Origin of the sequence: Parafrankia soli (assembly GCF_001854695.1) — a bacterium.
GTDB classification, from domain to species: Bacteria; Actinomycetota; Actinomycetes; order Frankiales; family Frankiaceae; genus Parafrankia; species Parafrankia soli.
Window position 1 is genome coordinate 1 of the sequence record NZ_MAXA01000114.1, and the last position, 57,671, is coordinate 57,671.

A 57,671-nucleotide genomic window follows, 5' to 3' on the forward strand; every position below is an offset into this window, starting at 1 on the left:
GCCGAGGTGCTGTCGATCGACGAAAAGCCTGGGGTGCAGGCACTCGACCGGACGCAGCCACCGCGGCCGGTCGCCTCCGGCCGGGTCGCCACCCGCACGCACGACTACCAGCGGAAGGGCACGACCGACCTGTTCGCCGCCCTCGACGTCGGGACGGGGCGGGTCACCGCCAGGTGCTTCCCCAGCCACACCAGGGCCGATTTCCTCACGTTCATGGACCAGGTCATCGCGGAATACGGCGGTGCGGAGCTCCATGTAGTGGTCGACAATCTGGCCACCCACTACGGCCCCGACGTCGACACATGGCTGCGCAGRCACAAGAACGTCACGTTCCATTTCACCCCGTCCGGCAGTTCATGGCTCAACCAGGTCGAGAACTGGTTCGGTATTCTCACYCGGCACGCACTCCAGCACGGGGCGTTCGTCTCGGTCCAGGACCTCGTCAACACCATCAACAACTATGTCGAGAACTGGAACTGGGACGCCCATCCGTTCGAGTGGACAGCCACCGCAGAAGAGATCGTAGCCAAGGTGGAGGTACTCCACCGGGAATTCAGGAAGCTGCTCGCCAACAACTTGTGACGACTTTAGTTATGTGTCATCGGAAAGAATTTTGGTTTACAGTCTACTAGTTTCACCCTGACTCACAATGCCCGCACGGTCAACCAACAGGGCCAGCTCAGATGATGCCGTCGGCCCGCAGTCGGGCGAGCTCCCCGTCGGGGACGCCGGCGGCGAGGAGGATCTCGTCGGTGTCCGCGCCGAGTGCCGGCGGTCCGGTGGTGGGCGTCGACGACCGTCGTCCCTCGGCGTCCCGGAGCCGGACCGGCGTCGCTGGCACCAGCGTGCCCATGACGTCCACGAGGGCTCCGCGTGCCGAGGCGTGCGGATCGGTCAGCAGATCCGGGCCCTCGTTCACCGCGCCGATCGTCGCGGCGGGGTCCGACTCCATCCACTGCGCCGCCGGCCGGGTGACGAAGACTTTCTCGAAGCGCTCGGCCATCGCCGCCTGCTCCTCGACGGGGGCCGTGAGCCGGTCCGCCAGATCGTCGGCGTCGAGGACCCGGCAGAGCGCATGCCAGGTCCGGGACTCGGCCGCCGAGACGCTCACCCACCGGTCGTCGGCGCATCGGTAGAGCCGGCGGCCCGCAGCCCATCCCAACTTGGGCGCACCGGCGGTGAACTGGGCCGGCATGCCGGACAACAGCCACGTCGAGGCATCCGTGATCGAGGCGTCGACGAAGCAGCCGGTTCCGGTTCGGGCAGCGCCGGCGAGCGCGGCGGCCACGGCCATCGCCGCGACGGCACCGGCCATGGGCGCGGCGATCGCCGTCTGGGGCATCCACGGGAGCTGCTCGGCCATCGCGGCCAGCGCGCCGGACTGACCGAGAAAGGTGACCTCGTGGCCGGCCCGTCCGGCGTAGGGGCCGTCAGCGCCGAAGGCGGACAGCGCCGCCCACACCAGCCGTGGGTTGACGGCTGCCGCCTGCGGATACCCGAAGCCCGCCTCCTCCAGGGCACCCGGGCGGGAGCTGTCGACGACGGCGTCCGCCCCGGCCACGAGCCGGCGGAGCACGTCGAGCCCCGCCGGCCGCCGCGTGTCGAGGGTGATGGAGCGCTTGCCCCGGTTGAGGCCGATGTGGGCGGGCGACGTCCCGGCCGGGCCGCGGAGCGGATCGCCGGCGCCAGGGGCCTCGACCTTGACCACCTCGGCGCCGAGGTCGGCCAGCAGCAGGGTGCAGTACCCGCCGGGATAGTGCCGGGCGAGGTCGAGAACGCGGACCCCACGCAGAGGGAACGTCACCCGCCAAACCTATGCAGGTATCGGGCGAGCTGGTCGAGGGATGTGATGCGGTCTGGCTCGTCGTGCGGGCCGAGGCCGGCCGGGGCGACCGCGGCCAGCGCCGCGTCGACGTCGCCGAACCTCGCCCAGGTGGACGCGTAACAGGTCAGGTAGTCGGCGAAGAGCCGGTCAAGGCGTCGTCGGTGCCGGCAGGGTGCCGTCAAGATCGAAGATCACTGCCTGGAGCGGTGCTGTGGTCATCGTCCCGAGTATCCATACGACGCTCGCCGTGCCGGGGCTCGAGAGCGCAGCCGTGAATCCGGCGCCAGGCGCCCGCGATCCATCGGATGTCCCGTCAGCCGACCCGGCATCCGGAGGGCGCCTGCCCGTCCGGGGCCTGGACGTACGCCTTGTAGGCCGCGTCGTGCAGCGGGACCGCCTGACACAGACCGGAATCGGCGAACGACCACGGGGTGGGAAACCAACCCGGCGGGTGCGCCGGCCACAGGTCATGCTCGAAGTCCTTCCTCCGTTCCTGGAGCATCCGCGCGACAAAGGCGACGAGCGGCCGGTCCGTCGACTTCATCGCGACCACGCCGTTCGGCGTTCCGAAGGTGCCGACCTCGTCCACCCCCGGATATTCCGGGCCGAGCGGCAGTGCCACGAATGGCTGACTCACGTCCGGGTAGACGGTGGACCATTCCTCGGCGACGGCGACGCGACCGTCGTTCAGCGGGACGAGCCTGATCATGTGCCCCTTTGCGAGGTAGTCGCTGATCAGTTTCGTCGGGGCACCAGCTGCCCAGAAGACGGCGTCCACCGGGGCCGTCGAGGATGGATCCAGTCGTGGCAGCGCCGTCTTGAGCCCCTCGTCGGGGCTGCTGTGCACCTTGCAGTTCCAGGTGTCCTGCACGTACCGGATGAGCACAGTGCTGATCTGGTTGGTGCCCGAGCTGTCCCGTCCAGCGAGAACCTGCTTCCCGCACAGGTCGACGAGTCTACGGATGGGCGAGTCGGGCGGCACGATGAGGTGCACGATGTCGTAGTAGACCTGCCCGACGTAGCGGAGACCGGCGATGGGACCGCCGTTCTCCGGACGGAAATCCCCCAGCCCGCGTTCCGCGTCCACCGGGACGTTGAGCTGGGCGAGGCTGAGGGTGCACTTCGGGTCCGCGGCGAGGGTGCGCAGGCTGGCGGAGGTCCCTGACGTGYTCAGATCAGCRGTGGCCGACCAATGGTTACCGCCGTTGAGTGCGCGATCATTGATGAGGTCGGCGAGCGTCTGGGCGTACAGGCTGTAGGGCGAACCGGCCAGGCCACCCAGCACCTGTACGTCCTTACAGCCGGTGTCGGCATACGGTGACGGCCCGGAACCGCCCAGCCAGTTCTTGAGGGCGCCGGTGCCCACAATTCCACCGCCGGTGAGAGCCACGAGCAGCACCAGCGCGATCAGCACCCGTGGGACCGGCCACGGTCCGCGCCGTACCCGGCCGCCGGGAAACTTCGGCCGCGCCAGAGGCGGCCGTCGTGCCGGTGTGGGCGTACTCGCGGACGCCGTCGCCGTGGCGGGCCTGCCGGGGAAGCTCGGTGGCGACTTCGGCTTGTGCCGCTGTCCGCGGGCCGCCGCCAGCACGCGGTCCCGGGCGGTGTTCTCGTCGACGTCGAACAGGTCCGTCCCGACGACCTGCCGCAGCAGGCCGGGTTGTTCGCACTCGCCGACCCGGAGGACAAGCAGCCGGCGATGGATGCCGATCGGGTCACGCGCCCAGGCCGCCGCCCATTCGGCCTCGGCGTAGGCCGAGGCTAGATACTCGGCGGAGAGCACGGCAACCGTCCTGGCCGCGCCTCCTGCCGCCCGGTGCATTTCGTGAACGAAATGAGATCCGACAACGAAATCCCAGACCTGGATGCGGGTGCTGTACCCGGCCTCCTCGAGGTTCCAGGCGATCCACTCCGCCCACGCCTCGTCGGCGGTGGCGTACGAGACGAAGAAGTCCGTCCCGGCGACATTCGCCACCGCGTCCSCGTTGTCGCAGTCCCCCGATGCCATGGGCACACACCCTGGCACAGGTGGCGATCCGCTGATGGCGCCACCCCGTCACGCCCCGGGCTTCTCCTCGTGACACCTCGTGGCTCGACCCGTTCCCCCCGCAGCGACCGCGCCGCAACCGGGCACCGGCGACCTCGGCTGCCTGATCGACCAGGTACACCAGTCCGGGCTGACGGTGAGACCGACCACCACAGGACGGCGCCGCGTCCCCGCCCCCGCCGACGCCGACGCCGACGCCGAGTTCACCGTGCTCCGCCGGCGGACGAAGAAGGTCGCGTCACCAGGCCATGGACAGCAGTTCTCCGTGCCACGGGGGAAGCTTGGCCACGGCGCCGGTCGAGACGTCGATGCTGTAGCGCCAGTCGTGGCTGTCACGCAGGCGCAGATCACCGTCGACCAGGTCGACCGCCATCGGACCGAGGGAGTGAGCGGGGTCGGTGTTGCGCTGCTCGAGCAGAACCCGGGTCTGCCGGCCGTCACGGGCGTCGAGTTCCACCACCCGGGACACCCCGCTCCCGTCCGCGGCCTGTTCCGAGGCGATGACGTACACGTGCCTGGCGTCGGCGCTCAGCACCGGCGCGCTGGTCTGYGCCTGCGTCTGCGTCTGCGCCGTCGGAGTCGAGAGTCGCACCGTTCCAGGAATCAGCCGGGAGTTGGCGATCAGATCGCCCCCGTCGACCTCGGTGTCGAGAATGCGGATGCCGTCGTCCGCTCGTGTTCCGGAGAGAAAGAAGGCGAGGTACCGACCGGTGGCGTCCCAGCTGAAGAAGGACCCGGCGCCGCCATAGGAATAGCTGGTGCCCGGACCGTTGCGGGCGAGTGTGAAGGTCTTCGTCTCCGAGGTGCCAGAAGTGACGATCTCGATGCGGTAGGGCGCGGACTGCGCCGAACCGTCGAGGTCGGGACCGGTGGGAAGCCTCCCGCGGACCAGTCGGGTGCCGTCCGGAGACGCCGAGGTGAAGTCCTCCCCGACACCGCCGAGGTTCCGGATCTCGGTGAGGGCGGCATTCCGCCCGGAGCGATCGATGGTGAGCAGATACGCCACCACGCCCTCCATACTTCCGACCTCGGCACCCCCACGCGTGTCGCTGCCGCTGATGAAGAAGACGCGGTGGTCCTCCGTCGGGTTGAGACCGTGGAAGACGACTCCCGGCGGGTTCGGCACGCTCAGGCGCCGTGTCCCGGTCGGCGAATCCTGTTCGAAGACCTCGAGGGATCCGCCGCCCGTGATACCGACGACGAAGTGCGGCCTGGACGGGGGAGCTGCCAGCATCGCCGGATCGCGTACGTCATGACGCAGCACCACTACGACCACCCCGACAATGATCAGCACGAGTGTCGCCGCGGCGACCGGAAACGCCATGCGAGGGACGGCGGCGTATCGCCGTCGGCGGCGGCGGTGCGTGGTGGGGGCCAGGCCCGTGGCCAGGCCCGTGGCCAGCTCCGGGACCGGCCCTGCGGCGAGCGCCGTCGCGGCGAGGGCATCGCGGAGCCGATCCTCAGTGGTGCTCATGCTTCCTCCTGCCCGAACACACGACTCAGCGTCCGCAGGCCCCTGCTCGCTGTGGAACGGACACTGGACGGCGATCCTCGCCGACAATCGCCGCGTACTCGGCCGATTCGGCCGACCAGATCGGCGGAGGGTGCGACGCGTGCAGGCGCCGGGTCAGGGCCCGGCGGCGAAGGGCCGAGTTTGCACCGTTGACGACGGCGGTACGGACGTAGGCGGGTGCACGTCCCGGGTCGCGCAGGTCAGGCCATCGTCGCTGCAGGCCGACGAAGGCGTCCTGGACGATGTCCTCGGCGGTCGCCCGATCGCCGACGAGCAGCACCGCCAGGCGGAACAGCCCCGCCCCGTGCGCCGCGAAGACGGCGGCGACCCCGGGAGGCTCACCCGCCACCAGCGTAGTTGTCTGTTTCACGCTACATAGACGCACCAGGCGCTGATCCGATGCTCACCGGGCCGAAGAATCTGTACCTCCAGGAGAGCTCGCCACCACCGGACCAGAGCTTGAGAACCTGCTCAAGCGCCCGGCGACGTCCGTCCGCTCGATCCTGGCCACGTCCACTACCCGGTCCGGAACTCCCCCGGCCCTGTCGATGTGGCCGCGGCCGACTCGCCGCCGGCTGGGAGGGCCTGCTCGGCCCCCGGATCGGGGCGCTCCACAGCGACGAGCGCGACGTCGTCGCCAAGCGAGCCGCCGGTCCAGCAGACGAGCGCGCTGACCAGGTGCGCGTTCGCCTCGGGCAGCTCCGCGGCGGCGAACGCGTCCGACACGGCCGGGAGAAGCGGGAAGAACTCCCGGGTACCGCGGTTGCGGGCCTCGGCCAGGCCGTCGGTGTAGAAGAGCACCCGGTCAGACCGGGCGAAAAGGTAGTGGGCCACGGCCGGCGCGGCACCGAGACCGAGCGGTGGCTGCCGGTCGGCGACACCGAGTGGCTCCACGACGCCGCCCCGGACCCGCAGCGGGTCGGGGTGGCCGGCGTTGAGCAGCGACATCCGCCCGGCGCGGTCGATCTGGGCGACGACCGCGGTGACGAAATCCTCGCTCTTCTCACTCCCGAAGGCGGCGACCTCGCTGTCGAGCGCCGCGACCAGATCCGCCGGATCCTCGAGCCGCCCCGCCAGCGCCCGGAAGCAGCCCAGGACACGGCTGGCGAGCCGAACCGCCTCCAGCCCCTTGCCCCGGACGTCCCCCACCAGCAGCCGCACGCCCCACCGGGTGTCCACCACCTCGTAGAGGTCTCCGCCGACGCTGGCCTCCGTGGCCGCGCTCCGGTACAGGGCGGTGAACCGCAGGCCGTCGACAACCGCCGGGACCGGGCTCAAAATGGCACGCTGCGCGACCTCGGCCACCCGCACCAGCGCGGTCAGCCGGTGCTCCCGAGCCTGGCGGGCCCGGCTCGCGACCACGGCTATCCCGCCGCCGAGGGCGATGCCGGCGAGCCGGRTCACCCGCGCGATCTGGCCCCCTCCCGCATCCGGTTCCACGACCTGGTTGGCGATCTCCACCGCGCCCGCCCCGGCGAGCGCGGCGAGTGCGTAGACACCGGTCAGTCGTGGACCGACCGTGCTGGCAGCCAACAGCGGAGCCACCACGACAAGCGCGATGACGACGAAGTCAGAGCCACCGACGGCGTCGACCACGCAGACCGCCACGATGATGACAAGCGGGACCAGCATCGCTGCCCGCGAACGGACCCGCATGACACTCACGTCGAACGTGGTACCCGTCGGGTGTGCCCCGACCCGAACGGGCGGCCACCGGACGGACGGCGACGGCGGACCGTGACGATGACCTGTCTGCCGCCGGCAGAGCGCCCTCCCCCTGGCTCACCCCTCGCTCTAGGTTCGTCACCATGACCGAGACCACCACCGGCAGGAACAGCGGACCGATCACTGGATACGCGGCCGGCGTTCCGTTCACGGCACTGCCGCCAGCCGGCGGCGCCGACGTCCCGGCACCGCTGGTGGTGACCTGGCACATGATGGACGCGCCCCGTTCGGACAGCGCGTTCGCCGCCGTGCTCCCACTGGCCGACGTCCCCGCCTGGCGGGTGCATCTCGGGATGCCGCTGGTCGGCCGACGTCCAGTAGAGGGAGCGTACGAGGCCGCGCTGGCCGATCCCGTGCTGCGGTACGTCGATCCGGTGGTCCGGCAGGCCACCGAGGAGTTCCTGCCGGCGCTCGACGCGCTGGAGGACGAGCTCCCCCTCAGCGGCGGGCCGATCGGGATCGTCGGCGCGTCGCTCGGGGGGACGGTCGCGCTCAACGTGGTGGCCCGGGTGCCGGTCCAGGTGTCGGCGGTGGCGCTGGTGAACCCGGCCATCCGGGCGCGGACCGTGGTCGACATCTTCACCGCGGCGGCGGGCACGTCCTACGAATGGGACGAACGGGCGCACGCCGCGGCCGATCATCTGGATTTCGTGGCCCACGCCGGGCTGATCAGCGGCCGCCGGCCGGCACCAGCGGTACTCGTGGTCAGCGGCGAGCTCGACTACCCGATCAGCCGCTCCGACGCCGGCGAGCTGATGGCCGCGCTCCAGGCCGAGTACCAGGACCCGGCGCGGGTCCGCCTGAGCACGATCGCCGGCCTGGACCACCCACTCGCCGAACAGCCCGGCATCGAACCGGCGCCGCAGATCCCGCTGGCCAAAGTCGTCGACCGCGTGGTCAGCGAGTGGTTCCGCGCGAACCTGTGACCGCTGTAAGCAGAGATCGTCCGCCGGAGCGGCGGGTAGTTCACGGATCGCCGCCGGGCTCCGGGAGGCGAAGGCGGTCACCTCGAGGCTGCTCGCAACGGACCGAACTTCGCGATGGCAGCCGGGGTCACCGGGGTGAAGAAGTTGACGAGGTTGCCGTCGGGGTCACGGAACGGTTGTCGGACGGGCGGGCGGCGTCCGGCGCGAACAGCGCGACGGTGCGGGTGCCGGCGATCGCGAGCGTGGCGCAGGTGGTCCTGAGCTCAGCGAAATCCTGGTTGGACCAGTCCGCCCGCACGCCGATCGCCCGCTCGTAGAAGCCGAGCCCCCCCCTGGCGCGCAGGCAGTCTGACGGGCGGGAACCGCGCTGACGGCGAGGCGCCGGGATTGCGGGCCGAGATCCGGACCCGCAACACCGCGGGCCGGACGGCGAACCGCAGCAGCGGGTGTAGCTCCGCCGCCTCGCCGTCGATGCCCGCGTGCACCGGTGCGGTGGCGCTGACCGTCAGACCCTGTGCGCTCCAAGCCCGCCCCGGGGGGCGAACTCCGTCGCCGGGGCGGTCCAGAATGACGATTCCCAGCTGGCCGGTGTCGAGCGCCGGGCGGGTGCCGCGGTGCAGGGGGTGGTCCAGAGCGTAGGGGTTGTTCGACACCAGCACCACGGCGAGCTGACGGTGTTCGCGTCCCAGGTCGTCGACCAGGCGCAGATCGGACGCGGGTGAGCTGGGCCCGAGTACCTCCTCGGCGGTCCGCAGGAGCGTACTCAGCTTGGCGTCGCGGTAGGCGGGCTGGCGGACGACGTCGCCGTAGATTCCGAGCGAGACGTTGTTGACGAACAGGTGGCCGTTCACGTCGGCCACGTCGATCCGGCGCTCGACCCCGTCCGTGAAGGCATCCAGCGCGCCCCCGGGATCGCGTCGGTCGACCCCCAGATCGAGCGCGAAGTGGTTGCGCGTGCCGGCGGGGACGCAGATGAAGGGCAGCCCGTGCGCGGCGGCGGCGGTGGCCACCACCGCCAGCGACCCGTCGCCTCCGGCCATCCCGACCGCGTCGGCGCCGCTGGCCACGGCGTCGTCAACCAGCGTTGCCAGGTTCTGGCCCGGGGCCAGGAGGACCGACTCGACCCCGCGTTCGCGGGCCCGCTCGGCCAGCCCGGCGCGAGCCGCCGTGCCACCACCGGACCTCGGGTTGATGAACAACACCGGCCGGCGCGGCGGGCCGACGGGCTGCCAGCCGTAACGCGACAGCCGGCGATCGGACGGGCTCGTCGCCGACGGGTCGAGCGATGCCGCCTCACTCCCCTCCCCCCACTCCCGTCCGCTCTTCGACCGCGCGTTCCGCCTGCTCCCAGGAGCCGTTGCGGATCTCGACGAGAAGGTCGTGGAYCAGACGAGTAAGCTCGGTGTCTTCGTGAAGGTCCTGCTCGGCCACATGGAAGTCGTGGTTTGCTTTTTCTTGCGCAAAGGCGGACTGGCGGTTCTGGCCGATCATCACGAAGGTGGAGAGGAAGATCTCCTCAAGCGACACAAACAGCGTCAGGGTCGGCCAAAGGTGGGCGGATTCAAGCGGTCATAGCGACGTCGAGCCAGGCACGGCTTTCCCAGCGAGCACCGCCCGCCCGTTCGACTGGACCGCCTGTTCCTCGGCGGACACCGTCAGCCGGTCAACGAGATCGTCGACTTCGAGGACGCCGCAGAGGGCACGCCAGGTCCGGGGCTCGGCCGCCGAGGCGGTCACCTATCGGTCGTTGACAGATCGGTAGAGCCGTCGGCCCGCGGCCCATCCCATCCTGGACGCACCGCCGGCGAAGCAGCCCGGCATGCCGGACAACAGCCACGTCGACGCGTCCGTGATGGAGGCGTCGACGAAACAGCGGGTGTCGGTGCGAGCCGCACCGGCGAACGCGGCGGCCACGGCCATCGCCGCGACGGCACCGGCCACGGGCGCGGCGATCAGTGCCCGGGACATCCACGGGAGCTGCTCCGCCATCGCGGCCAGCACACCGGAATGGCCGAGGAAGGTGATCTCATGACCGGCACGTCCGACGTAGGGGCTGTCGGCACCGAAAGTGGACGGGGCCCGCTCACACCAGCCGCGGGTGACGCCGGCCGTCTGCGCGTATCCGAAGCCCGCCTTCTCCATGGCCCCCGGTCAGGCACTGTCGACGACGGCATCCGTTGAGGCGCGCACCCGGCCGCACGACCTCACGCGGAGGAGAGCGCCGCCCAGATCGGGTGCCAGGAGGCGATCGCGGTGGCAACTGTCACGGCCGTGAGCAGTCCCGTCATAGCCAACGGCGCCGCCGCCCGGCGCAGCCGAACGGCGAGCGGCGTACCCCCGTCTCCGGACAGCCGGCCCTCCTGCAGGATCACGACGGACAGGACCAGCAGGAAGGTCAGGGAGTCCTGCAGGGCGAACAGGAGATAGCCCGATCTCCCGCCCGCGTGATGGACGGTGAGATAGGTCCAGCAGGCCGCGAGCGGGACGACCACCATCGCGACGTAGGGAGCCATGGGTCGCAGCGAGACGGCTCCGGCCTCACCCCCCACCCCCTTCTTCGTGATCATGTATGGCTTCTTGACTCTGAGGACGACCTGGACGAGCGCGGAGAGGACCACGATCCAACGGGCGGCGTGCAGGACGATCCCGCGCCAGGTCAGCCGTATACCGGTCGGCACGTGCCACGGCCGGCTCCACCACCAGATCAGCAGCGAGGCGACGCTCAGCGGAACGCTGTGGGCGAGGAAGTCCAGATAGTGGACCTTCGCGATGGCCTGGTTCAGGCAGAGCGCGAGAAGCGGCAGCGCGAAGAGGATCAGCATCGACAGCGACCAGAGGGTGTACCAGGTCTGAGCGAAGAGAAACTGGACGGCCTGCCGCAGTCCGTACCGGCGGAGCAGTCGGGGCGTGTGCCGCAGGAGGACCTCGATCATCGAGTACGCCCACGCGAACTGCTGCGACAGATAAGTCTCGAACGTCTCGGGCCCGTCACCGGTCGCGATGACATCCGGGACGAAGACACCCTGGTATCCGCGCGCAGCCAGGCAGACGGTGTCGAGGTGGTCCTCCGCCCTGGTCGGCTGGAACCCGCCGATCTCGAGGATGCCGGCCGTGTCGTAGGTGCAGTGACTCCCGATGATGAAGGGCGTCCGCGAGAACCCGAAGAACCCCATCTGAAGCGGTCCCTGCAGACCCAGTTCCTGCTCGGCCGCGCCCCGGGCGGTCCAGTGTTCGAAATTCCCGTACACACTCGGCGCCTGCACCCACTTGACCTTTGGGTCGGCGAAGTAGCCGAGCACCCGGTCCAGGTAGTCGGGGTTCGGTATGTGATCGATGTCGAGCTGGGTGAAGTGGCTGTACTCGTGGCCGTGGGCATCCAGCCAGCTGTTGACGTTGCCGGCCTTGGTCTTGCGTTTGAACGGCGGGTTCCGGCGATTCCAGCCGGCCACCCCCTCCCGCCCCCAGCGGGCCTCGTCATGCCGCGAGAAGTATCGGACACCTACCGACCGGGCGAGCTCCTCGATCTCCGGTGAGGAGACCTTGTCGACGAGTATCCAGCTGTCGTGCGGATATCTGATCCTGCTCATCGCCACCAGTTGGCGACGGACGATCTCGAGGGACTCCGAGCCGGGGACGGTGAGGCTGATGACGGCAACCCGCCGGATCGGCGCCGAGATCTCCGCCTGGCGCACCGGAATGGGAACGGGCCGCCGCATGTGCCCGACAAAAATCAGATACATCCCCGCCAGGAGGGTACCCACGTAGAAGAAGGACACCGACATCAGCACGAACAGCACGATCGAGCCGACGTTGTCGGCGCGTAGCCACCACCACCAGAAGAACACCGTGGCAGCCAGCCACCCCACCGTGATCAGCCAGTACTGCAGTTTCTGCCACCGGCTCATCACGGCCGTCGACCGGACACGGTTCCCGGAATTTTCCAGGAGGCTTGGCGTTAACCTCTGGTACTGCAGGGGGACGGTCAGCGGCCCGACACCACCCGCCAGATCCTCCGAAACGTACGCCTCGCGCACCGGACCATTCACCGGTCTCCCCCAGAAGAATGCGCGCGCTCGTTTCGACGAGYGGCGAAGAAAAGAGCCACCATGCGTCCCCGCACACAAGGTGCACGGAGAGGAAGAGCGCCACCGCCGGTCACACAGAAGAAAGGCGAGGCTACAGAGGCGAAGGGATCACCCGCGAGTAGAAGTACCCCGCTCCGGCGAACGCCTCCGCGACAAACAGTGATCTTTCATCGTCATGACCAACACTGACGATCAGCTCGTCGCCCGACGACCTGCCACCGCAAGTCCGCCCCCCCAAGCCCAGGCATTCGACCGGGGCACCCACACAAAGGTCAGCATAGCCCGGATGATGTTCGAGGCTAGACCACTATCATCCGACTGGCAACGCTTGGCACCTTTCGCGACAAGCTCATTACCCAGAGTGACCACCGACACCGACGGTCCGGCGCCACCGGGCGAGAGTCCATGTAGACCAGCAACCAAGATCGAGGATCGAAAAGTCGGCGAAGCGGTATATTTCACCGTCGGTACGCGCGCCGAGCGCGCTCCACGACAACGCGGTGAATCGGGAGCCCGGAGTCACCGTCCCCGGGCACGCACACGGCGGACGGCTGGCGGGCAGGCGACCTGTGGGAAGAGGAACCGAGACCCATGCGGGGCAGCGCCGCGCGCGTGATTCACATCGTGAGCCTGATCGTGGCCGCGGGTACGGTGGCGGTAACGGTCACCGTCCTGACCGGGCGCGACAGACCGTCACGCGAGGTCCTCAGCGTCCGGGGCGCGGACATCTCGTTCACGCTCCAGGAGGAGGCCGCTGGGACCGGCCTCTCCGACGGCGGGCGGCGCCTCCCCATCGAAAGGATCCTTGCGGCGCACGGCGCGAACTACGTCCGGCTCCGGGTCTGGGTCGATCCACCCGCCGGATACAGCGGCGAGCAGTCTGTCCTCACCCTGGCACGCCGCGCGACGGACGCGGGGCTAAAAATAGTGCTTAATCCGCACTATTCCGACTTCTGGGCGGACCCGCATTCACAGGAGATCCCGGTGGCGTGGCGTGGCGCCGATCTCGTGACGACGGCAGCGAAGGTCCGGGAATACACACGCGGTCTGGTCGCCAGACTGGCGGCGCAGGGAACGCCCGTCGACATGGTTCAGATCGGCAACGAGATCACCAACGGGATGCTCTGGCCGCTCGGCGATGTCCGGGACGGCACACGAACACAGTGGTCACGCCTCGCGGAGCTGGTCAACAGCGCGATCGAGGGTGCCCGCGAAGGCACGTCGGGCCGGCCCGTGGCCATCGTCCTCCACGTCGACAGCGGGGGCGACCTCGGCCGCTCGGAGTATTTCTTCGGCAACCTCATCCAGGCGGGCGTCACCGCGTTCGACGTCATCGGGGTGAGTTACTACCCGTACTGGACCGGCTCCCTGGCAGCGCTACGGGCGACGCTCGACGGCCTGGCCCGGCAGTACCACCGGGACATCCTCATCGCGGAGACCGCGTATCCGTGGACGTTGGTCGACCCCGGGCCGGGCGACTGGGTCACGTCCCCCGACCAGCTACCGGACGCCATGACAGTGCCGGCGACGCCGGCCGGGCAGGCAGCCTTCTTCGCCAAGCTGCGGCAGATCCTCCACGACGTTCCGGACGGCCGAGGCCTGGGGTTCCTCGCCTGGGAGCCCGGCTGGCTCACAGTTGCCCCCAAACCCGGCGAGCCGATCCCCGGAGCGAACCTCGCGATGTTCGACCGGGACGGGGTCGGGCTGCCCAGCCTCGCCGCGTTCGCACCCCCCGACGCCACCGGCCTGTGAACGCAGATCACACCAGGCGACGAAGAGGACGACCGCCGGGACGACGCCGCGTAGGGGCCTATCCCCTCCGGACCCGGATTGAGGTCGGCGTCTACCAGCAGCAGGGCATCCTCACCAAGGACAGCCTTCGCGAACAGGCCGGACGACGACTCGGAATCGTCTCAGCGCGGGGCACCTGGTATCTCGTCCCGCGTGTCCTCGGGAGAGGCACGAACCTCACCGGGAACGACACCATGTTGCTCCCCTGCGGCGCACAGGCGGGACCAGGCCGCCCGGGTGGCGTCGTCGCTGGCGAGCAGCGCGGCGACGTCGGCTCGCGCACGCAGCCGGCGCACCAGCGCATCGGTGCGCTCATCCAATACTCCGCCCACAGCCTCGCGCCGGGCCCGTTCCAGCAGATGCGGGACGACGCTGTGCCAGTTGCGCACCGCACGCCGCACCGGCCCCGGCTCGATAACCATCTGGAGGACGTTCGCGGACTCCGGCAGGGGATCCGGCGCATACAGCCGCCCGAACAGCAGCCGGGCACCGTTGTTGGCCCGCACCAGGTCCCAGCTGCGGTTCAGCACCACCGCCGGCAACGGATCGTGGCCGCGGAGCATGGGCCGACAGCGCCGTGTTCACGCGGTCCAGCTGGGGCTGTCCAGCGGCTCCGCGGTGTATGCCGGCGCGTAGCCGCCGGCCAGCAGGAGCACGTTGCGCTCCCGCAGCGGCACGTCCAGGGCGCGGGCCAACCGCCCGATCATCTGTCGGCTGGGCTGCGCCCGGCCGCTTTCGATGAAGCTCACGTAACGGGGCGTGCTGCCCGCCGCCGACGCGAGCTCCAGCTGACTGATCCGGCGTACCCGCCGCCAGTGGCGCAGCTGCTCTCCGAGCGGCGGACCGGCAGGTGACGCGGACTGCGGTACCGACATGACACGCACCGTACGGTGCAGCCTGGGCGGGATCCCTTCCCTGGCAGGGAATCGCGCCCCTGCCTCGGACTACGCCGCGCCGTCGCGACGGCCGTGAACCGTCCCAGAGGCGTTCCGCACAGCCTCGTCGGCGCGGACAGCCCCGCCCTGCCACCCCGAATCACCCCGCTGTGAAGCGCCTGGCGCGGTGCAGACGGACCGCCCGCAGCACCGCGGCATCGAGCGCGACGGCCGCGACGATGGCGAGCGAGCCGAGGGGCACCCAGTCGCCGAGGCGGGCATACGGGGTGCCGGTCGCGCTGGTCAGCGGCAGGTCTACGACATAGGCGCCGCGCCCGTCCCTGCCCAGGCGGAACAACTGCCGGCCGGAGGCGTCGAAGGCGGTGGACACGCCGGTCAGCGTGGCGTGAAGGACAGGCCGTCCCGCCTCGACCGCCCGCAGCGCGGCGAGGCTGGCGTGCTGATCGGGTGCCCAGCTGTCCTGGAAGGTCGAGGTGGCCGACTGGACGACGACCACGTCCGCGCCGTCGTTCGCCAGACGGCGGGTCATGTCCGGGAAGGCCGACTCGAAGCAGACCAGCGGACCGAGCCGGATCGTCCTGCCGTCCGGCTTCCCCGCGGCGAGCACGGTAAGCCGGACGCCCTTGCGGCGGTTCTCAGCGGCTGCCTCGGTCACCGCGGTCAGCCAACCGAAGACGGGGCGCAGGGGGATGTACTCCCCGAACGGCACCAGCCGCATCTTGTCGTACCGCCCGCGCGGGCCGTCCGGTCCGACCAGCACTGCAGACTTGTAGATCCCCCCGCCCCCGTCGTCGGGGCTGGCGACCTCATCAGCACGCCGCGCATCGGTGTTGACCAAGACCGGGACACCGAGCATGCGGGACAGATCCTCGAGCCGGCGCAGCCGTGCCTGGTCGTCGACGAGGTCGAACCCGACGCTGCTCTCCCCCCACACGACCAGGTCGACCCCGGTGCCGACCAGGCTTCTGGTGGCCGCCTCACCGTCGGCGAACCGCACGTCGGCACCGTGGACGACGCCTGGCTGGACGCCACCAACGGTGAGCGTGCCGGTGTTGGCCGGGGTGGGCACGGCCGCCGCACCGGCCACCATCACGGCAACGAGCAGGCCGGCTGCGAGCGCGACGCCAGCCCGCCACGGTCGCCGCCGCCCCGACCGCAGGCCCGGCATGACCGCGGCAGCCACCAGCAGGTTGACCGCAGCGAGCAGGAAGCTCAGCAGCCACACCCCGCCGACGGCGGCCAGCGGCAGAAACGGTCGGGCGTTCCACTGGCTGGCACCGAGCAGCGCCCACGGCCCACCGAAGCCCTCCCACGACCGGGCGAACTCCCCGATCACCCAGCCGGACGGGACGGCGACCAGCGCCCAGGCGAGACGGCGGTACCCGGGCGGTTGGGAGGGCAGCCGGGGGCGCAGCGCCGTCCAGACCAGGACACCCCACGGCATCCAGGTGACGCCGAGCGCCAGACCGAGGACGACGATGAACGGACCGGTGTTCGGAACCAGCCAATAGCAGGTCGCCAGGAAGAACCCGGTACCGCCGCACCAGGCACGGATCGCCGCCTCCCGCGGGACGGCGGCCGCCACGATCACCAGGGTTGCCGGCACCACCCCGACGAAGCCGACCGGCCACGCCGACAGCGCGGGGAACGCCACGGCGGGCACCGCCCCGAGCAACGCGGACAGCGCCCGGTACCGCCACCGGGACCACCGGGTCGGCACCAGCCGCACATGCCCGCCCGCGTCGACGGACACGGGGCGGCCGGCGCTGCTGGCCATGTCTCGATGGTGCTACCGGGCCCGGCGGCGTGCGCCCGGAGGAGCGAGATCGCACTGCCGATGGGATGGGCCGTCCTATGATGCGTAGCATGCCGAATCTGAGCGTGTCGGTTCGTGAGGCCACCCTGCAGGACGCCCGGGCTCAGGCCGAAGCCGCGGGACTCACCCTGTCGGCCTGGGTCGACAAGACCCTGACCGAGGCCATCTGGACAGCCCGGTTCGCTCGACAGCAGCAGCGCAACGCAGCGCTCGGAGTGACTTCCGAGGCCCTCGACGCCGAGTTCGCCCGTCTGGAGGAGCTGCGCCGCCGTGCAGCAGGGTGAGGTGTGGGCGCGCGCGGACGCGCCAGCCCACGCCCTGATCGTTTCAGCCGACCTGTACAACCGAGCGGGTACGGGCCGAGTCGTGACCTGCCCGGTCATCCCCGGTGATCCGCTGCCCCACGACGATTACGCCGCCGACGCCGGGATCATCACCCCGATCAGGGGCACGATCCTGCCCGAACTCGTCGCGTGGATGCCGGTCTCCGGACTGTCCCATCCACTCGGCCCCATCCCCTCCGACGCGTGGGAGCGGGTCGACCAGATCCTGCGCCGCATCCTCGGACACTGAAGGCGAGCCAGCAAGCAGCAGCGCGTTCGATCGGTTGAGCGCCGGTGCCCGCGTCGGTTAACCACCTTCCTGCACGCTCGGCGGTTGATTTGGCTGGTCTCGATGCCGTACGGCTTCGAGACGAGAGCAAGCTGTCGTCAAGCGACGTCGAGCCAGGCTCGGAGGGCTTGGCGGATCACCTCGCTGGCGTTCGTGTGATCAGCAGCCGCACGAGTAGCCAGGGCCGCACGTAGCTCAGGGGTCGAGCCGCACCGGCACGACCTCCCCCGGCGCCGACCCGATCGGCCGCCGCCCACCCCGGCGCCGCGGGACCTCCACGTCATAGCCGGCCTCGGCTTCCCCGGCGAGCCTCGCCACGAGTTCGTCGGTCACCGGGACCCCACCCGACATAGGGGTACGCGCTGTCTCGTCTGTCATCTCGACCCTCCTTGTCACGGCAGGAGACTCCGGTACTTCGGACGCATCCGCATCGCGTGGATGATCAGTTCAGTGCCATCGACAAGGGGCAGGACAACGATCTCCAGAAGGTTGCCCCCGAGGCCACGCGCGACCGTAATCGGTTGCGGGACGGGCCAGACCATCATCGCGCTGGTAGCGCGTGGCTACTGGATCATCGCGGGTGGTCAGCGGATCCGCCACAGCCGCACCGTGGTGTCGGCGCTGCCGGTGGCGAGGGTGCGCCCGTCGGGGGAGAACACCACCGACAACACCCGGTCGGTGTGGCCGATCAGAGGCTGGCCAAGCGGGGTGAGGTGGGCACGGTCAGTCACATCCCACAGCCGCACCGTGGTGTCGGCGCCGCCGGTGGCGAGGGTGCGCCCGTCGGGGGAGAACACCACCGACAACACCCGGTCGGTGTGGCCGATCAGAGGCTGGCCAAGCGGGACGGGGTGGGCACGGTCAGTCACATCCCACAGCCGCACCGTGCGATCGGCGCTGCCAGAGGCGAGGGTGCGCCCATCCGGGGAGAACACCACCGAGCCCACGGCGCTGGTGGGGCCGGTCAGGGGCTGGCCAAGCGGGACGGGGTGGGCACGGTCAGTCACATCCCACAGCCGCACCGTGGTGTCGGCGCCGCCGGTGGCGAGGGTGCGCCCATCCGGGGAGAACACCACCGAGCCCACCCAGTTGGTGGGGCCGGTCAGAGGCTGGCCAAGCGGGGCGGGGTGGGCACGGTCGGTCAAATCCCACAGCCGCACCGTGCGATCGGTACTGCCGGAGGCGAGAGTGCGCCCGTCCGGGGAGAACGCCACCGACAACACCCAGTTGGTGTGGCCGGTCAGAGGCTGGCCAAGCGGGGTGAGGTGGGTACGGTCGGTCAGATCCCACAGCCGCACCGTGTGATCGGCGCCGCCAGTGGCGAGGGTGCGCCCATCCAGGGAGAACGCCCCTGACAACACCCAGTCGGTGGGGCCGGTCAGGGGCTGACCAAGCGGGGTGGGGCGGGTACGGTCGGTCAAATCCAACAGCCGCACCGTGTGATCGGCGCTGCCGGAGGCGAGAGTGCGCCCGTCCGGGGAGAACGCCACCGGGCCTACCCAGTCGGTATGGCCGGTCAGGGGCTGACCAAGCGGGGTGGGGCGGGTAGGGGCAGTTGGCGATCCCGATCTGGGGCCTGCTGCGATGGCCAGAGCGGCCGCCGTGATGGCGGCGACGGCTAGGACAGCGAGTGGGGCGACGATCCGGGGGCGGCGAAACCAGCGGCGCCATGGCCGGGAGCGGCCCGCTGATGCCGCCGCGGCCAGGACGGCACCGTCCATCACGGTTGTCGGCTCGCTCGGACCAGCGGGCGGGTCTGGCTGAGGGTGGATACCCAGGGCGGCGTCGACGAGACGGATCGCGTCATGGGCCTGGTCGCCGTTGACGTTCCCGGCGGAGGTCACCTCGTGCCCGGGGTCGGCCGGTGCGGCCGCGAGAACCAGCGGCGTCCCGGGTGTCGCCGGGGTGAGCTGGGGTGGATGGTCGGCGGCGGCGCGGATGTCGTCATCGAGCCGCAGCCCGATCCCGGCCCGGGCGGTCCAGCCCGGGCCGTAGACGACGGCGGCGGCACGGGCCAGGTCAAGGGCAAAGGCGTGGGCGGACGGCGGCCGGTCGGCGGGCTCCTTGGCCAGCGCCTGCATCACCACCGCGGCGAGGGGGGCGGGAACCCCGGCGGGCGGGACGGGGAGAGTGTTGAGGTGGTGCTGCAACAGCGCATGCATCGACGGGGCCGGGTCAAACGGCAGCGTCCCGGCCAGCAGCTGGTAAAGCACGCATCCGAGGGCGTACAAGTCGGTGGCCGGGCCCAGGCGGCCCGCGAGGATCTGTTCGGGGGCCATGTAAGCCGGAGTGCCGGCGACCTGGCTGGCGGTGGCCGCCGACCCCTCCACGATTTTCGCGATCCCGAAGTCGGCGACCTTCAGCAGGCCGGCGGTGTCGAACAGGATGTTGTCGGGTTTGATGTCGCGGTGCAGCACCCCCCGGCCGTGCGCGCAGGCCAGGGCCGCGGCCACCGCCAGGCCCACCGCGCAGGCCCCCTCCGGCGATATCTCCGTCTTGCGCCGGACGGTCAAGGTTCCCCCGCCCAGCAGTTCCATGACGATCAGATGCAGGTCGTCGGCCTCCACATAGTCGTGGACCCGCACCACATGCGGATGATCCAGGGCGGCGAGTAGTTGCGCCTCGGCGGCGAACCCGCCCGTCTCCCCGTCGGGCCCGGCGGCCAGAACTTTGATCGCCGCCGGGCGGTCCAGCCCGCGGTGCCGGCCGGCAAGCACCAGCCCGAACGCACCCGCGCCGAGCTGGCCGCCCAGCTCGTAGCCGGGCAACGCCGCGGCCACTCGCGCCCGATCGACGATCATGACGGGGTGGCTGCCCGCCGGCGGCCAGCGACCACCACGAACCCGCCCATTCCCCCCGACACGATGCATGATTCTAGCGGCGTGCACAGAAGTAGCCGAGCTGGTGCACGAAGACCCAGACGAGAGCGCTGTTGACGTAGCCGAACACCGACATGCCGGTGCCGAACCGAGCGAGGTCGACGAGGGACGGCGGCGTCGAGTCCACGAGTCGGGTCAGGGGCCGGCTTGTGGGGCAACAGACAGAGAACAGCCGGCTCCGCGGTCTCACGGACGGTGGGCGGTCATGGAGCCTGGTTCTGGTCCCTGCTTCGGGCGGACCTTGTGGTCGACCTCATCCCAGATCGGGTAGAAGAGCCGGGCATTGCAGACCCGTCGACCCGGGGGAACTTCCAGATGAACCAGCAGGACACACATAGAACCGCCTCGTTCCCTCGGCTGCTGCCTCCGGGCTACCCCGGAGACCGTTTGTCTACCGCCGCCGCTGAACGGCTGGGGCCTCAACGGCGACGTACGGGAACGGCTCGAGGGCATCGTCCGACGGCGGGCCTTCGCAGGCGTCGTCAGGCCTCCTGAACGCCGGGGTGACGGTCCTCCACGATGTAGCTCGCCCTGGTCGAGATCGGCGCGCCAGCGGTGGTGACGTAGGGGAGCACCCGGAAGTCACTGCGCCAGCGCTCCTGGTCGACGTGCACCCGGACGTATCCGCGCTGCGTGTTGATGAACTTCATGTGGGGGTTGGCGTCGAGAAAACGCCGGGCCTCCGCGGTGATGTCCGCGCCGTCACCGCCGGATGAGACGGACGTGCCGACRAACTCGCTGCCGACCGTCGGGGAATCCGGGTCGGCATAGTCCTGCTTGAGATCCCACGCATAGTTCTGGTGCCGGTCGCCAGTGATCACAACGAGGTTCCGCACACCGCGGTCCCGGGCCGCGGTCAGCACCTGGTTACGCTCGGCCACGTAGCCGTCCCAGGGGTCGAGGAAGACGTTGGTGTCCGGTCCGGGGTCACGGTCGGTCTGCCCCATGGGGGCCTGGTTACCCAGGATCTGCCACCTGGCCCGGGAGCCGCTGAAACCGTTCAGCAGCCACTCCCGCTGCTCGGTGCCGAGGATCGTGCGGCCGGGAGCGGAACGGTCGGTGCAGGTGGCCGAGGAGCCGTCCCCGCAGGGCTGGTCGTCCCGGTACTGACGGGTGTCGAGCATGGTGATGTCGGCGAGCTGGCCGTAGGTCAGCCTGCGGTGCAGGAGCACGTCGGGTCCGGACGGCAGCTGGGCCTGTCGCAACGGCATGTTCTCGTACATGGCCTGGAAGGCCGCGGCCCGGCGCTGCCGGAACACGGCGGGATCCTGGTCCGGCTCGGTGTCGGCCTGCGAGATGTCGCCCGCCCAGTTGTTCTCCACCTCGTGGTCGTCGATCGTCATGATCCACGGGAAGCGGGCGTGGGCTTTCTGTAGCGGTTCCTCCGCCTTGTAGAGGGCGTACTGCAGCCGGTAGCGGGCCAGGTCGAACGTCTCGGTGTGGAAACGGGCGTCCACCGCCACTCCGCGCCTGTTGTTGGCCACGCCGGACTCGTAGATATAGTCCCCGAGGTGGACCACGAAATCGAGGTCCTCGGCCGCCATGTGCTCGTAGGCGGTGTAGTAGCCGTCCTGCCATGCCTGGCAGGAGGCGAACGCGAAGGTGAGCTCCCGCGGGTTGGCGTGGGCGGCGGGCGTTGTCCTGGTCCTGCCGACCGGCGAGATCTCGTCACCCGTGCGGAACCGGTAGAAGTAGTCGTGGTCGGGTGCCAGCCCTCGGATCTCGGGATGCACCGAGTGACCCAGTTCCGGTGTTGCCACCACGCTGCCACGACGCACGACGGAGCGGAACCGCTCGTCCATGGCCACCTCGTACTCCACCCGTACCGGCACCGCGGGCATCCCGGCGGTGCCGTCTGGAGTGAAGGGGTCCGGAGCCAGACGCGTCCACAGCACGACACCGTCCGGTAGCGGATCACCCGAAGCCACACCGAGTGTGAACGGGTTCACGCCTGTCACCGGGTACGGGAACGTGCTCGCGGCAGTCGAGGTTCCGGTGCCCAGCAGCACCGCGGCGGCACCGGTGCCGCCGACCACGAGGAAGCGACGACGGGAGACGGAAACAGCGGGTACAACCACGAACATCCTCCTTGGTCCGGGGGACCGTGTCCAGGTGTGCTGGAGTTTCACCGTGCACTCATTTTGGTGCGTAAAAGTGACGCCCCAACCCTGTTCAAGGGACCTGCGGATGAACGTCAGAGGCGCTGGCCGGCCGATGGTTACGTCCAGTTATTACAGAGGTATAGATTGTGCACGGAGAGTGATTTCGCGCGATCCTTGCCCGGACGAAGTCACCGGGGACGCTTCGAGGGATGGGTGAGGAGATCGACGACGGGCCTGAGCGCAGATAATGGCAGCGGTCAGGAGGACAAGCTGATTACGGCAGACCGGTCTCTGTGATGACCCGGCGGATTCCCTCCGACAGGGGAGTGGGTCGCCAGCCGAGTTCTCTCTGTGCAAAGAAAAGGATCGCTTTCTATTGCTATCCCTACCAGTTGACCAAGGAATGGGTCTACAGCCGGTCACCGAGGCGGAGACGACGGTGCGCATCGCGGGCGCGCTCGTCGGCGACGCTCGAGCCGTAGCGGCGGAGCATCGCGGGTGACTGCCAGCCCATGTTCCGCATGAGGTCGGTCTCGCCGCCCCCGGCGGCGAGCCACCCGTGGGCGGTGGTGTGCCGGAACTGGTGCGGGTGCAGGCCGGGTACGCCGATGGCCTTGCCGCGCCGCTTCAACATCTGGTTGATGCCGTTCGCGGTGAGCGGGCCGCGGTTCTTCTCCGACAGCCACAGGTTCGGCAGCTCGGCCCACCGGTCGCGGGCCCGCAGACGGATGTACCGCTCCAACGCGATCCCGGTCTTACTCCCGAACGGCACCGTGCGCGAGCGCCTTCCCTTGGCCATGATGTGGATCACATCCTGGGTGAAGTCAAGATCTTCAAGGGTCAGGTTCGCGATCTCGGCGCGTCGGCCGCCGGTGTCCATCAGCAGACGGATGATCGCCTCGTCGCGCCGCGAGATCACGTCCCGGCCCGCGCAGTCGGCCAGGAGGGCGCGAAGCTGATCATCAGTCAGCACCGGCACGCGCTTCTCCGGGACAACCGGCGGCCRCATCCGGCCCATCGGGTCCCGGTCGAGGTCCTCCTCCTCGACGAGCCAGCCGGTGAACTGTTGGAGCGCCCGGTAGACCAGGGACACGGTCGCCGGGGCGTGGTCGGTCGCGTAGTCGGCCAGGAACGCCTCGACGTGGGCCCGCTCGAGCTTCAGGGGGTCGCCGGGCCCGCCGTGCTCGGCGAGATGCCGGATGAGGTCACAGGCCGCGTCAACATACAACGTGATCGTCCGCGGGGACATGGTTCTGGCTTCGAGTGACCGCCGCCACTGCCGCACCAGGGAGGGCCAGGCACCATGGTCAACTAGGCTCATGATCGCGCAGTTTAGTTGTGTCTGACCGCCGTTCTCTACTTGCGAACCAGCAAATGATCTCTATTTCCGCAGGTAGACCGGGGTTTGTGGGCGCGGCAGGGATCGAACCTGCGACCACTCGCTTGTAAGGCGAGCGCTCTCCCGCTGAGCTACGCGCCCGGGGTGGATGCCCAGCCTACGCAGGCATCGTCCGTCCGGTGGCACGGCCGATCGCCGGATCGGTGAGGTGACCGTGCCCGGTCGCAACGTTAGCGGATGATCCCGGATCGTGGGTCAGGAAACCGGGCGCGGTCGCCCGAACATGCGGGTGAGGGCTGCGTCCACATCGGCGGCGAGGTCGCCGCTGAGGGCACGCTCAGGCCCCTCCACGGCTGGTTCCCCGCCATRACGTCCCGCGGAGGCGTTGGGAGTGTCTGTGGCGGCCGGCACGCCCTTGGCGGATCCTGCGGCCGGCGGGCGCAGAGCACCGGTTGTGGTCTCTGGCACGTCGGAGGCGGTCCGCGACGGTGACGGTTCGGGGATGAGTGAGGACAGTCCGGGCGTGGCTGAGAACGGTTCGCGAGCCGATGAGGGCGGTTCAGGGGCTGGCGAGCGCCCGGCGGGCTGCTGTTCGGAGGGTTTCCGCGCGCCGCAGGCCCGGCAGAACACCGTGCCGAGGGCCTTCGCCAGGTGGGTCGAGGCGCAGCGGTCGCAGCGGTCAAGGATCTTCTCCCACTCCGGGGAGGGGCGGCAGGTCGGGCAGACCAGGACCTGTTCGCCGCCGACGACCGCGCGTTGCCAGGGGCTCGCGCCCCGGACTGGGTCGGTCTGTCGCGTACTGCAGCGGAAACACGGCATGAGGTTCCCCGTCCTCGAAGACCGGCGGCGCACGTCGCCCGTGCCATGCCACGCCGGGACCCCCGCGAGGTGTCCCTGACTCTGGAACACCTCGCGGGGGTCCGACGGGCGAGGCGACCCGGCCCGCCGCTCGCCGGGACTACAGCGAGGCGAGGGCCTTGAGGTACTCGGCCTGGTCGCGTGCGTCCGGAATGTTGTTGACGACCTTCCAGCGCACCTTGCCCTCCTTGTCGATGATGAAGGTTCCGCGGAGGGAGATGCCCTTCTCCTCGTTGAAGACCCCGTAGGCCTTCGCCACCTCGCCGTGCGGCCAGAAGTCGGCCAGCAGCGGGAACTCGTAGCCCTGCTGGTCGGCCCAGACCTTGTGCGCGAAGGAGGAGTCGACGGAGATGGCCAGCACCTGCACGTCGTCGTTCTGGAAGGAGGCCAGGTCGTCCCGGACGGAGCACAGCTCGCCCTGGCAGACGCCGGTGAAGGTCAGCGGGTAGAACAGGAGCACCACGTTGCGGCGGCCCCGGAAGTCGGACAGGGTGACGACCTCGTTGTTCTGGTCCTTCAACGAGAAGTCGGGGGCGACGGCTCCGACGTCGACGGTCACGAGCTCTTCCTCTCGATTGCGGTTGGTTTTCGCGTCCTGCGGTGCTGTTCGACCTCTCGGTCTTCGCGACCTGTCGGTCCTCTCCGCCAGCATGCCACCGTCGGCCGCGGCCTTGCGCTCCGGCTGCGGCCGGTGTGCCGGATCCCGCGGGCAGGTCGGGGCGGTGGGCAGCGGCGGCGCTACGACACGGATGCGATGGTGAACAGGATGAGCACACAGGGGGAACACATCGGGGCGGGTACTCGGCAACGGCACTCGAAGATGTAGAGACCCGAAACGGCTCCAAGGCGTGCCCGGCCGGCCGCGGATGGCACTTTTCCGGTCAGCGAAGCCACAGGAAGGCGCGGGAGCCGGTTTCCGGGACTCTGGTGCCCTAGTCTGACCGGTCAACGACCGCGGCGAGCTAGTCGTGCCGGACAACGACAGAGGTGACCGGGCGGAGTGTGCTTTTTCCGGCCGTTGCCCCGGCTCGCGGCCACGCCGCGGACGGGGCCGCACAGTGGCGCGTCGGGCGTCCCGCGGATGCCGACAGCAGGGAGGTCGTGACCACCTTGACCGATCACATGCCGCCGTCCGGCCCACCTGGCTGGGGCCCGGGCGGCCACGGAAGCCCCGGCGGACAGCCGCCCGGGCCCGGCGGTGCCTTCGGATCGTTCCCGGACGGCCCTCTTGGAGCACCGCCCGGAGGCCCGCGCGGGTTCGCCGGCGCGGCCGGGCCGGCGGGTGCGCCCGGTCCGGCCCCGGGTGGTCCGGGCGGCTACCCGCCGTTCCCCCGGGAGGGCTCGAATCCCTACCCGCCCCATCCCGGGGCCGGGCAGACCTATCCCGTGCCGCCCGGATACGGGCCGCCGCCGGCCGGTGTGCCGCCGGTCGGAGCCGGCGTCCTCGGTAAACGGCGCAATCCGTTCGGGGTGTGGCTCGGCCTTCCGCTGATCACTCTCGGGATCTACGGGTTCGTCTGGGTGTACAAGACCAACAAAGAGCTTGCCGCCTACAACTCGCGGATCAAGGTCAACCCTACGCTGTCGCTGCTGGCCTTCCTGATCGGCTGGGTGCTGATCGTCCCGCCGTTCGTGGCGGCGTGGCGGCTGGGGACGCGGACAGCGGAGGCGCAGCGCGCCGCGGGCCTGCCGGAGATCAGCCCGGGGATCGCGTTCCTGCTGTGGCTGATCGGCGGTGGGCCGCTCTATCTCCAGTTCGAGATCAACAAGATCTGGAACCGCTACCCCGGCGCGGTCGAAGGCCAGCAGGTGCCGCTGAGCCGCTGAGCCGCACGGCGTAGCGGACGAGAAACGGGGCACCGCGGGCTGTGACGGCCCGCGGTGCCGTACCGCTGATCATTCAAGTGCGGATGCCGGCCGGGCGGGCGGCACACGGACCTGGCACTGGGCATGGCGGAAGGACCGTCGGCAAGCACGTCACACCGATCGGTTGCGACCCCGACTGGGGAGATCGCCGCCGCTGAGGCCTCGGACGCGCGCGGGCGCCCGGGGCCTCAGCGGTGGCGGACCCGCTGGGACTTCGGGGCGGCCAGCCGCATTCCGGCCCATTCGGCCGCGACGCTGACGGTGCTGGTCTGGACGAGGCCGGCGGTCGGCACGGCGTCCAGGACGTCGCTGGGCTCGACGTGGCCGTCACGGCCGGCCTTCGGGGTAAGCAGCCAGATCACGCCGTCCTCGGACAACTGCCTACGCGCGTCGATGAGGGCGTTGGCAAGATCACCGTCATCCTCGCGCCACCAGAGGAGCACGACGTCTACCACGTCGTCGGAGTCCTCCGGGACGAGGTCGGTGCCACTCGAGGTCGTGACCGCGTCCAGGAGATCCTGGGCGATGTCGTCGTCCTCGTTGAGCGACTGGACCAAGGTGCCGGCCATGACTCCCAGACGTTCCGCACGGCGCTGACCCTCGGCGTTCGCCGCGGTCGGACTCACCCTCCGCTACCTCCTGCTCGTCTACACGACGCTCCGCGGCCGCGAGGCGCCCCGGTCGTGGGCGGACCGGTTCGGCGACGATCCGCTCGCGCGACCCGCCGTGGGCCTAGTCCACCGGACCATGCGGTGGGTGCGCAAGTGCCACGCCGGGGGTTGTGGACAAGCAGGGGGATGCCGGCCGTTCCACAACGATCTCCGCTGACACAATCTCGCTACCCCGGGGCCGCCTCGTCAACCCGTCGTACGAAACCCGCCGACATGATCCCACCATCGGTCCAACCTGCGGGTATGTGATGTCGGACGTCTCCTGGCCGTTCCGATGATCCCAGGTCCGGCACCGGGGTGGGCGCACTGGCCGGACTTTGCCCGCCGGACGGGGCTGACCGGCCCGGTCAGCCCGGCAGGAAGGAGAACCGGACGGTCCGCTCGGGGTTGTCCACATTTAGGTCGACAAGCGCCACCGACTGCCAGGTACCGAGCGCGAGCCGCCCGTCCAGGACGGGAACGGTCAGGGACGGCGGGATGATGGCTGGCATCACGTGTGAGCGGCCATGCCCGGGCGAGCCGTGGGCGTGCCGCCAGCGGTCGTCGGCGGGCAGCAGGGCGGCCAGGGCGGCGAGGAGGTCGTCGTCGCTGCCGGCGCCCAGCTCGAGGATGGCCACGCCCGCCGTCGCGTGCGGGATGAAGACGGACAGCAGCCCGTCGCCCCGGCCGGCGACGAACTCGGCCGCCGGCTCGGTGAGGTCGACGACCCGTTCGTCGCGCCCCGTCCGCACCGTCATCGTCTTCGTCTCCACGGTGGCGTCCCTCCCTCGGCGGGCGTCCACAACTCGGGCGCACGTATCCCAACCATCCCGCACCTGCCGGTGCGACCGCCCGCACGCCACCCCGACGCCTGGGTGGCCGCCCGGGTCCGAGGGCTGCGTCCAGGTGCTGCTCAGACGGCCGTCGCGGTGTGTTCACCGGCGCGCCACCACCTCGGGGACAGACCGCGAACAACCGCGTGTGCCGATCCAGTTTCCCTACCGCACAGTAGGCAGGGCGTGCGTGACGACCGTGTCGAGACGGAGCACGATAGTGAGAGGGCATCGGCACAGGAGCCAACGGAGAGCAGGAGTAGGCGTGGCGCAGGACACAACGCGGAAGTTCTCGGTCATCACCGACGGGCTCCCGAGCCAGTTGCCGGACATCGATCCGTCCGAAACCAGCGAATGGCTCGAGTCGCTCGACGCGGTGATCGAGGAGTCCGGGCGAGGCCGGGCACGGTTCCTCATGCTCAAGCTCCTCGAACGGGCACGCGAGAAGGCGGTCGGGGTACCGGGCCTGACCAGCACCGACTTCATCAACACGATCCCCCCCGAGCAGGAACCCTGGTTCCCGGGCGACGAGCACGTCGAACGGCGGATCCGGGCGTACATCCGGTGGAACGCCGCCATCATGGTCAGCCGCGCGAACCGTCCGGAATATAATGTCGGCGGCCATATCGCCACATATGCCTCGAGCGCGAGCCTGTACGAGGTCGGCTTCAATCATTTCTTCCGGGGCAAGGACCACCTGACCTCCTCCCCCGGCAGCGATTCCGGGGACCAGATCTTCATCCAGGGGCACGCCTCCCCCGGCATCTACGCCCGCGCGTTCCTCGAGGGCCGTCTCACCGAGGCGCAGCTGGACGCGTTCCGCCGCGAGGGTGAGCCGGGCGGCCTGTCGTCCTACCCGCACCCGCGGCTGATGCCGGACTTCTGGGAGTTCCCGACGGTGTCGATGGGCCTCGGCCCGATCGACGCCATCTACCAGGCGCGGTTCAACCGCTACCTGCTCAACCGCCAGATCAAGGACACCTCCCGCAGCAAGGTGTGGGCGTTCCTCGGCGACGGCGAGATGGACGAGCCGGAGTCGATCGGCGCCCTCGGGGTCGCCGCCCGCGAGGAGCTCGACAACCTCATCTTCGTGGTGAACTGCAACCTGCAGCGCCTCGACGGGCCGGTCCGCGGCAACGGCAAGATCATGCAGGAGCTGGAGTCGCTGTTCCGCGGCGCCGGCTGGAACGTCATCAAGGTCGTCTGGGGCCGTGACTGGGACCCGCTGCTCGCCAAGGACACCGACGGCGTCCTCGTCCACCGGATGAACACCACACCCGACGGCCAGTTCCAGACCTACTCGACCTCGTCGGGCGACTACATCCGGGAGCACTTCTTCGGCGCCGACGCCCGGCTGCGCCGGATGGTCGCCAACCTGGCCGACGAGGATCTCAGCAAGCTCTCCCGCGGCGGGCACGACTACCGCAAGCTGTACGCGGCCTACAAGGCGGCCACGGAGCATGCCGGTCAGCCCACCGTGATCCTCGCCCACACGATCAAGGGCTGGACGCTGGGCAAGGACTTCGAGGGCCGCAACGCCACGCACCAGATGAAGAAGCTCACCAAGACCGAGCTCAAGGAGCTGCGCGACCGGCTCTACCTGGAGATCCCCGACTCGGCGCTGGACGGCGACCTCCCGCCGTACTACCGCCCGGGGCCGGACTCCGAGGAGATCCAGTACATGCGGGAGCGCCGGGCGGGGCTCGGCGGATCGATCCCGCGCCGCGTGGTGCGGGCCCGCACCCTCCCCCAGCCGCCGAAGTCGATCTTCGACGAGCTGCGGCGGGGCTCGGGCAAGCAGCCGGTGGCCACGACGATGGCCATCGTCCGGCTACTCAAGGACCTGATGAAGACCAAGGAGATGGGCGCCCGGTTCGTGCCCGTCATCCCGGACGAGGCGCGCACGTTCGGCATGGACGCGATGTTCCCCACGGCGAAGATCTACTCGCCGCACGGGCAGCGCTACGAGGCCGTCGACCGGGAGCTGCTGCTCTCCTACCGGGAGTCCGAATCCGGCCAGATGCTGCACGAGGGCATCAGCGAGGCCGGTTCGATGGGCTCGGTGATCGCCGCCGCGACGGCGTACTCCACCCACGGCCAGCACATGATCCCGGTGTACGTCTTCTACTCGATGTTCGGCTTCCAGCGGACCGGCGACCAGATGTGGGCGCTCGGCGACCAGCTCGGCCGGGCCTTCCTGCTCGGCGCCACCGCGGGGCGCACGACCCTGAACGGCGAGGGCCTGCAGCACCAGGACGGCCACTCGCTGCTGCTGGCATCCACGAACCCGGCGTGCGTGTCGTACGACCCGGCGTTCGCGTTCGAGATCTCCCACATCGTCCGCGACGCGCTCGACCGGATGTACGGCGAGCGGAACGAGAACGTCTTCTACTACCTGACCGTCTACAACGAGCCGGTCCCGCAGCCGGCCGAGCCGACCGGGGTCGACCCGGCCCAGATCATCGCCGGCATGTACCGGTTCCGTACCGCCGACGCGCTCACCGGCGGCGAGGGGACGCCCGCCACGGCCGCCGAGAGCTCCACCACGGCGCAGGCGCAGCTCCTGGCCAGCGGTACCGGCATGCGCTGGGCGCTGGCCGCCCAGGAGATGCTGGCGGCCGACTACGGCATCGCCGCCGACGTGTGGTCGGTGACCTCGTGGAACGAACTGCGCCGGGAGGCGCTGGTGTGCGAGCGGCGCAACCTGCTCAACCCCGAGCAGCCGCCGGCCGTGCCCTACGTCAGCCAGATCCTGGACGGCGCGCCGGGCCCGGTCGTCGCGGTCTCGGACTGGATGCGCGCCGTCCCCGACCAGATCTCGCGGTGGGTGCCGCAGCAGTACACCTCGCTGGGCACCGACGGCTTCGGCCGCTCCGACACCCGGGCGGCCCTGCGGCGCCACTTCAACGTCGACGCCGAGTCTGTGGTCGTGGCGACCCTGGAGGCGCTGGCACGAACGGGTGATGTCGAGCAGGCCACGGTGGACGACGCCATCCGCCGGTACGGGCTGCGCAAGGACGGCGCCGGCGAGGCCGCTCTCGGCAGCGGCGCCGTGGAGGAGGACGACCAGCCGGTCTCCGGCTGACCGGGCGCGGCCGGTCAGCCGGCCGCGGCCTCAGCGGCCTGCCCGGTCCACGGCGGCTGGACGGCCCGTGGCGGCGGCTGGGAGCGGCCTGTGGCGGCCGCCCGGACCTGGCCCGCGGGGCTTCCGAGACACTCGGGGCCCCGCGGGCACCGGTGGCGGACGTGCCGCCCGCGACACGGCGTGACGACGTTCGCCACCCTCGACACCACTGTGCGTAACCGAATGTGGCACTAACTCTTCGTGTTCACGGAGCTCCGGCCGCGCACCGGCTACCATCTGTACTCCAACGGTGCCACCAGCACAGCACTCCGTGTGACAAGCTGTCACCGGCAATCGGTTCCGGATCGTCACCGGCGACACTATTGTCTCGGGAGTGACATCCACGGCCGACGGCCAGGCGACGTCGCGCGTCGGCCAAGGGTCGGCCAACCGCCGCGGGACGTCCCCCACGGCGCACGGCACCGTGCCGCGGCACCGGCCCGTCGAGGGCAGGAGCGTGGCCGGCGTCGCGTGGCCGGAACGCGGAGCATCCGGTTCGCGGAGCCCGCGGCCGTCCGGTGATCCGGACGGCGCTCGGTGGGGCCCGTCGCGACCTGGTCGCCACGAGATCGAGGAGGAGCACGTGACGCGTGTCCCGAGGACCACCGGTCCGGCCGCCATCATGGCGGCCACCCGCCAGCCGGGCCGGCAGGCATGATCCTCCGGGCCCGCCGCATCGAGCGGCTGGAGGAGCATCCGAACCTCCGCGGGATCCTCGGCATCCTGGCGCAACTCGTGCACACCTCCGACAGCGAGCTGGTGGCACTGGCCTCGCTGTGGCGCAACTCCGGTCAGCTCGCCTCGGCCCGGGACAAGGCGCTCGCCCCCGACTCCCCGCTGATCGTCGAGGTCCTGGCGGCCTTCGACGCCCTCTCCGCCATCTACGCGGATGATCTGGCCGGCGCGGAGTACGTCACGCTCGACCCCGCGATCACCGCGACCGCGCTGCGCGCGATGCGCGACGCGCTCGCCGGCGCCTACGCGAAGCCGATCCTGAACCGCTCCGAGTACACGGCGCTGCTGCGGCCGTGGCGCACCGTGTACCCGCGGGTCCGCTCGCACGAGCCGGATCTGGGCCCGGCCGCCGCCGACGTGAAACGGGTGCTGGCCACACTGCCGCGGCTGGCCCGCCGCTGCCACGACCAGGCCAGCCTCGAGGTCTTCGACGGCCTGCTCACGACCGTGCTCACCCGCGACGACGACGCCCACCAGATCGCGATGGAGCGGGCCTTCGACAGCGCCGTCCTGACCGGGCGACGGCGGGTGTGGACGCTGGTCCGCCGCAGCGCCGCCGAGGGGTTCTGGCGGCTGTGCCCGGCCTGCCGCCGGCTCGCCACGGCGCCGGACTCGTCCTCGGACGAGCGGGTCATGGAGCTGTGCGCCGACCTGGCCTGCGCGCTGCTCGTCGAGGACCTGCTCGACCCCGAGGTCTTCGCCCGGCTCACCACCCCGCTGCGCGCACTGGTGCCGCTCCAGAGCCCTCCCGGGGACTGACCCGGCACCCGGTACCGCCCCCGGGGCACCGCCGCCGTCGTCCGGGTCTACTCGGGCCGGTAGACGATGAGACGGGCACCGCTCGTCGTGACCGCGATCCGGCGGATCCCCTCGGTCACCTCGCCGTCGCTGGCGAACGGCAGCGGGGACGGCTGGTTGGAGGAGATCCGCACCCGTTCCACCGTCCGCTGCTCGTAGACCCGTGACCGGCCGAGACGTCCGGTCAGCACCGCGCCGACGAGGCGGAGCCGGGCCAGCGGCGCGGTCGCGTCGACGACCCGCAGGTCGAGCAGGCTCTCGTCGAGGCGGGTCCGGTATGTCGGGGCGAACCCGTCGGGCAGGTAGCGGCCGTTGCCGACGAAGACGAGCCAGACCCGGCGGGTGACGCCGTCGATCTCGACGTCGAACGGCGGGTCGCTCCACAGCACCCGGCTCAGCGCGATGATCATCGCCGGCCACTTGCCGATCCGGCGCTCGAAACGCTCCCGGATGCCGACCATGTCCGGGTAGCCGCCGAGGCTGGCGGTGTTCACGAAGATCCGGCTGAACCGGGAGTCGGCCGCGCCGATGCCGTCGACCCTGCCGACGTCCACCGCGACGGCCGTGCCCTCGCGGACCGCCTTGATCGTGTCGCCGGCGCTGTTCAGGCCGACGTCGGCGGCGAAGTGGTTGAGGGTGCCGGCCGGGAACACCGCGAGCGGAAGGCCCCGGGCGAGAGCGGCCGCGGCCGCGGCGTTGACCGTCCCGTCGCCGCCGGCGACGCCGAGGACCCGGCTGTGCGCGGCGACGCGGTCCAGGGCCTCGGCGACGTCCTGGTCGGGGCCGACCTCGACGACCTGCGCGCCGGGCAGGTCGGCACGCAGGACGGCGACGAGCTCGGCGTGGTGACCGGCGCCGGACCGGGCGTTGACGACCACACCCAGGCCCGTCCCGTCCGGCAGGGCCGGGGCCCAGGCGGACGCCGGCCGGGCCCGTGCCGGCGACCAGGGGCGCCGCGGCATCACCTTCGTCGTCAGCAGCCCGGCGCCGATGCCGAGCGCGGCGCCGGCCACCACGTCGCCCGGGTAGTGGGCACCGACGTAGACCCGGGAGAAGGCGACCGCGGACGCCAGAGCGACCACCGGGACGGCCGCCGCGGGCGCGTCGAGCGCGACACCGGTGGCGAAGGCGGCCGCCGAGGCCGAGTGCCCCGACGGGAACGAGAAGGTCGTCAGGTCACGGCGCAGCCGGCGCAACGGCGGGATGCCGTGTGTCGGCGGCCGGCCCCGGCGGAACAGGAGTTTGGCCGGGCCGTTGGCGACGGCGCTGGCGACGCCCAGGGCGAGCAGGCCGCGCATCGCCGCCGGGCGGCGGCGGCCCTTCGTCGCGCCCAGCGCGCCCGCCACCCCCCACCAGAGCATGCCGTGGTCGGCCGCGTGGGAGAGCCGGGGCAGCAGCGGGTCCACCAGCGGCCGGGCGCCGGCGATGGCGGAGAACATCGCGCGGTCGACCGTGATGAAGGTGTGCACGAAACGCCGGCCGATCGCGACGTCGTGCCGGACGAGCAGGCGGGCCAGGTCGCCGACGCGGGGCAGATCGCTCTCGCCGACCAGGTCGCGGGAACGGCCACGGTCACGGGTGCGGGAACGGTGAACGGGCCGCGGAATCCGCCGCATGGACGTCACGCCGGAACCGTACCCGTTCGTCCCGTGTGCGGGCGGGCGCGCGCGGCGATCCGCCGGGAAGGCGGAACGCCGGCTCAGGGCACCGGGTCGGGTCCGGGCGGTCGGGACACCGGGTCGGGGCGAGGTGCCGGGTTGGCGCATGGTGGCCCGCGACGTGGTCCTCTCACGGCCGGGAGGACCACGTTCAGGTGATTCGCACAGGCCGGACCGGCATCAGCACGTCGTCAGCCTGGTCCGCCGTGCCGGCGCGCGGAGCGGCCCGGTGACCCCCGCGCCGCCGTCCCAGCGGCACCCGCGGCGCATCCGCGGCGCACACGGCACCGCTCACAGGTGCCGGCCGTGCCCCCGGTGCCGGCACAGGCCAGGGCGGAACCCCGGCCCGGCCGGACGGTGCCGGGGCGCGCCGCACCGCCCAGCCGGGCGGCGGGACGTGGCGGGTCAGACCGGTGTCGGCGCGGCGACCGCCCCTCGACGCGGCGCGGGCGGCCGGGGCACGCACCCGGGCCTCGGCAACGGTCGCCGCGGCTCCACGGTGCGCCCGGTGGGCAGGATCTCCCCCGTGTCCTCGAAGAGGATCACCCCGTTGCAGAGCAGACTCCAGCCCTGGTCACAGTGTCTGCTGGTGACTCTCGCCGCGTCGTGGTCGGCGCTGTCGGCCGTCGGGCAGGGCGGACTGTGCGGACACCTCCGCCGCGCGACGGGGGAGGCGGAGGCGGGGTCGCCGGACGGCTCCGCCTCTGTGGTGGGCGCCGGCAGGGCCGGGGCCAGGTTGAAAACACTTCCTTGGTGCACGAGCACCAGAGGTTACGCCTCTCCGTTAGGCACGTCACACGGGGGCGCCCGTGCGCCCACCGGCGTGTCACGCCGTACGCGGCCAGCCGGGGGCGGGTGTGGGCGTCCGGTAGGCCGGGGCGTATCTCCCCGTGGCCGTAGGCGAGGGCCGCTGCCCGGCGCTCACGCATATGGGTAGATTGCAGCCCGACGCCGAGCGTTCGACCTGCTCGGACCGGAGGATTGGTCCGAGCCGACAGGCGGGGCCCGCTTCGTCGATCGATCGTCGCGGCCGGGCCGGTCCGGGATGCGGACCATCAAGTTCGGCCCGGCGCACGTCTGCTCCTGGCCTGTGGGGGGTCACGCATGGTGAACGACTCGCGCACCACCGGCGGTCCGCTGCCGGAGACCGCCGGCCCGCTCGCCGCCGGCGGCCTCCACGGCGCCCGCGCCGATGCCACCGTCGCCGATGTAGCCGTCGCAGGCACCGCTGTCACCGGCACCGCCGTCGCCGACTCCGCCGATGACGGTGATCCCGCCGACCGCCTCGACGTCTCCGTCGTCATGCCGTGCCTGAACGAGGCCGAGTCGGTCGGCGTCTGCGTCCGCAAGGCGCTGGCCGGGCTGGCCGCCGCCGGAGTCGTCGGCGAGGTCGTCGTCGTCGACAACGGTTCGACCGACGGCTCCGCGGCGGTGGCGACCGCGGCCGGCGCGCGCGTCGTCGCCGAGTCACGGCGTGGCTACGGCAACGCCTATCTCGCCGGCTTCGCCGCCGCGCACGGCCGGTTCCTGGTCATGGGCGACTCCGACGACACCTACGACTTCGCCGACCTCGGCGCGCTGCTCGCCCCGCTGCGCGCCGGGCGCGCCGACTACGTGCTGGGTTCCCGGTTCGCCGGTGAGATCCTGCCCGGCGCCATGCCCTGGCTGCACCGATACGTCGGCAACCCGCTCCTCACCGGCATCCTCAACCGCCTGTTCGACGTCCGCTCGTCCGACGCCCACTCCGGGATGCGGGCCTTCACCAAGGACGCCTACCGGCGGATGCGGCTGCGCTGCGAGGGCATGGAGCTCGCCTCCGAGCTCGTCATCGCCGCCCGTCGAGCCGAGCTGCGGATCGAGGAGGTGCCGATCACCTACCACCCGCGGGTCGGGGCGTCGAAGCTCCACTCACTGCGGGACGGCTGGCGCCACCTGCGGTTCATGCTGCTGCTGGCGCCCAGGCACCTGTTCGTCCTGCCGGGTCTGGTCCTGTTCGGGCTGGGCACGGCCGGCCAGCTGGCGCTCCTGCCCGGTTCGCTCGATGTCGGGTTCCACCGGCTCGACCTGCACTTCTCCGTGCTGTTCGCGCTGATCGCGATCCTCGGTTGGCAGTTGGTGCTTCTCGGTGTCTTCGCCGACGTCCACAACCATGCCGCGGGGTGGCAGGAGCGCCGCCGCTGGCCGCTGACGTCGATCCACCGGCGTTTCACGCTCGAGCGGGGCCTGGCGGCCGGCGGGATCCTGTTCACCGTCGGCTTCGCGATCGACTGCGTCATACTCGCCCGATGGCTGGCGAACTCGATGGGGCCGCTCAACGAGCTGCGCCCCGCCCTGCTCGCCATGTCGCTGATGGTGCTCGGCGCGCAGACCGCCTTCGGGTCGTTCTTCCTGCGGCTGGTGACGGCCGGGCCGAGCGGCGGCCACCGCCGGGCCGGCTGGGCACCCGCGACCGGACCCGCCGTCTCAGCCGCGGCCACCGGCGCGTCGCCATCCGCAGTCTCGCCGTCCTCAGCGTCGCCGGCCGATCCCCCGCCAGCCGATCCCCCGCCGGCCGCGAGGCCGGTGGCGGCCGAGCCGGGCGACGACGCGGCGGCCGGTGACCGCGCCCCCGGGCCGGTCGGGGCGCCGGGCCCGGTCGGGACGCCGACGCCAGACGGCGGAGCCGGTCCGGCTACCCGCACGGGCCCGGAAAGTCATGAGAACGACGAGGATGCGGCGTTCCTCGCCGCGCCCGCACCTGTCCTCGGTGGAATTCCCGCCCACCAGCACTGACCACTCCGATCGGGTCTTACCGTGATCCACATACACAATCGGGGGCCCAAAGGGGACCATTTGGACAATTCCGCGGAACGATCGTGGACCATGGGTGCCGTGACGGCACCTGGACAGCTCCACGCCTCCGGACCCCGCGGCGCGCTGGAGGCCCCTGGCCGATCCCGACCCGGCGACGGCGACGCCTGGACCACGCCCGCCGTGAGCCCGGCTACCGGTGACGACGAGGGCGGCTCCGGCCGCCACGCCGCCCTGGGGCCGGCCGCGGGCCCGTCCGGGCTCGAGCCCGGCTTCGAGCTCGAGCCCGGCTTCGAGGCCGAGCCCCGCTCCGGGCTGAACCGGCGCGGGCGCTTCCGCCGGCGGTCAGCTACCGGACGGCGCTCCCCGCTCGCCCGGCACTCCGTGTTCGGAGTTTTCCTGCTCGCCGGCGTCGTACTGCGGCTCGTCACCACCTATGCCTACCGGCCCGTCTTCGAGTTCAACGGCGACTCGTACGCGTACATCCGACTTACCCGGCTGTCAGAACCGGACCCGATGCGCCCGGCCGGCTACCCGGCGTTCCTGCGCGCACTGACCGAGACCGGGGCCGACCTGTGGGTTGTCCCCCTGGTACAGCACGTGCTCGGGATCCTGCTCGCGACGGCCCTCTACGTGCTGCTCGTCCACCGCAGGGTGGCCCCGCCGATCGCCGCGCTCGCCACCGCACCGATCCTGCTCGACGCCTACCAGATCGTGATCGAGCACTTCGTGATGGCCGAGACGCTCTTCGCCGTCCTCCTCGTCGCCGCGGTCGTCGCCCTGATGTGGTCGCGCCGGCCGTCGGTATGGGCGTTCGCCCTGGCCGGCCTGCTCCTCGGCGCGTCGGGCCTGGTGCGCACGATCGGCGTGGCCATCGGCCTGCTGGCCTTCGGCTACGTGGTGCTGCGCCGGGTCGGCTGGCTGCGGCTCGGGGTCTTCGCCGTCTTCCTGGCCGCGCCGCTGATCGCGTACGCGTCCTGGTTCCAGTCCTCGCACGGGAAGATCGGGCTCACCGGGGGCGACGCCGCCTGGCTGTACGGCCGGGTCGCCCCGATCGCCGACTGCGGCCAGCTCGACCTCGAGCCCAGCCAGCTCTCGCTGTGCTCCCCGCACCCGGTCGGCGAGCGGCCCGACCCGAGCTACTACGTGTGGGACCGCAACAGCCCGAGCAATCAGCTCGACGTCCCCGTCGACGAACGCGACCGGCTGCTGAACGACTTCTCGCGGCAGGTCATCACCCGGCAGCCCGTTGACTACCTGCGCATGGTCGGCTCCGACATCGCGCACTACTTCGAGCCGGGACGCCGCGTCGGGCCCCGGGACTGGCCGGACGCCACCTGGCGCTTCCCGACCGCGGACGAGCCCCGCTACCTGCACAACGACGAGCCGCTGCTGGGCCTGCACGGGGAGGCCGACCGGCCGGATCGGACCGTGATCGAGCCGTGGGCCGGCTATCTGCGGGCCTACCAGAGCCGGGGCTTCACCCCCGGCCCGGCCCTCGCCGTGGCCGGTGTCCTCGGCCTGCTCTCCTGCCTGGCCGCGCTGCCGCGGGTCGTCCCGGCGGGCCTGCGTGGGGGTGACGGGCGTGCCCGCTGGCACGACCTGACCGCGGAACGCCGGCGCACCGGCGCCGACTGCCTGTTCCTGGTCGCCGCCGGGGCAACGATGATCATCGTGCCGGCGGCCACCGTCTGCTTCGACTACCGGTATCTGCTGCCGGCGCTGTTCCTGCTGCCGCCGGCAGCCGCGCTCGCCGTCCACCAGGGCCACCTGCTGGTCGTCGCGTGGCGTGAGCGGCGCGAGGCCGCCGAGACCCCCTGGCGTACGCCTCCCGGCCCGACCGGCCTCGGCGCGGCCGACCCTGACACCGACGGTGACCCGACCGGTGCTGACACGCTCAGCGCCACCGAGACCGGCCCTGACGGCGGCGGCGCGACCGGTTTCGGCGCGCCAGGCGATCGCGCCGATCCGGACGCCCCGTTCAGCCTCGGCGGTCTCGGCGCGCCGCCGGGCCGCGTGGCCCCGGCTGGCCACGGCGATCATCGCGAGGGCGGGCCCACGAGGCCGGCCACGCCGGCCAGACCCATCCCGCCGACGACACCGAACCCGACGACACCGAACCCGCCGGCACCGAACCCGCCGACGGATCCGATCCCGCCGGCGGCGTCGGCCAGGCCGGCCCCTCTCCGGAGCGGGCCGAACCCGGGCGCGGCGGCGGCGCGGCGGCAGAACCCGTCCGGCACACCGCCGCTGCCGAAACGTGCGCCCGGGGTCACGCTCGAGGCGAGGAACCGCCGATCGCGTCCCGCCGCGGCCGGCGGGGCCGCCCCTGAGACGCCGTCCGGACGAAGCACGCCGCAACGCCGGCCCGTGAGCCTCGGCCCGGACGCCCGGATGCCCACCCCGGGCAGCCGACCCGCGGCGCGCGGCCCGGCCGCGGCGAACGCCTGGGACGACCCGACGGCGCCGCCCACGAAGGTCGAGCCCGACGCCGGGGACGATCCGACGTTCCCCGGTTGATCATCCGGCCTGATCAGGCCGGGTGCCCGGCCAGGCATGGTGCCGCTGTGGGCCGGGTGCCGGTGTTGGCTAGCGCCAGCCCAGCAGACGGGGCCCGTCGATGCGGGGGCAGGCGTCCACGACCACGTCGAGCCCGGCGTCACGGGCGCGTGCCTGCGCGGCCTCGTCCCGGACGTCCAGCTGCGTCYAGACGGCACCGGCGCCGATCTTCACCGCCTCGTCGATGACCTCGCCGACCAGGTCGGAACGGACGAAGAGATCCACCACGTCCACCGGGAACGGGATCTCGCTGAGCGTCGCGTACCCCTGCTCGCCGGCGACCACCGGCGCCGACGGGTGCACCGGGATCGTCCGCTTCCCGTGTCTGCGCAGGTACCCGGCCACGCCATAGGCCGCGCGCGAGGTGTTCTCGGACAGCCCGACAACCGCCCAGACCTCGGTGTCGGCGAGGACCCTGCGCTTGACCGCATCCGTGTTCTCCGTCATGGACGTTCCAACCCCTGGGCCAGCACGGACAATCCCGCGGCCTCGCCGACGCGCCGGCAAGGCCGGTCAGATCAGCCGCCGTCCGGGCCGGTCAGGAAAGTCGTCGTACAGGCCGGCCGTCGTACAGGTCGGTCAGGTGCGGGTCGTGTGGTGCTCCGCGGCGGCGAGGACGACCTGGGCGGTGAGCCCCGCGACTCCGTCGACGCGGGCCGACGCCAGCGCCAGAGCGTCCGTGTCGGGCGGGAAGTGCTCGTTCGGGACGGCCACGACGGCGAGGCCCGCGGCCGAGGCCGCCCGCAGGCCGTTCGCCGAGTCCTCGACGGCGACCACCACACCGGCCGCCGTGCCGTCCGGCACCCGCATCCGGCGGACGGCTTCCAGGTACACGTCGGGCGCGGGCTTGCCCCGGGCGACCTCCTCGGAGGAGACGACCTGGCGGAACTCCCCCGCCAGGCCGGCGCGGTCCAGCACCAGCTCGATGAGCGTCCGCGGGGACGAGCTCGCCACGCCGAGTGGCCAGCGCTCCGCGAGCGCCCGCACCGCCGCCACGGCGCCCGGGAGCAGCGGCGGCGCGTCGCCGTAGCGTGCCGCGACCCGGCTGCGTACCTCGGCCGCGATCTCCTCCGCGCTGTCACCGGCACCCAGCTCGAGCAGGTACCCGGACCACTCCGCGGTGGACATCCCCATCATCAGGGCGGTGCTGTCGGCCGCCCAGCGGCCCCCGCGCTCGGCCACGAAGGCCCGCCGGACCTCGTCCCACACCTGCTCAGAATCGATCAGCACACCGTCGAGATCGAAGATGACGGCCTGGACGGTGACCGGCGCGGGAGGGAGAGCCACCCGCCCATCCTGCCGGGCCGCTCCTCCTGGCGGGGCCGTGTCCTCCTGGCGGGGCCGTGCCTGCCGGTGTGACATGACCCGGCGATCGGCGAGCCCGAAACGTTAAGGTCAGGAAATGCACAACGCGCACAGCGTTCCAGCGCCTGCCGGGCGCCGGCGGACCGGCCCGGAGACGTCGATCCCCTCGCCATCCGCCCAGGCGGCAGCCGGCCAGGCCGCGTTCGCCCACGCCGCCCACGGCCAGGTCACCTACGCCCAGGCCGCATCACGCCGCCCTGCCCCGACGCGCCACCCTGCCCCGGCCGACGTCCGCGGATGAGCGACAAGCACGAGGTGACGCTCTCCCCCTCGGCGGAGCGGGATCTGGCGAAGCTGCCCGAGCTGCTCAGCGCCGAGGTACGCCGGTTCCTGGACGGGCCGCTGCGCAACGATCCCCGCAAGGCCGGGACGCCGCTCGCCGGCGAGAGCCAGGTGGGCATGTTCGAGGCGACGGGGCGCGGTTGGCGGGTGCTGTACCGGGTGGACGCGAACACACGGACGGTACGCGTGATGATTGTCGGACGCCGACACACCCCGTCCCGGCTGCCATTCTGAGAACGGCGGCCCCCCGAATCGGCGACACGCCGACCGGGCGGCTTCGTTGTTTCTCGCTCGCCCACGGGACGATGCCCGCCGACGACGCCATTCCCACCCGTGGCCGCGCGCAGGGATCTGTCACCCCTGAGCGCTCCGCCACCGGATCGACCGGCCTAGCTGGGTATTTTCACGCAGGCGGGGCGCCCCGGTTCATCGCCGCGGCGAGCCGCGCGCGGTGCTTCGCCGCGTAGGTTTCCTGGTCGTTCAGCCGCGGGAACTCACCGGCAGGCACCGGCACGTCGAGGAATTCACACAGCGGACCCCAGCCCTGGGCGACGTCGAAAACCAGCAGGCGGTCGGCCGGAATCTCACGGCGTACCGCCTCGCTGTGCTCCTCGAACGCCTGCAGCGCGTGTTCCCTGTCCTGGAAGCGGCCCTTGAAGACGCCGTCCCACACGATCAGGTCCATCATCTTCATGACCCGCGTCGCCTCGGGGTTCGCGACCGTCGGCCGCGCCGAGCCGGCCCGGAACAGCGTGCTCGAGACGCTCTGGTACCACTTCCCGGGATCCCGGACCGTCAGGATGACCCGGGCCGACGGGTAGTGCGCGACGAGCTCGCGCCAGAAGAAGGCTCCCGGCCAGTCGACCGTCGACCGGTAGTCGCGGTACAGGGCATCCCAGTCCGCGGCGCCGCCCTCTGCCGCCGCTATCCAGTCGGCAACCGTCTCCCGGCGGGAGAGGACCTCGTCCATGTGATGACAGGGGCCGTGGCCGAGCTGTTCGAGAGCCGCCTTGAGCGAGAGCGTTCCGGTGCGCCCGAAACCCACACCGATGACCTCGACCAATGTTCCTCCTCAGAAGATCCGGAGGCAAGAATAGCGACTATTCCAGCATTGGTCCAACACTGATTTCCTCAACCGGTAGCCCGGAGTTTTGATGGCGCTTCGCTCTCGGCCAATTACCCGGATCCCGAGGGAAAATCCGGGAATTACCGCAGAATGACATTCACCCGCAGACTATCTCCGAAATGCTCGCCCCGCGCCACGTTCGAGACGGCCGGACACAGAGAAACAAACACGCGACAACGCCCGCTRGAAGCACCGCGACAGTCGCTCGAGAGAAGTGACAGCCGACCCGCGACGTGACGGTTACGGGCCACTCGTGAATAGGGGGTGGTGGCGGGGCCGAGAGCGGAGATCCGGGCCGCACACGATCAGCCGGGCCAGCAGTGGCGGCAAGCCTCGCGCAAGCCCGCGCGGGCCGAGTTGCACGGCGGCAGGCCGCCTCGGAGTCTCTCCAGACACCATGCGGCCATCGTGCCAGAGACCGCAGCACGGCAGACTGCTTTTCGACAAACGACCCGCCCGCGGCGCGGACGCCCAGGGGCGAGCCACCGGGCGCCGCCGGCGGGCCGCTCCCGGCTTCCCGCAGCCCGGGAGCGGCCCGCCGGCAGACGCCGGAACAGCCTGCTAGGAGACGTTGACGCCGAAGTCGAGCGCGATTCCGCGCAGGCCGGACGCGTAGCCCTGCCCGACGGCCCGGAACTTCCACTCAACGCCGTAGCGGTAGAGCTCACCGAAGATCATCGCGGTCTCGGTCGAGGCGTCCTCGGTGAGGTCGTACCGGGCGACCTCGGCGCCGGTCGTCGCGTCCGCCACCCGGATGAAGGCCTCGCGGACCTGGCCGAAGGTCTGCCGCCGGGCGTCCGCGTCGTAGATCGAAACCGCGAAGACCACCTTGCTGGCCTGCGGGGAGAGGATCCGGAGATCGACGTTGATCTGCTCGTCGTCGCCCCCGCCGCCGCCTACGAGGTTGTCCCCCAGGTGGGTCACGGCGCCGTCCGGGCTGACCAGGTTGTTGAAGAACACAAAGTGGCTGTCCGACAGCACACGGCCCGAATCACCCACGACGATCGCCGAGGCATCGAGGTCGTACGGCGCGCCGGTGGTCTGACGGACCTGCCAACCGAGACCGACGGTAACAGCCGTCAGGTTGGGCGCGACCTTGCTGAGCGAGACATTGCCGCCTTTGGACAGCGACACCGATGACATGTCGTGAGCGTAGTCCCGAGCTCGGGCCCGCGGCATCCCCTCCCCGCACTTGTCTCGTTCCGACCTCACTTCGTTGTGCCGCCCCGGATTCAGGCCGGCGCACGCACCGGTGGGTTGGTTCGCGCATGCCCTGGCCAGGACCACACCTGCCCGCGCGGGGCAGGATCGGCGCCCGGCTAGGGTGCCAGAGATGGAGATCCGCCAGGCGCCGCCGGACTCGGCCGGGACGGCCCGTGTCGTGCCGCGTCACCTGGTCGGCCGGGACCGGGCCAGTCGATGAACCCCGGAACCATCGCGACCGTCGCGCCCGCGGCGGTCGCCGACACCGGGATGACCCGGCGCCGCAAGGCGCTCGCGCTCACCCAGCCGCTGCACGACCTGGACGCCAGGAAGTCGTACCTGGAGGGCGCCGACTTCGACGTCTACGCGATGGCCGAGCTCGCGCTGCACGCCATCGACCTGGTCACCGTGGCCATGGACTTCGACCGGGGCGCGGACCACGAGCAGGTGCTACGCAAGCTCGTCCCGCTGGCCGCCGACCAGGCACCCGACCGGCCCCGCGCCGAGCACGAGCGGGTCGCCCGGTGGGTGCTGAGCAACCTGATCAACGTCGGCAGCGTCGACCGCGGGTTCGACGTCATCTACGGCACCTACCGGGCCGACGGCCGCTACGTGCGCCGGCGGTTCGACTTCAAGCTGCTCGTCGAGCTGACGGGCAGCGGCGGCGAGCTGTATCTGCGCGCCACGGACGAGGCGGTGACCGTCCTCGTCGGCGCGCTGGACACGGACGTGACCTCCGCGCAGATCGCGGCCGAGGTGACGCTGGACAACCTGATCCGCCGCGGCCGGCTGGCCGACGCCAGAACGGCGGCGGAATCGGCGCGGTACCGGACCGTCCAGTACGCCGAGCAGCTGCGCCGACAGCTCGACGCGACGCGGCGCAACGTGCTGGCGGTCGACTGGCTGCGCGCGGTACCGGTGCTGCTGGATGAGGCACTCAGCCACGTCGAGCAGCGGTACCGGCACGAGAACGCGATCCTGACCCACATTCGGCGGTACCGCGACGCGGCCGACGACGCCGATCACAAGCGGCAGGCCGCCGAGCTGGTCGCGATCGTGGCGGACTGCGTCCGCCGCCACACCCAGCTCCAGGCGCGGCTGCTCGAGGCGGGCGCGGTCTTCCGCGCCGAGCAGGACCGCCAGCAGTTCGCGGATGTTCCCGCGCGCGACGGGATCGACCTCTACACGCAGGTCCTGATGCCCGTCCTGGCTCTGCCGGTGGCGGCGGCGGCTCCGGCCACTGCCTTCTTCCCGGCAGCCGTGGGAGTGCGCACGCCTCGGGCCGTACGCCTCGTCGATCTGGTCGACGGGCTTCTGGCGCCACCCGCCGAACAGGAGGTGCTCGGGCCTCCGGTGGTCGAGGCGGACCTGGTCTCGCTGCGCGAGCCGGCACGGTTCGACGACGAGACCTGGTCGGCCGCGACGGCCATCCTGGAGATCGCGCCGGAGGCGCCGCGGCGACTGTCGGAGCTCCTCGCGCAGGCCAGGCGGGCGGGTGGCGCGGACGTGGCCGAGCTGGTGGTGCTGCTCGCCGCGCACGCGCTGAGCCCGCAGGTCTCCGCCGCCGCGCGCCAGGGGGACGACGTTGTGTCGGTCGCCGTCGACGACGGCGTCGAACTGGATGACCCCTGGTTCGGTGGCTCCGACCTCCTCGTCGGCCGGGTGCGCATCGGCGCCGAGGGCACCGATGCCGGCGGCCCCGCTCCCCCACCCACCATGATCCGGAAATAGTCGTGACAGCCACCCATGAGCCCATCGCCGCGCTGGAGCACACCCCGGGCGCGGCCAGCCCTCGTCTCGAGGCCCCCACTGCCCCCGAGCGGGATGCCCGGCGCGAGCACGGCGACGCGTTCGACGCGGCCCGCCTGATCGCCTACGGCCTGCGGCCGAAGCTGGTGCCGGCACGGGACGGGACGTACGCCGAGCTCGTGCGCCGGCATCTGCGGGACCAGGAGTTCGCGGCGCTGACCCAGGCTGTCGCCGGTGGTCTCGGGCTGGTCGTCCTGGACGTGGCGGAGCGGGCGGGCCTGGTGGTCGCGGGAGCTGAGGACTCCGCCTTCACCGTCCGGATGACGGACTACGCGCGGCGGGCTGGCGGGGAACACCGGTCGGCCGAGCGCCTCCTGCACGCGGTCGCGCAGCTCGCCGTCGCCGCGCTCGCGTTCCCCCGCCCGGCCGATCTGCTCGACGACTCCTATGTGGGCCGGGTCAGTGTCGAGGGCGTGGACGCGTTCGTCCGCGAGGCCTGCCGGCTGCTCGAGGAGCGGGTCGCCGCCGACCCGGACACCGAGACCGACCCGGGGGACGGCCGACGGACGCTCGAGGCCGCCTGGCGCCTGTACTCGCGCCGCCCGGCGGCGGGAACGACCCGCGACGCCCGCCGGCTCGCCGGGTCGACCACCGGGATCATCGCCCGGGCGATGGGCTTCCTCGCCGACTCCGGCTGCCTGGTGCCGGTGAGTGAGCAGGCCGGCGGCACGTTTCGCACCACGGCGCGCTACCAGATACAGGTGCGCGAGCTGGCGGCCGACGCGGCGCTCGAGGAACTGCTCGACCTCGGCGTCGTGACGGTGGCCGACGGCTCGGGGGGTGTCCGGGTGCTCGCGGCCGAGCCCGTCCTGCCCGGAACCGAGGCAGGCAGAACGAGCGGGCCACAGCGCGTGGCACCGGAGGCGGACGATGTTTGAGCTCTCCAGGGTGCGACTCCATTCGATCGGGCCGCCCGGGGCGCGGTTCGGCGATGTTCTTCTCGACTTCTCCGGGGTAGGAGCGCCGGTCACCGGACACCGCCAGGATGCGCTCTTCAGCGCCGGCGTGGCCGTCCCGGAGACGGACGGTAACAGTGAGGACACGGCACAACGGGCCGGCGGCGCGCCCCCGCCCGACGGGAGCGCACCCAGCCTGAGGACTCCCGGCGCTGTCGCTGCCGGCGGGGTGACCGACACCGCCGTACCGGCCGTTCAGCCTGGTCAGGCTGGCCAGTCGAGCCGCCCGGTCCGGCCGTCGCCCGCGTCTGTGCTGTTCCTGGAGAACGGCGGCGGCAAGAGCGTCCTGATGAAGTTGATCTTTTCGGTGGTGCTCCCCGGCCGGCGGCAGGTCGTGGGCACCTCGAACGGCCGTGTGCTGGACAACTTCGTCCTCGCCCGGGACTGCGGGCATGTCGTCTGCGAGTGGCAGCACGCCGTCACCGGGGAACGGGTCGTCACCGGCAAGGTCAGCGAGTGGCGCGGGCGGGCGACGGGGGACGCGTCCCGCCTCGCCGAGGCCTGGTACTCCTTCCGGCCGAGCGCGGAGCTGGACATCGCCAGCCTCCCCCTCGTCCGCGACGGACGGCTGATCACGCTCGCCGGCTTCCGCACCCGGCTGGCCGAGGCCGGCGCGGCGGACCCGAAGCTGGCGATGACCTGGGAGACGAACCAGGGCGCCTGGAGCGAGAACCTCGACGCCATCGGCCTGGACCCGGAGCTGTTCCGCTACCAGCGGGCGATGAACGCGGGCGAGGGAGAGGCCGCGGAGGCGTTCGCGTTCAACAGCGACGAGCAGTTCGTCGACTTCCTGCTACGCGCCGTCACCCCGCCGGAGGATCCCGCCGGCGTCGCCGAGGTCGTCGACGGCTACGCGGCGAAGCTCGCCGAGCGGGCGGCACTCGACGCCGAGCGGGAGTTCGTCGCCGGCGCGCTCGAACGGCTCGACCCGCTGGTCGAGGCGGTCGGGGCGCGTGTGGAGTCCGCGGCGGGGCTGCGGACTCTGCTGACGACGGTGCGCGGCGCGGCCGGGGCCGTCGAGGCGCGGATCGCGCTCGACCGCGTGGGGGCGGTCGAGCTGGATGCCCGCGGCCAGTCCGGCCGGGACGCCGTCGAGGAGGCCGAGCGGGCCCGGCGGCGCGCGGTCGACACCGAGCTCGCGGCGCGGCTGCGGGTCTCCGAGCTGCGGCTGGCCGAGGCCGAGGCGACCCGCGACGAGCTTGTCGAGCGTTTCGCGGAGGCCAACGAGGAGCTGGACGCGTGGCGCGCCGCCGAGGACGTCCTCCGGCACGCGGCCGCCTCGAGCGAGGCCGGGCGGCTGACCCGGCTCGTCGAGGAGGCCGAGTCCCGCTCGGCGCCGGCCCTGGCCGACCGGGACGCCGCCGCCCGTGCCCTGGTCGTCGGGTTGTCCCGGCTCGCGGCCGCCTCCGATGCGGAGGAGAGCCGGGCGCGCGCGGCCGCCGCGGCCCACGATCTGGCCGCCGAGTCGGCCGCGGCGGCGGACCGTGTCGCCGCCGACGGAGCGGCCACGGCACGCGCGGGCGCGGCGGCGCTGCGCGAGCGACGCGCCCGGTCCGCGCGGGTGCTGGCCGAGGCGGTCCGGGACGGCCTGCTCCCCTCCGCTGACATCGATCCCCAGTCGGCGGCCGCCGAGGCCGCGCGGGCGGCGGAGGAGGCGCGCGCCGCCGTCCAGGACGCGCTCGCGGCCGCGACCCGCTCCACGGACCGGGAACGGGCCCAGGACGGCGCCCGCGCCGCCGAACGCGAGCTGGACACCGCGCGCGCCGAGCTCACCCGGCTCACGAGCGAGCTCGAGCAGGCACTGGCCGGGGCACGCGCGCTGACCGCCGACGGCCGGATCGCCGCCCTGCTGGGCCTCGGTACCGGACCGGACGAGCCGGACCAGCTCGATGCCGCGCACCACCTCGATGCGGTGGACCTGGACACCGACGCGCCCGCCGCGCTGGACGCGCTCGCGGCGGCGGTCCTGGCCGCCGAGGAACGCCAGCTGGCGCTGTCCGTCGACGCGGAGGCGGACCTGCGGGTGCTCAACGCGCTCGGTGACGGGGACCTGCGGCCGGCGCGACCGGCGGTCGGCGACGTCCTCGCGGTGCTGACCCGGGCCGGCATCCCCGCGGTCTCCGGATGGCAGCACCTCTCCCGGGCGGTCGCCGCGACCGAACGCGAGCGCGTGCTCGCGGCCCGCCCCGATCTGGTGGACGGCGTCGTCGTGCCGGCCGGCTGGGACGTCGGCGCGGCGCACGCCGCGCTGGCCGCGGCTCGGCTGCTCCCCGACTGCGCGATCGTCGTCGGTGCCGCCGAGCTGCTGTCGGACGCGGCGTCGCCCAGCCACACCGACCACCCTGACAACGCCGACCCCGCGGGCCCTCTTCGCGGGCGGGCGTTCCTCGTCCCGCCGAACCCGGCGCTGTACGACCGGGCCGCCGCCGCGGCCGAGCGGGAGTCCGTCCGGCGTCGACACGAGGAGCGCAGCGCGCAGGCGGCCGAGCTGAGCGCGCGGGCGCGGGCTGACCGCGAGCTCGCCGCGGCGGTCGCCGGCTGGCGCCGGTCCAACCCGCCGGGACGGGTCGCGGGGCTGCGTGCCGCCGCCCGCGCCGGCCAGGACGCGGTCGACGTCGCCGAGAACGCGCTGGCGGCCGCCCGCGAGCTGGTCGGGGAGGCCGTCCGCGCCGCCGAGCGGGCGGTCGCCGAGGTCGAACGCCTGCGTGCGGTGGAGGAGGAGCGCACGGCCCGCGCCGCCGCGCTCGACCTGCTCGTCCGCGCCGTCGGGGAGTCGGTGGGAGCCGACAGCGAGATCACGCGGCTGGAGGCGACCGCGGCCGAGCGGTCCACCGAGGCCGAGGAGCACCGCGCCCGGGCCGCGGCAGCGCGGGCGGCGGCGCAGGACGCGCTGCGGCGGGCCGACGACGCCGCGCGCAACGCCCGGGTGGCGCGGGCGGAGTCGGCCGAGGTGGTCGGCGGCGGAGACATCGACAGCGCCGACATCGACAGCGGCAACATCGACAGCGACATCCACGGCGCGGACGGCGCCGGGGACGGCCACGGAGGCTACGGAGCCGGGCCCGGAGCGGGCGGGCCGCCGCCGCAGGTTCCGCTGCTGCGCGCTGTCTACGAGTCGGCCGAGCGGGCGTACGCGCAGGTCGAGGTGGGTGCGGACCTCCGCGGCGAACTGGATCGCGCGCGGCGGGCGCAGGCGGCGGCACGCGGTGCCGTGGAGGGGCTGCCCGCCGCCGTCCGCACCCGCTCGGCGGCGCTGCTGGCCGGTCCGAACGGCGGCGACGCGGCAGCGCGGGTGACCGCCCAGGCCGCGTCCCGGCGCGTCGCGGCCGACCTCGGCCGCGAGCTCGACGCGGCGCGGGAGCGGCTCGGCGGACTGCGGCAGGAGCTGCGCCACACCGCCGCCGAGGTGACCGACGCCGGAGCGCGGCCACTCGCGCGGGACGAGGGCCCCGCCACGATGGAGCAGTCGCGGGACGCGCACCGGGCCGCCGTCGAGACGCTGCACGAGTCGGAGGCCGCCGTCCGGGCGGCCCGGGACGCGCTGGACGAGCTGGAGCGCCACGCCGCGGCGCACGAACGTGAGGTGGACGCCTTCGGTCTCGTCACCGAGACGCTGTCCGAGCTGCGCGCGGACGCCGAGTCGGCCGTAGCCGGCACGAGCGAGCGCACGGGTGCCGGCGAGCGTTCCGACACCGGCGTCGGCGAACGTGCGGACGCCGACGTCGGAGGCCGCGCGGGCACCAGCACCGGAGGCCGCGCGGGCACCAATGCCGGAGACGCCACAGGCACCAGCGTCGGACGCGGCAACGGCGCCGTTGCCGCGCCGGCTGGCTCCGCCGGATGGCCGGGCGGCGTGGAGGCGTTCGACGGGGACACGGCCGCGGCCACGGCGATGGCCCGCGAGCTGCGGTCGTCCTGGCGGCAGGCGGTGGCGGCGCACGGCGAGGCGGCGGGACGGGTGCGGGCCGCCGCCGACGCCGTGGCGGCCTGGGCCGCCACCGACCGGTTCGAGTCCGTCCGTTCGCCGGCCCGCCGGCAGATGGTGCGGGCCGGCCGGGACGCCGTGGCCGCGAACGCCGCCGACTGGGCCGCGGCTCTCGCGCCGCGCCTGCGCAGCCTCGACGACGACCTGGCGCACATCGGCCGCAACCGGGCCGCGATCGTGGCCCGGCTCGAGGGCATGGTGCGGGCCTCGCTGGGCACGCTGCGCTCGGCGCAGCGGCTGTCCCGGCTACCCGACCGGCTCGGCGACTGGTCGGGCCAGGAGTTCCTGCGCATCACCTTCGCCGAGCCGGACCCGGTGGCGCTCACCGACGCGCTCGGCGAGGTGGTGGACGCCGCCGCGCGCGGTTCGGCCACCCCAGGGCCGGCGTCCACAGGTACCGTCGCGGTCTCCCCCGGCGGGCCCGGTACGGCCGGGGCCCGCCGGGACGGCATGACGCTGCTGCTGCGCGGCGTCCGCGCCGCGCTCCCGGGCGGGGTGCGGGTCGAGATCCTCAAGCCGGACGCGGTGCTGCGCACCGAGCGGGTGCGGGTCTCCCAGCTCGGCGACGTGTTCTCCGGCGGCCAGCAGCTCACCGCGGCGATCATCCTGTACTGCACCATGGCCGCGCTGCGGGCCAACGACCGTGGACGGCTGCGCGCCCGGCACGCCGGCGTCCTCTTCCTCGACAACCCGATCGGACGGGCCAGCGCCGCCTACCTGCTGGACCTGCAGCTCGCGGTGGCCGATCGGCTCGGAGTGCAGCTGATCTACACCACCGGCCTGTTCGACACCACCGCGCTGAGCGCCTTCACCCTCGTCATCCGGCTCCGCAACGACGCCGACCTGCGGGCCGGGATGAAGTATCTGCGGGTACAGGAACGACTGCGCCCGGGACTGACCCCGCCGGACGTCGCCGCGGGCGGCGCGGCCGGAGTGATCACCGCCAGCCGCCTGTTCCGCCGGACAGCACCCGGCCCGCCAGCCACGGCATCAGTGCCAGCCACGAGATCAGCGCCGGCCGGGACCGGCCGGGAGGCCATCGCCGCCACGAACGGGGACCGGTCCGATCCCGCCGCCGCGAACGCGCATACGGGACCGTGAGCATCGAGTCCGCACCGAGCCTTGGTCCCGCGCCCGGCGGATGAGACCATGAGCCCGCGCCGCCCGGCACCCCCCGAGCCGGGCGGCGCCGTTCCGGCGGTCAGCCGCAGGCCTCCGGCGGTCAGCCGGCCGGGCAGGGGCGCACCTCGACGGACCCGTCGGTCGTCGAGCTCCGGCCGTCGAGGTCGGTCGCCACCACGGTGTAGGTGATCGTCCCCGCCGCCGGCACCGGCCCGATCGGCCCGGACCAGGTCGACCGGTCGTCCACCGCCGTGCCCAGTTGGAGCGGGGTGGTGGTGGCCTGTCCGTCCGGCGCCCGGGTGCGCACCTCGACGCCGAGGACGCCCGTCGGGTCGACGACCGTGGCGGTCACTGTCGCCTGTGTGGTGCCCTGATCACCGGCGCAGCCGCTGGGGAGGATCGTGGTCGGCGCGGCCGAGACGCCGCTGAGCCCCGGTGCCCCGGAGACCCGCGCGGTGATCCGCAGGTTCCCGCCGCCGGAGCCGTCGACGGCCGAGACCGGGACGTCCAGGTCGATCGAGCCCGGCGGAGCCACCGCCCGGTCGAGGGTGACCACGAGCGGCACCTGCGCGCCCGGACCGACGACGTCCTGCCCCGGGACGACGCTGACCCACCCGGGCGTGTCGCCAACGCGCACGCGCGCCGGTGACGTCCCGACGCCGAGCACGTCGAGCCTGATCGTCGACTCCACCTCGCCGAAGTCGACGTCGGTGCGGCTCAGCCCGATCGCCGGCCCGGCCGGCGGGGTCCCGCGCGGGCCGCCCGTGCCCGCTCCCGGGCGAGCCGGCGCGGACGTGCCGCCCGCCTGGGACGGTTCGGGAGACGCCGAGACCCCGGAGCTCTCCACGGGCTCGGGCGGCCCGGATGCCCCGAACGCCCCGACGGGGACGGGGCCGTTCGCCGTCGGCGAGGGAACCGGCGGGGACGCGACGGAGGTCGACACGACGATGCTGGTCCGCGCACCGGCCGGGTCCCGCACCGCGGACGCCGGCCCCGACCCGCTGTTGTGGATCAGGAACAGGGTCGTGGCCAGGGCCGCCGCGGCCCCCACCGCGGCCGCGACCCGCCMCCACCGGATGGGGAGGATCCGTTTGGAGCGCCCCCAGGGAGAACGGTGCCGGCCAGCGGGACTGATCTCGTCCGCCATCCGTTGTTCCATTGGGTCCGAGCGTAGGCCCAAAAGTGGATACAGGACCCCGATTCACTCGTTTCCGTGACGAAGTCCCCACCAAACCCACCACACCAGCGTCTGGGTTACCAACGCGAACCCGAACAGCAGGTCCTCGACCGGCGCGAACACGAGGCGGGGCCCGGCGATCGCGTCCGGGTCGTACACGACGATGTCGAAGCCGGTCAGGATGCCGTTCGTGACGAGCTGGAAGAAGACGATGATCGCGTAGGCCGTCCAGAACAGCCGGCGGGTGAGCAGCCGGGTACGCAGGATCCGCAGGTCCAGCAGCACGCTCACGACGACGCCCACGACGGCCAGCGCGGTGTAGCTCATCCCGGGCCGCGGGCCCCGTCCGCCGGCCTGTCGCCGGCACGCTCGCCGTCCACCTGCTCGCCGTCCACCTGCTCGGCGCCAGCCCGCTCGTCGCCCGCCTGCCAGCCGGTGACGGCGCGCACGGCCTCCAGCGCGAGCACGGCACACACGGGGACCACGACGAAGAAGAGGACCTCGTCGAGCGGGAGGCCGCCGGGCAGCAGCACCCCGGTGGTGCGCCGCGGGTCGAACGCCCAGTGGCCGCGCGCGATCGCGTACAGATCCCACCCGACGAAGACGACCAGCACCGGCGCCACCGACAGCAGGAGGCGGCGGGGGCGCGCATACACCCTCGTCCGCAGCAGGATCTCCAGCGGCGCCGTCGCCACCAGGCACCCCAGCAGCACGGCGAGGTAGCTGAAGTGGCCCAGACCGCCGAAGTGACCGAGGCGGCTCACCGCGGACGCCCTCCCCCGGTCAGGCCGAGCGCAGGCGTTCGGCGAGCGCGGTGGCGGCGGCTCCCGGATCCGCGGCCTCGGTGATGCCCCGCACCACCACGACCCGGCGCGCGCCGGTCTCGAGGATGGCGTTCAGGGTCCGCGCGTCCACACCGCCGGTGACGAACCAGGGTTTGGCCCCCGGCTCGAACGGCGGGGCGTGCCGCGCGGCGAGCCGCGGCAGGCCCATCCCGACCGGTGGACGGCCCTCCTTGGTCGGCGTGGCGTGCACCGGGCCGACACACACGTAGTCGACGTCCGGGTCCGCGAGCGCGGCCAGGAACTGCTCGGGATCGTGCGTGGACAGCCCGATGAGCGCGTCCGCCCCGACGATGGTCCGCGCCAGCCGCGGCGGGATGTCGTCCTGCCCCACATGCAGGATGTCGACGCCCGCGAAGGCGGCGACGTCGGCCCGGTCGTTGGCGCTGACCAGGGCACCGACCCGGTCCGCGGCCTCCCGCATCCGGGCCAGCCCGGCGAGCTCCTCGCGCCACTCCAGCCCCTTCTCCCGGAGCTGGACGAGGTCGACGGCGGGCGCGCCCGGCAGGCCGAGCACGTCCTCGAGGAAGCTTCCCTCGTCGCCGCGACGCGCGGTGCACAGGTAGAGGCGGGCGTCGAGGAGGCGGGCCATCCGACGCGCGCGCAGCGACTCAGCCCCCGGCGACGGCACGGACGATCTCCAGTGTGTCGCCGTCGGCCAGGTGGACCGAAGGCATCTCCGACGGGGTGAGCGCGGTGCCGCGCAGTTCCACGACCACCGAGCCGGGCCGCAGCCCGAGCTGGACGAGCAGGTCCGGCAGGGCGAGCCCGGCGGGCACCTCCCGCGGCTGCCCGTTGACGACGATCCGCGCGCCGCCCGGGCCACCGGCCGGGGCGGTGCTGACGGCTGCTGCTCCCGGGGACGGATCGAGCTCCGCCCGGTTCGGACGATCGGCCATGCACCCGACCCTACGGGAGCGGGCGCCCCTGGCCGGGCGGGTTCGGCGGGCCGGCCCGGTTCAGAACCCCAGCGCCTGCGCGCGCCGCCTGACCTCTTTGCCGCGGTTCTCGGCCAGCGCCTGAACCGGGGTGCCCGGCAGGCTCGGATCCTCCCGGAACAGCCAGTCGAGGGCCTCGTCGTCGTTGTAGCCGGCGTCGAAGAGCAGCGTGAGCAACCCGGGCAGGCCCTTGACCACCGCGCCGTCCTGGATGAACGCCGCGGGCACCTTGAGCACGCCGTCCACCCGCCGGGCCAGAAGGGTGCGGTCGCGCACCATCTGGCGCACCCGGGTGACGGGCACTCCCAGACTCTCGGCCACGTCGGGCACGTTCAGCCAATCCATGGTCAACAGTAAACACCGTTGCGTTCCGGTTTGCTTTGGCCCCTGCGCCGGGCTGGTCAGCCGGGCGCCATCTGCGCGCCGCCGGCCGCCGCCGACCTGCGGGCCGCCTCGAGCACCGCGACCAGCCGGCGGGCGTCCTCCGGCTGGTGCTCGGCCAGTGGCCAGCCGGCGACCAGGCAGTCCGCGAGCTCGCGATGGAACCTCGTGGCGTCGTGCGGCCCGGTCGGCAGCGCGGTGCGCGTCCCGTCGTGGGCGAGCAGCCGCAGTGACCGCGGCGCCCCGCCGTGGCCGTCGCGGGCGTCGCGGGCGTCGTGGGCGAGCAACGAGCCGATGCTGCCAAGCACCTGGGTGCCGGGCCGCGCGGCGGCGGCCACGTCCGAGATCGTCACCTGGGCCTCGCAGCCGCCGGCGAAGTGGAGGAGCACCCGGGCGTGGTCGACGTTCGTGACGTGGTGCCACACCCGCTTGTGCCCGAAGGCGCTGACCCACTCGACCTGGTCGTCGACGAGATCGAGGACGCGGCCGAGCTGCACGGCGCCCCGGTCGAAGATCAGCCCGCCGCTGATCCGCTCGTCGTCGTGCCAGGTGCCGGCGGGCCGCCGCAGGCCACCGGAGAAGACGTCGATCCACATCACCTCGCCGACGTCCCCGCGGTGCACGGCCGTGCGCATCGCCCGGTGACCTGGGTCGTCCCGGCCGTCGGGGTAGACGGCGAGCAGCAGCGAGCGGCTCTGGGCGAGCTCGGTCAGCTCGTCCACCTCGTGGGTCGACAGGCACATCGGGGCGTGCACGACCACCTGCTTGCCGGCCTCGAGCGCGCGGCGGGCCCACTCGACATGGGTGTGGGTGGGGGTCGCGACGATCACCAGGTTGAGCTCGGCGTCGTTGACCAGGTCGTCGGGGTCGTCGACCCGGCGGGCCGGCCGGTCGGTGTCCTGGCCGGGCGGGCGGGCCATCCCGCCGTCGCAGAGGGCGGCCAGCTCCAGGCCCTCGACGGCGTCGACGGCGTCGATGTGCACGCCGAAGACGTCCGGGGCGCCGATGAGCCCGACCTTGACCGGCCCGGCGTCGGTCACGCCGAGCGCGTGGCGCAGCCAGCGGCCGACGAGCCGCTGGTAGCGGGGATCGGCGAGCAGTTCCTCGCCGGCCCCGAGGGTGAAGATGCCCAGGCCGGTGGACGGCCGCCAGGTGCAGATCGGGTGCTCCCCCATCTCGTGGCGCACCATGAGCAGCCGTTCGACGTCCTCGGCCACCTTCTCCGGGATGACCCAGGACTCCCGGGGCCGGAAGTCCCCGAGGCGGGCGGCCACGGCGGCGCCGTCCGGACCGGGGATCAGCGGCAGGTCGTAGAGGGGCGTCACCCGGCCGGGGGTGAGCCCGGAGGCGTCGATGAGCGGGCTGTCCGGCGACAGCGACCGGACGGTCGGCCCGGCCAGCAGGACGGGCACGGACTGCCGGGCCCGGTCGAGCAGCTCCTGCTCGACGTGGTCGAGCGGGCGGTCGATGAGGACGAGCAGCGCGTCGGCCGAGCGGGCCGACGTCGGCCCGAGCCCGGCGGCCCGTAGATGATCACCGAGCGCATTCACGCCGGGAAGGTTCGACACCAGGTGAATGCGTGGCACGGGGGGCACTTTAGTCAGAACCCACCCGGACGGGAACAGTGGGTTCACGACACGCGAGCACGCCACGCACTCCACGACAAAAAGTAAACAATACTTTTACGGAAAGTAGTCAACTGCGGGCATGGCAAAGACCGCCGGCCGCTCGGAGCGGCCGGCGGCCGCCCGTCTCACACCGGCTGCGCGGGCTGGAGCTCCTTCAGCGCGACCGCGGGGTCCGCGAACCGCTCGGCGTCCGGCGCCACGCCGGCGAGCAGCATCCGCCGGCCGGCGACCATGTCCAGTGGTCGGGCGACGGTCACCAGAGCGACCAGCTCGCCGTCCGGGGCGAACCAGCCCGCCGACCAGCCCGGCGCCCGCTTCGCGCCCTCCGGCGCGACGGCGGTCGGATCCCCCCGCAGCACCAGCGTGCTGTCCGCGCYGGGCATCCCGGCGAACTGGATCATGCGCCCGAACTGCTGCGACCAGAAGTACGGGACGGGATCGTAGATCTCGGCCTGGTCGCCGGCCTGCGCCGGCCCGTCACCGCCGGCCAGCGAACGCAGCAGGGTGGCCACGGCGACCCGCGGCGACTCCTGGGCGCATTCCCAGTGCTCGACGCGCAACCGGCGGTCGTAGCGCCGGGACCACCACGCGGCGCAGTCCCCCACCGCGACGACCGAATCCGGCCGGTAGCCGCCGGCCCCGTCGGCCGTGCCCGGCCCGCCGGCGTCGGCCGCCCTGGCGCCGGGCACCGCCGACAGCCATTCGTCGACGACGACGCCGCGGTCCAGTTGCAGACCCGACGACTCCAGCCAGGCGACGTCCGGGCGGACGCCGACTCCCACGACCACCACGTCGGCAGGCACGAACTCGCCCCCGGCCAGCGCGAGCCCGTCCGCCCGGATCTCGTCGACCGCGGCACCGAGCCGCAGGTCGATCCCCACCTTGGCGTACCAGGGGACCGTGTACCCGCCGATCTCGGCACCCAGCGCGAGCAGCGGCGCGGAGCCGGCCTCGACGACGGTCACGGCCGCGCCGGCGGACGCCGCGTGCGTGGCGACCTCGGCGCCGATCCAGCCCGCGCCGACGATGGCCAGCCGGATACCCGGGGTCAGCGCCTCGCGCAGCGCGAGGGCGTCGTCGATGGTGCGCAGCACCCGCTGCTCGCCGGGGCCGGGCAGCCGCACCGGGGCGGCGCCGGTCGCGAGCACCAGCCCGTCGAACTCGACGGCGCCGCCGTCGGTCTCCAGCACACCCGGGCGCAGCCCGGTCGCGTGCCGGCCGAGCAGGAGCTCCACGCCGTCGAGGTCGAAGGGCAGCGTGGTGTCGTCCGTCCGCCCCGACAGCACCGCCTTCGACAGCGGCGGCCGGTCGTACGGCCGATGCTCCTCCGCGCCCACCAACGTGATCGTGCCCGCGAAGCCCTGGGCGCGGAGCTCGACGACCGCTCGCCCTCCGGCCAGCCCGCCACCGACGACGACGACGCGATCCAT

General features: G+C 72.3%; 50 protein-coding genes and 1 tRNA gene. 14 read left to right on the forward strand and 37 right to left on the reverse strand.

Annotated features, from left to right (window positions below):
• Positions 1-582, forward strand: a 582-nt coding sequence (locus BBK14_RS11510) for an IS630 family transposase (protein ID WP_116430048.1), incomplete at its 5' end; no start/stop codon positions are given.
• Positions 583-679: 97 nt separating this feature from the next.
• On the opposite strand, the gene BBK14_RS11515 is transcribed toward BBK14_RS11510, so the two are convergent.
• The 6 genes from BBK14_RS11515 to BBK14_RS11540 form a co-directional block, all read right to left on the reverse strand.
• A complete protein-coding gene (locus tag BBK14_RS11515; protein ID WP_071061813.1) occupies positions 680-1,804 on the reverse strand; it encodes a CaiB/BaiF CoA transferase family protein in 1,125 nt (374 codons plus the stop codon).
• The gene (locus BBK14_RS11520) at positions 1,801-2,007 is read right to left on the reverse strand and encodes a hypothetical protein (protein WP_071061815.1); all 207 of its coding nucleotides are present in this window, start codon (positions 2,005-2,007) and stop codon (positions 1,801-1,803) included. Before BBK14_RS11520 ends, BBK14_RS11515 begins: the two co-directional genes overlap by 4 nt.
• 131 nt (positions 2,008-2,138) lie before the next feature.
• Positions 2,139-3,833 carry a TIR domain-containing protein gene (locus BBK14_RS11525; RefSeq protein ID WP_071061817.1) on the reverse strand — a complete coding sequence of 565 codons (1,695 nt, stop codon included), beginning with the start codon at positions 3,831-3,833 and terminating at the stop codon, positions 2,139-2,141.
• Between the two features lie 277 nt (positions 3,834-4,110).
• Positions 4,111-5,346 carry a hypothetical protein gene (locus BBK14_RS11530; RefSeq protein ID WP_071061819.1) on the reverse strand — a complete coding sequence of 412 codons (1,236 nt, stop codon included), beginning with the start codon at positions 5,344-5,346 and terminating at the stop codon, positions 4,111-4,113.
• Positions 5,347-5,371: 25 nt separating this feature from the next.
• Positions 5,372-5,755 (reverse strand): RNA polymerase sigma factor, encoded by a 384-nt coding sequence (locus tag BBK14_RS11535; protein WP_241831402.1) that lies wholly within the window; start codon positions 5,753-5,755, stop codon positions 5,372-5,374.
• Positions 5,756-5,901: 146 nt separating this feature from the next.
• Entirely contained in the window at positions 5,902-7,041 is a 1,140-nt protein-coding gene (locus tag BBK14_RS11540; protein ID WP_083390872.1) for a PP2C family protein-serine/threonine phosphatase, read from the reverse strand.
• Positions 7,042-7,193: 152 nt separating this feature from the next.
• Between BBK14_RS11540 and BBK14_RS11545 the strand changes: the two genes are divergently transcribed.
• Entirely contained in the window at positions 7,194-8,036 is an 843-nt protein-coding gene (locus tag BBK14_RS11545) for an alpha/beta hydrolase family protein (protein ID WP_071061824.1), read from the forward strand.
• 263 nt (positions 8,037-8,299) lie between these two features.
• Here BBK14_RS11545 and BBK14_RS11550 read toward each other — a convergent pair whose 3' ends face one another.
• From BBK14_RS11550 to BBK14_RS11565, 5 genes are all read right to left on the reverse strand, one after another.
• Positions 8,300-9,238: a diacylglycerol/lipid kinase family protein gene (locus BBK14_RS11550; protein WP_071061826.1), complete on the reverse strand. Its 939-nt coding sequence runs from the start codon at positions 9,236-9,238 to the stop codon at positions 8,300-8,302.
• Between the two features lie 91 nt (positions 9,239-9,329).
• Positions 9,330-9,563 (reverse strand): DUF1003 domain-containing protein, encoded by a 234-nt coding sequence (locus BBK14_RS11555; protein WP_071061828.1) that lies wholly within the window; start codon positions 9,561-9,563, stop codon positions 9,330-9,332.
• 42 nt (positions 9,564-9,605) lie between these two features.
• On the reverse strand, positions 9,606-9,773 hold the full coding sequence (locus tag BBK14_RS39920) for a hypothetical protein (protein ID WP_241831403.1): 168 nt from the start codon (positions 9,771-9,773) through the stop codon (positions 9,606-9,608).
• The gene (locus tag BBK14_RS11560; RefSeq protein ID WP_241831404.1) at positions 9,774-10,178 is read right to left on the reverse strand and encodes a CoA transferase; all 405 of its coding nucleotides are present in this window, start codon (positions 10,176-10,178) and stop codon (positions 9,774-9,776) included. It lies immediately after the preceding gene.
• A 62-nt stretch (positions 10,179-10,240) separates the two neighbouring features.
• Positions 10,241-11,941 carry a glycosyltransferase family 2 protein gene (locus BBK14_RS11565; RefSeq protein ID WP_241831405.1) on the reverse strand — a complete coding sequence of 567 codons (1,701 nt, stop codon included), beginning with the start codon at positions 11,939-11,941 and terminating at the stop codon, positions 10,241-10,243.
• 804 nt (positions 11,942-12,745) lie between these two features.
• On the opposite strand from BBK14_RS11565, the gene BBK14_RS11570 reads away from it, so the two are divergent.
• The gene (locus BBK14_RS11570; protein ID WP_241831406.1) at positions 12,746-13,873 is read left to right on the forward strand and encodes a glycoside hydrolase family 53 protein; all 1,128 of its coding nucleotides are present in this window, start codon (positions 12,746-12,748) and stop codon (positions 13,871-13,873) included.
• A 161-nt stretch (positions 13,874-14,034) separates the two neighbouring features.
• On the opposite strand, the gene BBK14_RS11575 is transcribed toward BBK14_RS11570, so the two are convergent.
• From BBK14_RS11575 to lnt, 3 genes are all read right to left on the reverse strand, one after another.
• Positions 14,035-14,475, reverse strand: a complete 441-nt coding sequence (locus BBK14_RS11575; RefSeq protein WP_071061833.1) for an MmyB family transcriptional regulator — start codon at positions 14,473-14,475, stop codon at positions 14,035-14,037.
• Positions 14,476-14,493: 18 nt separating this feature from the next.
• Entirely contained in the window at positions 14,494-14,787 is a 294-nt protein-coding gene (locus BBK14_RS11580; protein ID WP_071061835.1) for a helix-turn-helix domain-containing protein, read from the reverse strand.
• Between the two features lie 160 nt (positions 14,788-14,947).
• Entirely contained in the window at positions 14,948-16,585 is a 1,638-nt protein-coding gene (gene lnt, locus BBK14_RS11585; protein WP_071061837.1) for an apolipoprotein N-acyltransferase, read from the reverse strand.
• A gap of 89 nt (positions 16,586-16,674) precedes the next feature.
• Between lnt and BBK14_RS11590 the strand changes: the two genes are divergently transcribed.
• Together BBK14_RS11590 and BBK14_RS36890 are read left to right on the forward strand one after the other, a co-directional pair.
• Entirely contained in the window at positions 16,675-16,908 is a 234-nt protein-coding gene (locus tag BBK14_RS11590) for a hypothetical protein (protein WP_131802238.1), read from the forward strand.
• Positions 16,895-17,197 carry a hypothetical protein gene (locus BBK14_RS36890; protein WP_071061840.1) on the forward strand — a complete coding sequence of 101 codons (303 nt, stop codon included), beginning with the start codon at positions 16,895-16,897 and terminating at the stop codon, positions 17,195-17,197. Before BBK14_RS11590 ends, BBK14_RS36890 begins: the two co-directional genes overlap by 14 nt.
• A 234-nt stretch (positions 17,198-17,431) precedes the next feature.
• Here BBK14_RS36890 and BBK14_RS11600 read toward each other — a convergent pair whose 3' ends face one another.
• The 7 genes from BBK14_RS11600 to BBK14_RS11625 form a co-directional block, all read right to left on the reverse strand.
• Positions 17,432-17,614 carry a hypothetical protein gene (locus tag BBK14_RS11600; protein ID WP_241831407.1) on the reverse strand — a complete coding sequence of 61 codons (183 nt, stop codon included), beginning with the start codon at positions 17,612-17,614 and terminating at the stop codon, positions 17,432-17,434.
• A gap of 206 nt (positions 17,615-17,820) precedes the next feature.
• Positions 17,821-20,037, reverse strand: a complete 2,217-nt coding sequence (locus tag BBK14_RS11605) for a WD40 repeat domain-containing serine/threonine protein kinase (protein WP_071061842.1) — start codon at positions 20,035-20,037, stop codon at positions 17,821-17,823.
• Positions 20,038-20,110: 73 nt separating this feature from the next.
• On the reverse strand, positions 20,111-20,242 hold the full coding sequence (locus tag BBK14_RS41260; protein ID WP_275078473.1) for a hypothetical protein: 132 nt from the start codon (positions 20,240-20,242) through the stop codon (positions 20,111-20,113).
• A gap of 355 nt (positions 20,243-20,597) precedes the next feature.
• Positions 20,598-22,193 carry an alkaline phosphatase D family protein gene (locus tag BBK14_RS11610; RefSeq protein WP_198541239.1) on the reverse strand — a complete coding sequence of 532 codons (1,596 nt, stop codon included), beginning with the start codon at positions 22,191-22,193 and terminating at the stop codon, positions 20,598-20,600.
• Between the two features lie 433 nt (positions 22,194-22,626).
• Positions 22,627-23,538: a tyrosine-type recombinase/integrase gene (locus BBK14_RS11615; protein WP_071061846.1), complete on the reverse strand. Its 912-nt coding sequence runs from the start codon at positions 23,536-23,538 to the stop codon at positions 22,627-22,629.
• An 87-nt stretch (positions 23,539-23,625) separates the two neighbouring features.
• Positions 23,626-23,697, reverse strand: a tRNA-Val gene (locus BBK14_RS11620).
• A gap of 817 nt (positions 23,698-24,514) precedes the next feature.
• Positions 24,515-24,973: a peroxiredoxin gene (locus BBK14_RS11625; protein ID WP_020459470.1), complete on the reverse strand. Its 459-nt coding sequence runs from the start codon at positions 24,971-24,973 to the stop codon at positions 24,515-24,517.
• Between the two features lie 542 nt (positions 24,974-25,515).
• On the opposite strand from BBK14_RS11625, the gene BBK14_RS39925 reads away from it, so the two are divergent.
• Positions 25,516-26,241, forward strand: a complete 726-nt coding sequence (locus BBK14_RS39925; RefSeq protein WP_241831408.1) for a DUF4234 domain-containing protein — start codon at positions 25,516-25,518, stop codon at positions 26,239-26,241.
• A gap of 227 nt (positions 26,242-26,468) precedes the next feature.
• On the opposite strand, the gene BBK14_RS11635 is transcribed toward BBK14_RS39925, so the two are convergent.
• Positions 26,469-26,906, reverse strand: a complete 438-nt coding sequence (locus BBK14_RS11635) for a DUF3052 domain-containing protein (RefSeq protein WP_020459468.1) — start codon at positions 26,904-26,906, stop codon at positions 26,469-26,471.
• 392 nt (positions 26,907-27,298) lie between these two features.
• Positions 27,299-27,688 (reverse strand): YjbQ family protein, encoded by a 390-nt coding sequence (locus tag BBK14_RS11640; protein WP_020459467.1) that lies wholly within the window; start codon positions 27,686-27,688, stop codon positions 27,299-27,301.
• A gap of 340 nt (positions 27,689-28,028) precedes the next feature.
• Here BBK14_RS11640 and aceE point away from each other — a divergent pair, with 340 nt between their 5' ends.
• Together aceE and BBK14_RS11655 are read left to right on the forward strand one after the other, a co-directional pair.
• A complete protein-coding gene (gene aceE, locus BBK14_RS11645; RefSeq protein ID WP_071061848.1) occupies positions 28,029-30,848 on the forward strand; it encodes a pyruvate dehydrogenase (acetyl-transferring), homodimeric type in 2,820 nt (939 codons plus the stop codon).
• A 693-nt stretch (positions 30,849-31,541) separates the two neighbouring features.
• Positions 31,542-32,381: a hypothetical protein gene (locus tag BBK14_RS11655; RefSeq protein ID WP_071061852.1), complete on the forward strand. Its 840-nt coding sequence runs from the start codon at positions 31,542-31,544 to the stop codon at positions 32,379-32,381.
• 47 nt (positions 32,382-32,428) lie between these two features.
• Here BBK14_RS11655 and BBK14_RS11660 read toward each other — a convergent pair whose 3' ends face one another.
• Both BBK14_RS11660 and BBK14_RS39930 read right to left on the reverse strand, forming a co-directional pair.
• Complete coding sequence (locus tag BBK14_RS11660) at positions 32,429-34,036, reverse strand: bifunctional phosphatase PAP2/diacylglycerol kinase family protein (protein WP_071061854.1); 1,608 nt, start codon at positions 34,034-34,036, stop codon at positions 32,429-32,431.
• Between the two features lie 447 nt (positions 34,037-34,483).
• Positions 34,484-34,843 (reverse strand): DUF5999 family protein, encoded by a 360-nt coding sequence (locus tag BBK14_RS39930; RefSeq protein WP_020459463.1) that lies wholly within the window; start codon positions 34,841-34,843, stop codon positions 34,484-34,486.
• 339 nt (positions 34,844-35,182) lie between these two features.
• Between BBK14_RS39930 and BBK14_RS11665 the strand changes: the two genes are divergently transcribed.
• Both BBK14_RS11665 and BBK14_RS11670 read left to right on the forward strand, forming a co-directional pair.
• On the forward strand, positions 35,183-36,850 hold the full coding sequence (locus BBK14_RS11665; RefSeq protein WP_071061856.1) for a glycosyltransferase family 2 protein: 1,668 nt from the start codon (positions 35,183-35,185) through the stop codon (positions 36,848-36,850).
• Between the two features lie 90 nt (positions 36,851-36,940).
• On the forward strand, positions 36,941-39,388 hold the full coding sequence (locus BBK14_RS11670; protein WP_241831411.1) for a hypothetical protein: 2,448 nt from the start codon (positions 36,941-36,943) through the stop codon (positions 39,386-39,388).
• A gap of 69 nt (positions 39,389-39,457) precedes the next feature.
• Here BBK14_RS11670 and BBK14_RS11675 read toward each other — a convergent pair whose 3' ends face one another.
• Together BBK14_RS11675 and BBK14_RS11680 are read right to left on the reverse strand one after the other, a co-directional pair.
• Complete coding sequence (locus BBK14_RS11675; RefSeq protein WP_071061860.1) at positions 39,458-39,874, reverse strand: CoA-binding protein; 417 nt, start codon at positions 39,872-39,874, stop codon at positions 39,458-39,460.
• A gap of 132 nt (positions 39,875-40,006) precedes the next feature.
• Positions 40,007-40,714 carry an HAD family hydrolase gene (locus BBK14_RS11680; protein WP_071061861.1) on the reverse strand — a complete coding sequence of 236 codons (708 nt, stop codon included), beginning with the start codon at positions 40,712-40,714 and terminating at the stop codon, positions 40,007-40,009.
• Between the two features lie 315 nt (positions 40,715-41,029).
• On the opposite strand from BBK14_RS11680, the gene BBK14_RS11685 reads away from it, so the two are divergent.
• Entirely contained in the window at positions 41,030-41,308 is a 279-nt protein-coding gene (locus tag BBK14_RS11685) for a type II toxin-antitoxin system RelE family toxin (RefSeq protein WP_071061863.1), read from the forward strand.
• A gap of 169 nt (positions 41,309-41,477) precedes the next feature.
• Here the strand turns inward: BBK14_RS11685 and BBK14_RS11690 are convergent, their stop codons facing one another.
• Together BBK14_RS11690 and BBK14_RS11695 are read right to left on the reverse strand one after the other, a co-directional pair.
• Positions 41,478-42,137: a sulfotransferase family protein gene (locus tag BBK14_RS11690; RefSeq protein WP_071061865.1), complete on the reverse strand. Its 660-nt coding sequence runs from the start codon at positions 42,135-42,137 to the stop codon at positions 41,478-41,480.
• A 624-nt stretch (positions 42,138-42,761) separates the two neighbouring features.
• Positions 42,762-43,343: a TerD family protein gene (locus BBK14_RS11695; RefSeq protein ID WP_071061866.1), complete on the reverse strand. Its 582-nt coding sequence runs from the start codon at positions 43,341-43,343 to the stop codon at positions 42,762-42,764.
• Between the two features lie 276 nt (positions 43,344-43,619).
• Here BBK14_RS11695 and BBK14_RS11700 point away from each other — a divergent pair, with 276 nt between their 5' ends.
• Genes BBK14_RS11700 through BBK14_RS11710 form a run of 3 tightly spaced genes read left to right on the forward strand, consistent with a single transcriptional unit; the run spans position 43,620 to position 51,254 of the window.
• Positions 43,620-45,134 carry a hypothetical protein gene (locus BBK14_RS11700; protein WP_071061868.1) on the forward strand — a complete coding sequence of 505 codons (1,515 nt, stop codon included), beginning with the start codon at positions 43,620-43,622 and terminating at the stop codon, positions 45,132-45,134.
• A 2-nt stretch (positions 45,135-45,136) separates the two neighbouring features.
• Entirely contained in the window at positions 45,137-46,090 is a 954-nt protein-coding gene (locus BBK14_RS11705; protein ID WP_071061870.1) for a hypothetical protein, read from the forward strand.
• Positions 46,083-51,254 carry a hypothetical protein gene (locus BBK14_RS11710; protein ID WP_071061872.1) on the forward strand — a complete coding sequence of 1,724 codons (5,172 nt, stop codon included), beginning with the start codon at positions 46,083-46,085 and terminating at the stop codon, positions 51,252-51,254. The genes BBK14_RS11705 and BBK14_RS11710 overlap by 8 nt, the downstream gene beginning before the upstream one ends.
• A 121-nt stretch (positions 51,255-51,375) precedes the next feature.
• Here BBK14_RS11710 and BBK14_RS11715 read toward each other — a convergent pair whose 3' ends face one another.
• From BBK14_RS11715 to BBK14_RS11750, 8 genes are all read right to left on the reverse strand, one after another.
• On the reverse strand, positions 51,376-52,422 hold the full coding sequence (locus BBK14_RS11715; RefSeq protein ID WP_241831412.1) for a hypothetical protein: 1,047 nt from the start codon (positions 52,420-52,422) through the stop codon (positions 51,376-51,378).
• Positions 52,423-52,476: 54 nt separating this feature from the next.
• Complete coding sequence (locus tag BBK14_RS11720) at positions 52,477-52,779, reverse strand: lycopene cyclase domain-containing protein (RefSeq protein WP_071061876.1); 303 nt, start codon at positions 52,777-52,779, stop codon at positions 52,477-52,479.
• Entirely contained in the window at positions 52,776-53,216 is a 441-nt protein-coding gene (locus BBK14_RS11725; protein WP_112105910.1) for a lycopene cyclase domain-containing protein, read from the reverse strand. Before BBK14_RS11725 ends, BBK14_RS11720 begins: the two co-directional genes overlap by 4 nt.
• Before the next feature lie 19 nt (positions 53,217-53,235).
• A complete protein-coding gene (locus BBK14_RS11730; RefSeq protein WP_071061878.1) occupies positions 53,236-53,925 on the reverse strand; it encodes a thiamine phosphate synthase in 690 nt (229 codons plus the stop codon).
• The gene (thiS, locus tag BBK14_RS11735; RefSeq protein ID WP_020459448.1) at positions 53,906-54,193 is read right to left on the reverse strand and encodes a sulfur carrier protein ThiS; all 288 of its coding nucleotides are present in this window, start codon (positions 54,191-54,193) and stop codon (positions 53,906-53,908) included. Before thiS ends, BBK14_RS11730 begins: the two co-directional genes overlap by 20 nt.
• A 60-nt stretch (positions 54,194-54,253) precedes the next feature.
• Positions 54,254-54,577, reverse strand: a complete 324-nt coding sequence (locus BBK14_RS11740; RefSeq protein WP_041253898.1) for an Rv2175c family DNA-binding protein — start codon at positions 54,575-54,577, stop codon at positions 54,254-54,256.
• 56 nt (positions 54,578-54,633) lie between these two features.
• Positions 54,634-56,199, reverse strand: a complete 1,566-nt coding sequence (locus tag BBK14_RS11745) for a Gfo/Idh/MocA family protein (RefSeq protein ID WP_071061880.1) — start codon at positions 56,197-56,199, stop codon at positions 54,634-54,636.
• A 167-nt stretch (positions 56,200-56,366) separates the two neighbouring features.
• Positions 56,367-57,671, reverse strand: coding sequence for an NAD(P)/FAD-dependent oxidoreductase (locus BBK14_RS11750; RefSeq protein ID WP_071061882.1), 1,305 nt, complete (start codon positions 57,669-57,671; stop codon positions 56,367-56,369).

Excerpts from the sequence above, each read along its gene's own strand:
- BBK14_RS11545 (WP_071061824.1), top strand. The coding sequence starts at position 7,194 with ATGACCGAGACCACCACCGGCAGGAACAGCGGACCGATCACTGGATAC.
- BBK14_RS11560 (WP_241831404.1), bottom strand. The coding sequence starts at position 10,178 with ATGGAGAAGGCGGGCTTCGGATACGCGCAGACGGCCGGCGTCACCCGC.
- BBK14_RS11565 (WP_241831405.1), bottom strand. The coding sequence starts at position 11,941 with ATGAGCCGGTGGCAGAAACTGCAGTACTGGCTGATCACGGTGGGGTGG.
- BBK14_RS11575 (WP_071061833.1), bottom strand. The coding sequence starts at position 14,475 with ATGCTCCGCGGCCACGATCCGTTGCCGGCGGTGGTGCTGAACCGCAGC.
- BBK14_RS11580 (WP_071061835.1), bottom strand. The coding sequence starts at position 14,787 with ATGTCGGTACCGCAGTCCGCGTCACCTGCCGGTCCGCCGCTCGGAGAG.
- lnt (WP_071061837.1), bottom strand. The coding sequence starts at position 16,585 with ATGGCCAGCAGCGCCGGCCGCCCCGTGTCCGTCGACGCGGGCGGGCAT.
- BBK14_RS11590 (WP_131802238.1), top strand. The coding sequence starts at position 16,675 with ATGCCGAATCTGAGCGTGTCGGTTCGTGAGGCCACCCTGCAGGACGCC.
- BBK14_RS11600 (WP_241831407.1), bottom strand. The coding sequence starts at position 17,614 with ATGACAGACGAGACAGCGCGTACCCCTATGTCGGGTGGGGTCCCGGTG.
- BBK14_RS11605 (WP_071061842.1), bottom strand. The coding sequence starts at position 20,037 with ATGATCGTCGATCGGGCGCGAGTGGCCGCGGCGTTGCCCGGCTACGAG.
- BBK14_RS11640 (WP_020459467.1), bottom strand. The coding sequence starts at position 27,688 with ATGACGGTGCGGACGGGGCGCGACGAACGGGTCGTCGACCTCACCGAG.
- BBK14_RS11655 (WP_071061852.1), top strand. The coding sequence starts at position 31,542 with ATGATCCTCCGGGCCCGCCGCATCGAGCGGCTGGAGGAGCATCCGAAC.
- BBK14_RS11660 (WP_071061854.1), bottom strand. The coding sequence starts at position 34,036 with ATGCGGCGGATTCCGCGGCCCGTTCACCGTTCCCGCACCCGTGACCGT.
- BBK14_RS11665 (WP_071061856.1), top strand. The coding sequence starts at position 35,183 with ATGGTGAACGACTCGCGCACCACCGGCGGTCCGCTGCCGGAGACCGCC.
- BBK14_RS11670 (WP_241831411.1), top strand. The coding sequence starts at position 36,941 with ATGGGTGCCGTGACGGCACCTGGACAGCTCCACGCCTCCGGACCCCGC.
- BBK14_RS11685 (WP_071061863.1), top strand. The coding sequence starts at position 41,030 with ATGAGCGACAAGCACGAGGTGACGCTCTCCCCCTCGGCGGAGCGGGAT.
- BBK14_RS11695 (WP_071061866.1), bottom strand. The coding sequence starts at position 43,343 with ATGTCATCGGTGTCGCTGTCCAAAGGCGGCAATGTCTCGCTCAGCAAG.
- BBK14_RS11700 (WP_071061868.1), top strand. The coding sequence starts at position 43,620 with ATGAACCCCGGAACCATCGCGACCGTCGCGCCCGCGGCGGTCGCCGAC.
- BBK14_RS11710 (WP_071061872.1), top strand. The coding sequence starts at position 46,083 with ATGTTTGAGCTCTCCAGGGTGCGACTCCATTCGATCGGGCCGCCCGGG.
- BBK14_RS11720 (WP_071061876.1), bottom strand. The coding sequence starts at position 52,779 with ATGAGCTACACCGCGCTGGCCGTCGTGGGCGTCGTCGTGAGCGTGCTG.
- thiS (WP_020459448.1), bottom strand. The coding sequence starts at position 54,193 with ATGGCCGATCGTCCGAACCGGGCGGAGCTCGATCCGTCCCCGGGAGCA.
- BBK14_RS11740 (WP_041253898.1), bottom strand. The coding sequence starts at position 54,577 with ATGGATTGGCTGAACGTGCCCGACGTGGCCGAGAGTCTGGGAGTGCCC.